This window comes from Colwellia sp. 6_MG-2023 (assembly GCF_030547765.1).
Taxonomy (GTDB): Bacteria; Pseudomonadota; Gammaproteobacteria; order Enterobacterales; family Alteromonadaceae; genus Colwellia.
Map to the genome: position 1 here is coordinate 1 of NZ_JAUOPP010000030.1, position 49319 is coordinate 49319.

General features: G+C 38.6%; 64 protein-coding genes. 16 read left to right on the forward strand and 48 right to left on the reverse strand.

The genetic code is table 11. From position 1 onward, the window contains the following. Positions 1-447: 447 nt before the first annotated feature. The 5 genes from Q4503_RS16360 (at position 448) to Q4503_RS16380 (ending at position 3873) form a co-directional block, all read left to right on the forward strand. Complete coding sequence (locus Q4503_RS16360) at positions 448-1608, forward strand: AAA family ATPase (protein WP_303602905.1); 1161 nt, start codon at positions 448-450, stop codon at positions 1606-1608. Further along, positions 1608-2594, forward strand: coding sequence for a ParB N-terminal domain-containing protein (locus tag Q4503_RS16365; RefSeq protein ID WP_303602906.1), 987 nt, complete (start codon positions 1608-1610; stop codon positions 2592-2594). Before Q4503_RS16360 ends, Q4503_RS16365 begins: the two co-directional genes overlap by 1 nt. 217 nt (positions 2595-2811) lie before the next feature. Next, positions 2812-3261 carry a hypothetical protein gene (locus tag Q4503_RS16370; RefSeq protein ID WP_303602907.1) on the forward strand — a complete coding sequence of 150 codons (450 nt, stop codon included), beginning with the start codon at positions 2812-2814 and terminating at the stop codon, positions 3259-3261. Beyond that, complete coding sequence (locus tag Q4503_RS16375) at positions 3254-3574, forward strand: hypothetical protein (RefSeq protein WP_303602908.1); 321 nt, start codon at positions 3254-3256, stop codon at positions 3572-3574. Before Q4503_RS16370 ends, Q4503_RS16375 begins: the two co-directional genes overlap by 8 nt. After that, entirely contained in the window at positions 3574-3873 is a 300-nt protein-coding gene (locus Q4503_RS16380) for a hypothetical protein (protein WP_303602909.1), read from the forward strand. Before Q4503_RS16375 ends, Q4503_RS16380 begins: the two co-directional genes overlap by 1 nt. A 39-nt stretch (positions 3874-3912) precedes the next feature. On the opposite strand, the gene Q4503_RS16385 is transcribed toward Q4503_RS16380, so the two are convergent. Beyond that, a complete protein-coding gene (locus tag Q4503_RS16385; RefSeq protein WP_303602910.1) occupies positions 3913-4080 on the reverse strand; it encodes a hypothetical protein in 168 nt (55 codons plus the stop codon). A 116-nt stretch (positions 4081-4196) separates the two neighbouring features. Here Q4503_RS16385 and Q4503_RS16390 point away from each other — a divergent pair, with 116 nt between their 5' ends. From Q4503_RS16390 to Q4503_RS16425, 8 genes are all read left to right on the forward strand, one after another. Next, positions 4197-4382, forward strand: coding sequence for a hypothetical protein (locus tag Q4503_RS16390; protein WP_303602911.1), 186 nt, complete (start codon positions 4197-4199; stop codon positions 4380-4382). Further along, positions 4382-5989 (forward strand): DNA cytosine methyltransferase, encoded by a 1608-nt coding sequence (locus Q4503_RS16395; protein ID WP_303602912.1) that lies wholly within the window; start codon positions 4382-4384, stop codon positions 5987-5989. The genes Q4503_RS16390 and Q4503_RS16395 overlap by 1 nt, the downstream gene beginning before the upstream one ends. Positions 5990-6044: 55 nt before the next feature. After that, positions 6045-6404: a hypothetical protein gene (locus Q4503_RS16400; RefSeq protein WP_303602913.1), complete on the forward strand. Its 360-nt coding sequence runs from the start codon at positions 6045-6047 to the stop codon at positions 6402-6404. 24 nt (positions 6405-6428) lie between these two features. After that, positions 6429-7019 (forward strand): oligoribonuclease, encoded by a 591-nt coding sequence (gene orn, locus Q4503_RS16405; protein WP_303602914.1) that lies wholly within the window; start codon positions 6429-6431, stop codon positions 7017-7019. A gap of 16 nt (positions 7020-7035) precedes the next feature. Next, on the forward strand, positions 7036-7161 hold the full coding sequence (locus tag Q4503_RS16410) for a hypothetical protein (protein WP_303602915.1): 126 nt from the start codon (positions 7036-7038) through the stop codon (positions 7159-7161). A gap of 287 nt (positions 7162-7448) precedes the next feature. Next, the gene (locus tag Q4503_RS16415) at positions 7449-7643 is read left to right on the forward strand and encodes a hypothetical protein (RefSeq protein WP_303602916.1); all 195 of its coding nucleotides are present in this window, start codon (positions 7449-7451) and stop codon (positions 7641-7643) included. An 81-nt stretch (positions 7644-7724) separates the two neighbouring features. Next, on the forward strand, positions 7725-8024 hold the full coding sequence (locus Q4503_RS16420; RefSeq protein WP_303602917.1) for a hypothetical protein: 300 nt from the start codon (positions 7725-7727) through the stop codon (positions 8022-8024). 124 nt (positions 8025-8148) lie between these two features. Then, positions 8149-8328, forward strand: coding sequence for a hypothetical protein (locus Q4503_RS16425; RefSeq protein WP_303602918.1), 180 nt, complete (start codon positions 8149-8151; stop codon positions 8326-8328). Between the two features lie 110 nt (positions 8329-8438). Here Q4503_RS16425 and Q4503_RS16430 read toward each other — a convergent pair whose 3' ends face one another. The 31 genes from Q4503_RS16430 to Q4503_RS16580 form a co-directional block, all read right to left on the reverse strand. Then, positions 8439-8771, reverse strand: coding sequence for a hypothetical protein (locus Q4503_RS16430; protein ID WP_303602919.1), 333 nt, complete (start codon positions 8769-8771; stop codon positions 8439-8441). Position 8772: 1 nt separating this feature from the next. Continuing rightward, positions 8773-9168, reverse strand: coding sequence for a hypothetical protein (locus Q4503_RS16435; RefSeq protein ID WP_303602920.1), 396 nt, complete (start codon positions 9166-9168; stop codon positions 8773-8775). Between the two features lie 13 nt (positions 9169-9181). Continuing rightward, the gene (locus Q4503_RS16440) at positions 9182-10621 is read right to left on the reverse strand and encodes a hypothetical protein (protein ID WP_303602921.1); all 1440 of its coding nucleotides are present in this window, start codon (positions 10619-10621) and stop codon (positions 9182-9184) included. After that, entirely contained in the window at positions 10621-11358 is a 738-nt protein-coding gene (locus Q4503_RS16445; protein ID WP_303602922.1) for a hypothetical protein, read from the reverse strand. Before Q4503_RS16445 ends, Q4503_RS16440 begins: the two co-directional genes overlap by 1 nt. Further along, a complete protein-coding gene (locus Q4503_RS16450) occupies positions 11355-11669 on the reverse strand; it encodes a hypothetical protein (RefSeq protein WP_303602923.1) in 315 nt (104 codons plus the stop codon). Before Q4503_RS16450 ends, Q4503_RS16445 begins: the two co-directional genes overlap by 4 nt. Then, a complete protein-coding gene (locus tag Q4503_RS16455; protein WP_303602924.1) occupies positions 11636-11974 on the reverse strand; it encodes a hypothetical protein in 339 nt (112 codons plus the stop codon). The genes Q4503_RS16450 and Q4503_RS16455 overlap by 34 nt, the downstream gene beginning before the upstream one ends. Then, positions 11974-12522 (reverse strand): hypothetical protein, encoded by a 549-nt coding sequence (locus Q4503_RS16460; protein ID WP_303602925.1) that lies wholly within the window; start codon positions 12520-12522, stop codon positions 11974-11976. Before Q4503_RS16460 ends, Q4503_RS16455 begins: the two co-directional genes overlap by 1 nt. 77 nt (positions 12523-12599) lie before the next feature. Next, positions 12600-12953 (reverse strand): prefoldin domain-containing protein, encoded by a 354-nt coding sequence (locus tag Q4503_RS16465; protein ID WP_303602926.1) that lies wholly within the window; start codon positions 12951-12953, stop codon positions 12600-12602. Then, the gene (locus Q4503_RS16470) at positions 12954-14294 is read right to left on the reverse strand and encodes a hypothetical protein (RefSeq protein WP_303602927.1); all 1341 of its coding nucleotides are present in this window, start codon (positions 14292-14294) and stop codon (positions 12954-12956) included. After that, the gene (locus Q4503_RS16475; RefSeq protein WP_303602928.1) at positions 14294-15109 is read right to left on the reverse strand and encodes a hypothetical protein; all 816 of its coding nucleotides are present in this window, start codon (positions 15107-15109) and stop codon (positions 14294-14296) included. Before Q4503_RS16475 ends, Q4503_RS16470 begins: the two co-directional genes overlap by 1 nt. After that, on the reverse strand, positions 15100-16470 hold the full coding sequence (locus Q4503_RS16480; RefSeq protein ID WP_303602929.1) for a hypothetical protein: 1371 nt from the start codon (positions 16468-16470) through the stop codon (positions 15100-15102). Before Q4503_RS16480 ends, Q4503_RS16475 begins: the two co-directional genes overlap by 10 nt. After that, positions 16467-21050 (reverse strand): hypothetical protein, encoded by a 4584-nt coding sequence (locus tag Q4503_RS16485; RefSeq protein WP_303602930.1) that lies wholly within the window; start codon positions 21048-21050, stop codon positions 16467-16469. The genes Q4503_RS16480 and Q4503_RS16485 overlap by 4 nt, the downstream gene beginning before the upstream one ends. Then, the gene (locus Q4503_RS16490; RefSeq protein ID WP_303602931.1) at positions 21040-21339 is read right to left on the reverse strand and encodes a DUF1799 domain-containing protein; all 300 of its coding nucleotides are present in this window, start codon (positions 21337-21339) and stop codon (positions 21040-21042) included. Before Q4503_RS16490 ends, Q4503_RS16485 begins: the two co-directional genes overlap by 11 nt. Positions 21340-21434: 95 nt before the next feature. Beyond that, a complete protein-coding gene (locus tag Q4503_RS16495; protein WP_303602932.1) occupies positions 21435-21983 on the reverse strand; it encodes a hypothetical protein in 549 nt (182 codons plus the stop codon). Between the two features lie 107 nt (positions 21984-22090). Further along, a complete protein-coding gene (locus Q4503_RS16500) occupies positions 22091-23017 on the reverse strand; it encodes a hypothetical protein (protein ID WP_303602933.1) in 927 nt (308 codons plus the stop codon). Between the two features lie 2 nt (positions 23018-23019). After that, positions 23020-23199: a hypothetical protein gene (locus Q4503_RS16505; protein ID WP_303602934.1), complete on the reverse strand. Its 180-nt coding sequence runs from the start codon at positions 23197-23199 to the stop codon at positions 23020-23022. A gap of 22 nt (positions 23200-23221) precedes the next feature. Next, positions 23222-23647 carry a hypothetical protein gene (locus Q4503_RS16510; RefSeq protein ID WP_303602935.1) on the reverse strand — a complete coding sequence of 142 codons (426 nt, stop codon included), beginning with the start codon at positions 23645-23647 and terminating at the stop codon, positions 23222-23224. A 2-nt stretch (positions 23648-23649) separates the two neighbouring features. After that, complete coding sequence (locus Q4503_RS16515) at positions 23650-23949, reverse strand: hypothetical protein (RefSeq protein ID WP_303602936.1); 300 nt, start codon at positions 23947-23949, stop codon at positions 23650-23652. Further along, positions 23942-24436 (reverse strand): hypothetical protein, encoded by a 495-nt coding sequence (locus Q4503_RS16520; RefSeq protein WP_303602937.1) that lies wholly within the window; start codon positions 24434-24436, stop codon positions 23942-23944. The genes Q4503_RS16515 and Q4503_RS16520 overlap by 8 nt, the downstream gene beginning before the upstream one ends. Positions 24437-24525: 89 nt before the next feature. Next, positions 24526-25566, reverse strand: a complete 1041-nt coding sequence (locus tag Q4503_RS16525; protein ID WP_303602938.1) for a major capsid protein — start codon at positions 25564-25566, stop codon at positions 24526-24528. A 39-nt stretch (positions 25567-25605) separates the two neighbouring features. Beyond that, positions 25606-25962 (reverse strand): head decoration protein, encoded by a 357-nt coding sequence (locus Q4503_RS16530; RefSeq protein WP_303602939.1) that lies wholly within the window; start codon positions 25960-25962, stop codon positions 25606-25608. A gap of 11 nt (positions 25963-25973) precedes the next feature. Continuing rightward, positions 25974-26993, reverse strand: a complete 1020-nt coding sequence (locus tag Q4503_RS16535) for a head maturation protease, ClpP-related (RefSeq protein ID WP_303602940.1) — start codon at positions 26991-26993, stop codon at positions 25974-25976. A gap of 18 nt (positions 26994-27011) precedes the next feature. Next, positions 27012-28511 carry a phage portal protein gene (locus Q4503_RS16540; RefSeq protein ID WP_303602941.1) on the reverse strand — a complete coding sequence of 500 codons (1500 nt, stop codon included), beginning with the start codon at positions 28509-28511 and terminating at the stop codon, positions 27012-27014. Continuing rightward, a complete protein-coding gene (locus tag Q4503_RS16545; RefSeq protein WP_303602942.1) occupies positions 28511-28726 on the reverse strand; it encodes a hypothetical protein in 216 nt (71 codons plus the stop codon). The genes Q4503_RS16540 and Q4503_RS16545 overlap by 1 nt, the downstream gene beginning before the upstream one ends. Beyond that, a complete protein-coding gene (locus Q4503_RS16550) occupies positions 28726-30651 on the reverse strand; it encodes a terminase gpA endonuclease subunit (protein ID WP_303602943.1) in 1926 nt (641 codons plus the stop codon). The genes Q4503_RS16545 and Q4503_RS16550 overlap by 1 nt, the downstream gene beginning before the upstream one ends. Further along, complete coding sequence (locus Q4503_RS16555; protein WP_303602944.1) at positions 30623-31168, reverse strand: hypothetical protein; 546 nt, start codon at positions 31166-31168, stop codon at positions 30623-30625. Before Q4503_RS16555 ends, Q4503_RS16550 begins: the two co-directional genes overlap by 29 nt. A 213-nt stretch (positions 31169-31381) precedes the next feature. Further along, the gene (locus Q4503_RS16560; RefSeq protein WP_303602945.1) at positions 31382-32089 is read right to left on the reverse strand and encodes a phage tail protein; all 708 of its coding nucleotides are present in this window, start codon (positions 32087-32089) and stop codon (positions 31382-31384) included. Positions 32090-32251: 162 nt separating this feature from the next. After that, positions 32252-32509, reverse strand: a complete 258-nt coding sequence (locus tag Q4503_RS16565) for an HP1 family phage holin (protein WP_303602946.1) — start codon at positions 32507-32509, stop codon at positions 32252-32254. Continuing rightward, the gene (locus tag Q4503_RS16570) at positions 32499-32663 is read right to left on the reverse strand and encodes a hypothetical protein (RefSeq protein ID WP_303602947.1); all 165 of its coding nucleotides are present in this window, start codon (positions 32661-32663) and stop codon (positions 32499-32501) included. Before Q4503_RS16570 ends, Q4503_RS16565 begins: the two co-directional genes overlap by 11 nt. Positions 32664-32673: 10 nt before the next feature. Next, positions 32674-33114, reverse strand: a complete 441-nt coding sequence (locus Q4503_RS16575) for a hypothetical protein (protein WP_303602948.1) — start codon at positions 33112-33114, stop codon at positions 32674-32676. Further along, a complete protein-coding gene (locus Q4503_RS16580) occupies positions 33095-33604 on the reverse strand; it encodes a lysozyme (RefSeq protein WP_303602949.1) in 510 nt (169 codons plus the stop codon). Before Q4503_RS16580 ends, Q4503_RS16575 begins: the two co-directional genes overlap by 20 nt. Positions 33605-33741: 137 nt before the next feature. On the opposite strand from Q4503_RS16580, the gene Q4503_RS16585 reads away from it, so the two are divergent. Then, entirely contained in the window at positions 33742-34038 is a 297-nt protein-coding gene (locus tag Q4503_RS16585; RefSeq protein WP_303602950.1) for a hypothetical protein, read from the forward strand. Here Q4503_RS16585 and Q4503_RS16590 read toward each other — a convergent pair. The 12 genes from Q4503_RS16590 to Q4503_RS16645 all read right to left on the reverse strand — a co-directional run bounded on the left by Q4503_RS16590 (position 34025) and on the right by Q4503_RS16645 (position 39608). After that, complete coding sequence (locus Q4503_RS16590) at positions 34025-34252, reverse strand: hypothetical protein (RefSeq protein ID WP_303602951.1); 228 nt, start codon at positions 34250-34252, stop codon at positions 34025-34027. The two genes, Q4503_RS16585 and Q4503_RS16590, sit on opposite strands and share 14 nt — an antisense overlap. 74 nt (positions 34253-34326) lie before the next feature. Further along, a complete protein-coding gene (locus tag Q4503_RS16595) occupies positions 34327-34536 on the reverse strand; it encodes a hypothetical protein (protein ID WP_303602952.1) in 210 nt (69 codons plus the stop codon). A gap of 107 nt (positions 34537-34643) precedes the next feature. After that, positions 34644-35156 (reverse strand): single-stranded DNA-binding protein, encoded by a 513-nt coding sequence (ssb, locus tag Q4503_RS16600; RefSeq protein WP_303602953.1) that lies wholly within the window; start codon positions 35154-35156, stop codon positions 34644-34646. A gap of 12 nt (positions 35157-35168) precedes the next feature. Continuing rightward, positions 35169-35417 carry a hypothetical protein gene (locus tag Q4503_RS16605; protein WP_303602954.1) on the reverse strand — a complete coding sequence of 83 codons (249 nt, stop codon included), beginning with the start codon at positions 35415-35417 and terminating at the stop codon, positions 35169-35171. After that, positions 35393-35554 (reverse strand): hypothetical protein, encoded by a 162-nt coding sequence (locus Q4503_RS16610; protein WP_303602955.1) that lies wholly within the window; start codon positions 35552-35554, stop codon positions 35393-35395. Before Q4503_RS16610 ends, Q4503_RS16605 begins: the two co-directional genes overlap by 25 nt. A gap of 76 nt (positions 35555-35630) precedes the next feature. After that, positions 35631-35969, reverse strand: a complete 339-nt coding sequence (locus Q4503_RS16615; protein ID WP_303602956.1) for a hypothetical protein — start codon at positions 35967-35969, stop codon at positions 35631-35633. 23 nt (positions 35970-35992) lie between these two features. After that, positions 35993-36169 carry a hypothetical protein gene (locus Q4503_RS16620; protein WP_303602957.1) on the reverse strand — a complete coding sequence of 59 codons (177 nt, stop codon included), beginning with the start codon at positions 36167-36169 and terminating at the stop codon, positions 35993-35995. Positions 36170-36219: 50 nt separating this feature from the next. Continuing rightward, complete coding sequence (locus tag Q4503_RS16625) at positions 36220-36576, reverse strand: DUF4406 domain-containing protein (protein WP_303602958.1); 357 nt, start codon at positions 36574-36576, stop codon at positions 36220-36222. 216 nt (positions 36577-36792) lie between these two features. Further along, positions 36793-37863: a recombination-associated protein RdgC gene (locus Q4503_RS16630; protein WP_303602959.1), complete on the reverse strand. Its 1071-nt coding sequence runs from the start codon at positions 37861-37863 to the stop codon at positions 36793-36795. Continuing rightward, positions 37853-38185 carry a hypothetical protein gene (locus Q4503_RS16635; RefSeq protein ID WP_303602960.1) on the reverse strand — a complete coding sequence of 111 codons (333 nt, stop codon included), beginning with the start codon at positions 38183-38185 and terminating at the stop codon, positions 37853-37855. Before Q4503_RS16635 ends, Q4503_RS16630 begins: the two co-directional genes overlap by 11 nt. Next, positions 38178-38735: a bacteriophage antitermination protein Q gene (locus Q4503_RS16640; protein ID WP_303602961.1), complete on the reverse strand. Its 558-nt coding sequence runs from the start codon at positions 38733-38735 to the stop codon at positions 38178-38180. The genes Q4503_RS16635 and Q4503_RS16640 overlap by 8 nt, the downstream gene beginning before the upstream one ends. A 9-nt stretch (positions 38736-38744) precedes the next feature. Beyond that, positions 38745-39608 carry a hypothetical protein gene (locus Q4503_RS16645; protein ID WP_303602962.1) on the reverse strand — a complete coding sequence of 288 codons (864 nt, stop codon included), beginning with the start codon at positions 39606-39608 and terminating at the stop codon, positions 38745-38747. A gap of 120 nt (positions 39609-39728) precedes the next feature. Between Q4503_RS16645 and Q4503_RS16650 the strand changes: the two genes are divergently transcribed. Both Q4503_RS16650 and Q4503_RS16655 read left to right on the forward strand, forming a co-directional pair. After that, positions 39729-40373: a S24 family peptidase gene (locus tag Q4503_RS16650; RefSeq protein WP_303602963.1), complete on the forward strand. Its 645-nt coding sequence runs from the start codon at positions 39729-39731 to the stop codon at positions 40371-40373. A 643-nt stretch (positions 40374-41016) separates the two neighbouring features. Next, positions 41017-44886 carry a plasmid replication protein, CyRepA1 family gene (locus Q4503_RS16655; RefSeq protein WP_303602964.1) on the forward strand — a complete coding sequence of 1290 codons (3870 nt, stop codon included), beginning with the start codon at positions 41017-41019 and terminating at the stop codon, positions 44884-44886. A 64-nt stretch (positions 44887-44950) separates the two neighbouring features. Here the strand turns inward: Q4503_RS16655 and Q4503_RS16660 are convergent, their stop codons facing one another. The 4 genes from Q4503_RS16660 to Q4503_RS16675 all read right to left on the reverse strand — a co-directional run bounded on the left by Q4503_RS16660 (position 44951) and on the right by Q4503_RS16675 (position 49152). Then, entirely contained in the window at positions 44951-45292 is a 342-nt protein-coding gene (locus Q4503_RS16660) for a DNA-binding transcriptional regulator (RefSeq protein ID WP_303602965.1), read from the reverse strand. 198 nt (positions 45293-45490) lie between these two features. Next, a complete protein-coding gene (locus Q4503_RS16665; protein WP_303602966.1) occupies positions 45491-46411 on the reverse strand; it encodes a BRO family protein in 921 nt (306 codons plus the stop codon). Between the two features lie 243 nt (positions 46412-46654). After that, positions 46655-47188, reverse strand: coding sequence for a hypothetical protein (locus tag Q4503_RS16670; RefSeq protein WP_303602967.1), 534 nt, complete (start codon positions 47186-47188; stop codon positions 46655-46657). Next, positions 47185-49152, reverse strand: coding sequence for a protelomerase family protein (locus Q4503_RS16675; protein ID WP_303602968.1), 1968 nt, complete (start codon positions 49150-49152; stop codon positions 47185-47187). The genes Q4503_RS16670 and Q4503_RS16675 overlap by 4 nt, the downstream gene beginning before the upstream one ends. Positions 49153-49319: the final 167 nt, after the last annotated feature.

Sequence of the window (49319 nt, forward strand, 5' to 3'; positions counted from 1 at the left end):
AATTACGACTATACGTATAGTCGTAATTGATATCGTACACGGTAACATGTTTCTATGTATGTTTCCATGTATGTAATTCAGTATATATGTTGTTGCCGTGTATTATATTATCCATCATACACGGCAACAGCTTTGTCGATGTATGAAGCGGATATATATTTTTATTGCATTGCCGTAAGAATTAATAACTTATGAAAGGTAATATGGTTTTCATGGGTGATGATGCATTCTCGTATGGTTCCTGTTATTTAGTTATGCATCTAAAGCCCTTTATATTAATAGCTAAGAGCGAATTAAAAGCGGAACTACCCTGTAACAAGATACAAATAACAAAATAAAAGCGCTAAAGGTTTGCATTTTACGGCTTATTTAATAAAAATATTGACAACCTACAATAAAAATATAAACTAGGTGTAAATAACGAAACCACCGTAAGGGAATTAACAAATGCGCTTAAAAGAGACGCTAATAAATGCACTTAATAACTCACAACACCTGGCTAAACTGGTTGAACAAAAACAGTTTGGAAGCTCTAATTATGAAGACAGAGTTATTAAGCGTCGTTGGGGGGTTGGTGATGCAGCCAAGCTAGTTGGTATATCTAAAACAGCAATAGACAAAGCTGAAACCAATGGCCGGTTACCACCACCAGAACTGGGCGAAAACGGTAGAAGAATTGGTTACTCTATTTATCAAATAAATGAAATGCGAGAGTTGTTCGACACTGCACCATATAGAAAAGAAGGTGATGATCCATTAGTTGTTTCAGTTTGCGGCCACAAAGGTGGCGGATGGAAAACATCTGTATCAGTTCACCTTGCACAATGGTTAGCGCTGCAAGGTTATAGGGTCTTATTAGTTGACCATGACCCACAAGGAACAACAAGCTTATATCACGGGTATACACCAATGCGTGTTGCTGATGAAAACACATTGCTACCCTTTTACTTGGGTGACGAGGTAGATTTATCTTACTCTATTGTTAACACGTACTGGCCGGGGCTAGACCTAATACCTTCAAACCCATCTGTCGATAGAATAAAACTAGAACTTCCTAAATTAGCTGAAAGCGGAAAGCTTGATATTCCACATCACTTAATACTGCAAGCAGGGCTTGAAACCGTAAAAGATAATTACGACTTTGTTATTGTTGACGGAACACCAGACCTTTCAGATATCACTATTAACATGGTTTTTGCGGCTGATTTAATACTATGTCCAACCCCTGCAATTTATGCCGATTACATTAGCACTAGTCAGTTTTTCAGCATGATGTTAGCAATGATAGAAGACATAGATGACAATGGTTTTGAGCCTGAATTAAAAGTGCTAATTACTCATTTTGACAACGGAACTCACAGACAAGCCGGAATGATGGACAACTATATAAGGCAAACTTGGCCCGGCATGGTTTACAAGCACAACATAAGAAAAACTGAGGAAGTACCCAAAGCACAATTAAAAATGCGTACCGTTTTTGAACAAGCATCAGCTGAACGAAGTAATCATGGGGCCTATAAAAATGCCCTAGCGATATTCGAACCTGCATTCACAGAGATTTTAAACAGCCTAATATTAACAAGATGGCCAAGCAAAGGGGAATTGTAATGTCAAAATTAAAAGGATTGAATTTAAGCCCTGATGATTTAGCTAAAGAATTACTGAAAAACAAACCTGCAGAAAGTCAAAGGCCTGTCGCAAGTATGCCAGCCGTTAACCGAGTAAAAGTAAATCGTGGTGACTATGGCAACACCAATAAGAAAATGCTAATGGGTAAAATGGTTACCTTTACCTACAAAGTAATTGAAGTTGGAAAAGTAGAACAACAAACTTCTGTTTTTAATCTTAACGAACGTGATCAGGATTTACTTAACGCACATGGTGTTGCTGATATTCTTGCCACCATTAAAAAGAATAAAATTAATGATTTTGAAGTTTACGCTAGACCAATAAAAAACGGCAGCGCTTTTGAATTAGCTGACGGTTCAAGAAGACGCCGAGCGTGTATTTTAGGTAATGCAGCTTTGGCAATGTGGGTAGCTGACTTAACTGATGAACAAATGGAGCATCTTTCAGAATCAGGAAATATGCACAAGCAAGCATCTGTTTACGAGCGTGGTGTAGTAATGGAGCGTTGGATTGAAGAAGGTAGATACACAAGCTCTGCTGACATTTCACGTGAACGAAATATTGCACGAAGAACGGTTGACCGATGCAGAAATGCCGCAAAATTACCAAAATGGCTAATAGAAGCCTACAGAACACCAAATGATATGAGCGTTGAATCTGCAGGCAAGCTTCATGACTTAGTAACAAAAACAAAAATTGATATGGATCTATTAAAGCGCAGAGCCGAAAGTTGTAAGCTTTTTTGGGATAGTAACAAATACTCGGGGGCAGAAATTACTAAACAACTAACCGCGCCAGTTATAGACCCAAACACAAAACCACAAAAGAAAAAAACAGCTTGGGTGATTAAAGGAAAAGTAAAAAGAACATCAAACGGCAAAGGCCACTGTTACGAGCTGCCAGAATTAAGTGAAGAAGATCAAGGTAAAATAGATGCTTTTCTAAAAGAATTAATTGAAAAGTGAAATTAATAGGCTGCGTCAACAGCCTATCAACCGCTTTAGCGTCAACTAAAGCAACATAACTAAAACTGTGAGGTAAAAACTATGTCTAGAGATCAATTTAACATATTAAAAGCAATGCCACTAACAAAATTAATTTTGTTACCTTTATTCATGCGTGAAGACTTGTCAGCACGCTACCTATTTTTGAAACAATTTAACTAATAAAAAGGAATTTAACATGAAACCTATTGACCACTTTGATTTACAAGAAATGGCTAGCTTAGTTTGCGGTATGACAGAAGCCGAGAGCGATGCAGTTATTAATGATGATGAAGATTTTGACACACCATTATTAAATAAACTAAATGTTGATTTTGAACAGTTCTCAGCAGTTGCGGAAGCAATATTAAATAATAATTCACTAAAAATTGGATTTTCACCAATGACAAGTAAAGTCTATTTGGGACTGCAAAGAGAAAATGTGTGGGTTGGCCACAAAGCAGATATTACCTCAGACTTTATTCAAGTAATGGAGCATAAGTTTCCTATAAATACAGCACAAAACATTTCTGTTGGTGGTGTAAATAAGTTTAGATTTTTATCGCTTGATATGGACAAAAAAATTACTGTAAATGGTAAGGACCCATTTGCTAAACCTGAATTAATTAAGAGTGATAATAATGATTAGTTTCAATGATTTTGATTTGGCCAGTGTGGATCAAGAAATAAGAAAACAACGTGATGGTATTATTAAAGGCTGGCAATCAGCAATCGATAAAACGTTAGATGATGAACTTAAATCATTTTTTGACCATAGGTTTGGCCAAAATTGTTGGACAAGTTCTTTTGTTAAAAATCGAGGTGAGGTTTTGTATTACCGTGCTTGCGATAAAACAGAGTTTGTTTTTGACGAAAAAATCGTTTTCTCATTACTGATTAAAACCGATACCGCTAATCCGTGTATCGAAGTTATACGCTACTATAAAGAGGAATCTGAATAATGTTGATATGTTGGTGTTGCAAGAAAAACTTTACTTTAAAAGACAGAAGAAAAAATGATGGCCACTGCCCTCACTGCCAAATTGAACTCGATCTAGAAACCTACCTTGAAAGGTTTATTGAAAGAGTTGAATTAGTAAAAGATGCAGAGGCTTATTTAGATAGCTTTATTACAGATATAGAGCAATCAATGCATAACTGCCCTGAATGTGACGATACAGAAGAATTAGACAAAATAGTTGAATTAGATGAAGCAAAAGTTTCACTGACAAAACTAAGAGAATACACCAAAAACTTTTAACCACATAGCTCACCAAAACCGACTCAAGTAGTCGGTTTTTTATTGCGAACCCACCTCTTTATCTAATACTTTTTTAATCCAAGCCGACAAAGCAAAGCCGTTATCTTTAGCGGCTTTTTTGTATGCTTCTTTACGTTCTTTAGTAACACGAATTGGCGGTATAACGTCACTCGCTAACTCGTCTTTGTTTTTTTTTGGTCTGACCATGATTAACTTGCTTTTATTGATGTATTTATATTATTGCATATACAAAAACTAATTGACAAGAACTTTATTTAACGGTAAGTTATTGTATATACATTAACACCGATAGGTTAGTAATTATGAGTACACACGAAATAGAGCTAAGCAGAAATGCGGTACTTGCTACAAGAAAATTGTTTAATCACTTAACTACTGATGATTTAGAGGCAGCTGGTTTTGATGATGCTGACATTGAATCATTTGGCGAGCTGTTCCTTGAAATAAAGGAGCAGTGCGAAGAAATTGAAATGGGGATGCACGACTAATGCTTTTACCAGGTGAACTAGTAGTTGATAACTTTGCAGGTGGTGGCGGTGCCAGTACAGGAATGGAATTAGGTTTAAATCGTCATGTTGATATAGCAATAAATCATGATAAAGATGCTATTGATATGCATAAACTTAACCACCCCGAAACTAAACATTATTGTGAATCAGTTTGGGACGTTGACCCAATAGAGGCATGTAATAACAAGCCAGTTGGATTAGCTTGGTTTTCTCCTGACTGCAAACACTTCTCAAAAGCTAAGGGTTCAAAGCCCGTTGATAAAAACATTCGTGGCCTTGCTTGGGTTGCTGTTCGTTGGGCTGCACTTGTGCCTGTTAGAATGATAATGCTTGAAAATGTAGAAGAGTTTTTAACTTGGGGCCCTGTTATTACCGATGAAAACGGAAACGCTAAGCCATGCAAAGAGCGAAAAGGTGAAACGTTCAAAGCGTTTGTTGCGGCTTTATCGACTGGCTTATCGCTTGACCATCCAGCAATAGAAGATGTCAAAGCTGCTTTGGGTGATAATTTTGATTTATCAAGAATTGAAAAAGGCTTGGGTTATAACGTTGAATGGAAGGTATTAAAGGCCTGTGACTACGGAACACCTACTATTAGAAAGCGTTTGTTTTTAGTGGCAAGAAATGACGGTAAAGCAATCGTATGGCCAAAGCCGACACATGGAGAAGGACTTAAGCCATTCAAAACAGCAGCCGACATTATTGATTGGACTGTACCCGTTCGGTCTATATTCAATCGTAAAAAGCCACTAGCTGAAAAAACTATGGCAAGAATTGCCAAAGGTTTACAAAAATTCGTAATTGACTCGAGTAATCCTTTTATTGTACCAGGTAAATGCGCCACGCCATTTATTACTGAGTTTGCTAATAGCTCAAAGCAAAGGAATATGTCAGTCAACGAACCACTAAGAACAATTTGCGCACAAGTAAAAGGTGGCCATTTTGCTTTAGTCGCTCCAATTATTGATCGTCAATTTGGTAAATCTGAATGTAATTCAGTAGAAAAGCCACTTGGAACAATAACAGCCGGAGGCATGGGTAAATCTGCATTAGTTTCGGCACATATAGCAAAGCATTACACTGGTGTTGATGGTTCAGATATTAAAGAACCATTACATACAATTACCGCTAAAGATCATAACGCTTTAGTCACTAGTCACATGGTTAAAATGCGTGGTGACAACATAGGCCATGGAACCGACGAACCAGTTCATACTATTTCAGCCGGTGGTTTTCATATCGGTGAAGTAAGAGCCTTTTTAGTTGAATATTACGGCACTGGTACTGCACACCAATTAGATAAACCTTTACACACAGTTACCACTAAAGATCGCTTTGGGCTTATCACTATTAAAGGTGAAGAATATCAAATTATTGATATTGGTATGCGAATGCTTGAACCGCATGAATTGTTCGCGGCTTCTGGCTTTCCAAGTGATTATTTAATTAGTCATGATAGCAACGGCAAAAAGTTATCAAAAGCAAAACAAGTGGCTCGATGCGGCAATGCGGTTTGCCCTCCAATACCAAAAGCGTTAGTAATAGCGAATCTAGGTAACGAACAACAAGGTCGCATAGCGGCTTAATTAAAACCAACTATCCGGAATTTCCGGACAGTTCAATTATTACGGAAAAATCATCATGGATAAAGAGCAACTAAAACTAAACCTAGAACAGCGGAAATGGGCGTACTATTCGTTAAGAAATGACCTTCATGTAATCAAAGATAAATTACATAACATTAAAAATAACAGAGGGCACAGCCCTGCTTTCAAAGTGCTTTCATCGGCACTAGATGTATTTCAAGAGCAAGTTGATCGTGATTATTATAGATACGAAAAACGTATTGGAAGCAGAATTAATAATGATATTGCAATGGAATTGCAGCAAGCTTTAAACCGTGAACGTAAGTTACGCGAACAACTAGAAAGCAAGGTAAAAGAAGCTTCTGAATCCAGTGGTCTTTTTATTAAATATGTTAGAGAAAAACTAAAATTTTAACTTAGCAATTATTACGGAAAAATTATGCAATATTTTTTACATGGTGACTTAGAAACAGGTGGCTTAAATGGCCGAATTGAAAACGGCAAGCTTGGAATGGAGTATTACCCTATATTTGAGTTGGCCTTTATTGTTACAGACCTTAACTTAGAACAAGTGGGTGAGCCGTTGAGATTAGTTATTCATCACAACGATGATGATATAAATAAGTCTCATGAATGGGCTATAAAAACGCATACAGAGAGTGGTTTGCTTAATGAAGTGAGGCTTTCTACGTTAACGCTAGAACAAGCAGAGCAGCGCATTATTGAACACTTGAAAGCTCTTGGTATTGAGTCATACGATAGTAAAGAAAAAACAGGCGCTGCTTTCTCCGGTAATTCTATTATGTTTGATCGCTCATACCTCATGTGCCAAATGCCCAAGCTACATGAATATTTGCACTATCGTCAGTTAGATATTTCAGCATTAGCTTTAGCTGCTAGAGCATTTAACCCCGAGCTTGAAAAAGAGATAACTAGCAAAAAACAATACAAGCATGAAGCGTTAGCTGATATTAGAGAGTCAATTGCAGAGCTCAAAATGTATCGTTCAGCATTGTTTAAAATTACTTAATAATATAGGGTGAATTATGAACTATAGGTTTGGACAGGTGGTTAAAGCGTGGTTAGGTCAAGCAGATGAACCCCAAGGGTTAGCCGATGGAGAGCAACGACAATCGAGCCTAGAGCCGATTGTTATATGGCGAACTAATTAATAACTGGAGAGATTATGCTCATTTTAAATATAATATCCGCGACTTTGTTATTAGTAATGTCGGGTCATTTTTTAACAGTGTTTACACAGAAAAAACAGCCAGAAAATGTATTTAAGGCGATTCTTTGCATAATGAGCGCATTGTTTTTTATGGTATCTAATATAGGAATTGCTAATTCCTGCTAACCTAGCACTAAACGGTTGCCTGCTCTAACAATGAGTTGGCGACCAACTGTTATGCAATCCGATTTGAGTGGGTTGTTATAAGGCTTATTAAGGGGTGAAATAATGCAATACAATTTTACAGAAGTATCTATAAAGGGCGTTAAAAAGTGGAAAGAAGATGGGAAAAATAAACAGAAAACCAAGAAGTTTTTCCAAACTCTTAATCCTTATAATAGAAACTCAGATGGGGATATAAAAACAAGAGCAGAAATACTCAAAGAGATAACAAAAGAGCGTGACGAATGGTTAGCCTTATAACCTTTTGCGAACAGCGGCAAGCTCGCCTTGTCCGTTGGTTTGCGTTGTTATGTTACCGTTACTGAAATTAAGGAAAGTAAAATGAAGATTAATGTAAGAGTTGCAAATAAAGTTATACAGAAAACCAATGGCTACACTTTTGAATCTGGAGATTACGAAATTCAGCCGTTTAAAATAACACGAAGTAGGGTTGGTAGCGTTGGCGCAGCCAGAAATAGATATTACTACGTAGCTCATTTTATTGGATTTGGCGATATGTTAGATGTGCATAAAAATTCAATAGTCGGCGTGGAAGAATACGCACACTTAAATAGAAAATCAAACCCGAAATTTAACCCTAATAAATTAACTTGGGATGGTAATACTGCGTACTTGGTTTAGTAACATAACCTTTGCGTTAAGCGGTTTATAACAGGGTTCTTGGCGTAGCCAACTGTTATAAATCCGACTTGCACGGCGTTGTTAGCAGTGAATTATTAAATACTAAAATCAATGGAGAGAAAGAATGTTTAAAAAAGAAGATATAGAGTTAGTCGAAAAATTAACTAACGAGGCAAATAAAAAGCTTGAAGAAGTTGGTAACATCTATAAAGAGCTAAATAATCTTGGTGTAAATCCTGATTATACAACGAGAGGTGATTTTACAGGAAGGTACTATCTTAATTGTACTTTAAAGATAGGGTAGCAATTCCTGCTAACACGTTGCACACGGGCAAAATGCCTTCTTTCTACAAGTACGAAGCAAATTAAATCAATAGTTTAAGTGTATTCTGTGTAGAAAGAAGGAAATCTCATTTAAGACCAGTTGGCAATATGAATATAACCACTTGCGGCTGTTGCGCTTCTGTCGTCTTTGTAAACAACAAGCTCTGCAAAGCTGCGTCGGGTTAGTAAATTGATGTTGTCAGTGCTTGGGGTAATAGTGAAAATGTCACCCACCCATGTTATTTCACCGTTATCAGACGAAATAACAACGTCACCGGCCACAAGTTCAATTTTGTCTATTTTACTTGGGTCTAAATTGCCATCTTCATTTTTTACAACGCTAATATTGCCCGGGTCGCTAATGTTCACTCGTAATATTTCTGAGTTCTGCTGCCCTTTGTAAAACGAAAATTTGAATTGCATATTAAGCTACCGCTGCTAATTCGCGCATGAAAGTAACGATTGCCGGAATTGTTACGGTGTCACCATCTTCATTGGTAATAACGCGGTCGGTTGCGTCGTTACAAATAATGACTTCTTCGTTTACATCGTCTAACACTAAAACAACTAAGTCATTGTTAGCAGCAGCTGTTGATGATGGATCAATTGATTTACCATTCACTGTGATTTTTAAATCGTCGTTATCTTCTGTTAACGCAACGTCACCACTTGTCATTGCTGCACTTGCGATAACTTTAGCGCTCGCTTGTGCATAAGTGTCGGCTTTTACTACGTCAATTGCTAAGGCTAAAAGTTTGCCGTTGTCTTTTAAGTGTTGTGCGCCATTTTTCTTGAAGTTAAAGCTTGAGAAGTTCGCCATTTTTAGTGCCTCGTTATAAGTGTTCTATTGTGTAAGTTGGGGTTAACATTTCTATTTCGTGCGTGGGGGTTAGTATTTCTATCGTTATTTGGTCGATATCAATACTGAGTTGTTGCGAGATATTCTGTTCAATTATTGTGATTAATTCAGCGTGCGTGAGCTGCTCGCAAATAACTGCGTCAAGCGTTATGTCAACGTTGATATGCTGTGTTGATGTTTGAGTTAACTGTTGCGTTATTATTGCGTTAATAATGCTGTCAGCGTTTATGTCAGCCAGTGTTGATTCGCTTAATTGCTCGGTGTGAACAACTGATACAAAAATGCCGCTTGATTCGTCAACACTAACTGTTATCGACTGTGATAATTGTTCTGCAGTAATTGCGTTAGTTTCATTAATTGCTGATACGTTAGCGTTAACTGCTTGGGCTAATTGCTCGCAAGTAACCGCTTTAATGCTTGCGACTTCCTCGAGCGTTATTGTTTGCGATTGTGATTTTTGCTCAGTAACAATTACGTCAACGCTTTGGGTTCCGTCACCTGACACATTCACGTTAAGTGATTGTGTTAATTGCTGTGCTTGTACTGCGTAAACGAGTTGTGTTGATTCGTTACTAACCGTTGAACTTTCATTTAGTTGCTCGCAAATAACGGACGATACGTTGTTAATAGTGGCAAGGGCCTGTAACGTACTTTCTGTTTTTTGCTCGCTAACAATTGCGTTTAATTGCGCTGTTTCGTTAATGCTTACTAGCTGAGATTGTATGATTGACTCTGAAATAATAGCGTTAGCAAAGCCAATGCCCATGACTGAAACTGTTTCAGATTGGGTTAGTTGCTGCGTTGTTGCTATGGTGATTGATTGTTCTGTGCCTGAATCATCTAAGTCAACCCATACGCTGCCGTCGGTTGGAAACCCTACACCTGTTGCATTATTACCTGCAACAGTGTCTATCATCACAGGCTGACTACCTGTGTTGCTGTGGTCTGATAATGTGGGGCTTAAATCTAACTCAGGCGTACCATTAATATCTACTTTTAAGTATTCTAACCGACCTTGCTGAGTTGCCGCTCCGAAATTAGCACCAACAATTCTTGAGTTTGTTACTGTATCTGTGTTTAAGTCAAAACCACCAGTCTGTAGCGCTCCATCTATGTACAAGTCAAGCCTACCTAGAGTTCTTCTGAACTCTATTTCTTGCATTATAGTTACATCTAAACCTATCGCCCACTCTCGATTACTGCTATCACCGTTAAACCTAACAACTCCTGTGTTAGCTAGGAATATAATTCTAGGCTGTGTTGATGCATATGTACTCCCACCAATCCACCTAGTATGTGCAGCGTTAGAAAGAGATGAGACCTTGATTCTTATAGAAAAATCATCAGCACTCCCGATGCTAAAGCCATCATGGGTGAGGTAGTCACTACCACTAAACTGTAAAGCGACAGTCATTAGATTAACTCAACTGTAAAATCTACATCGGCAAAGGGTATTCTTACTTCATAATCTCCTGATTTTTTACCTGTCATTTCAATTATGTAGCTGCCTGTTTCTTGTACATAAACATTCTTCATCCCGTTAGACGGAACAAACCCTGCTCGCACTTTCCATAATGTAGCTGCTACACGCTCAGGCAAGTCTTCATTAAGAATTACCGCAATATATTTACCAGAAATATACGTTATCGGTTTGCTTGTATAAGTACCTTTTGCCATGTTTAACTGAGCTTGGGTACAGTCCGAAAAAGGGTTAATAATCTTATTGCATTGAGCTTTGCACTCAGTTAATAACGCATCTATTAGCGCCGAATAATCAGGCATTGTTACATCGCGCATATGCTCAGTTCGTGCGATTATCTTGTCACCTGTGGTAGTGCCGTCACCAATGATAAAGTTAAAATCACCACCGTCACTTGAGCCATCGTTTAGCGTGTTAACAATGAGCAAGCATGCTTCTTTAGCTGCATGGTTCGTAAAGTTTCCAGTACCTACGCCTTCTTCATCCAGAATTTCAGTATCGTGCTTACCTTTGGATATTTCATCAACTATCAAATACAAATTAAGCTCAGACAAAATAAGCCCCATTGTTTTGCTTGATAGCATTCTTGTAGATATTTCTGTGTAGTCGTGAACGTCTTGAAGTTCTGCGGTTGGATTTTGCTGAATATATTGCGCTAATGTTATGCTCATACTGTTTTTGTAACCTCTTTCTGTTTGCCGCGTTTAAATCTGTCGAACGTTACTTTTTTAAAGCCTAAATTTTCAGTGATAAATATTTTAAAGCTTTGAAAATCTCGCTTGGTGAATGTGTCGTCGCTTTTGTTGATCAACAATTCGACTATTGGAACATCAGCAGTAATTGTGATTACTGCTGATGCTGAGAACGCGCTACCAAAGCTTGCTGTTTTACGTGCGAAATATTGCTGTCCGTTTAATTTTCTTTCAAACGTCCAGCACCCAACTTGCATTACTGCGTTGCTATGCCCTGCTCTATTTCCCATTGATACATCCTTTTGCAATGTTCGGGCTTATCGCCAAAAAGTTCCGCTAGCCAGTCGATAACCTTGGCTGAGTAGTAAAAGCGTTTGTGCTTTGTTATGTATTGCCCTGTAAAGCCGCTTATTGTTCGCATGTTGGTGTTGTGAGCAATCGTACAAACGAGCACGTCGAGTAAGTACCAAATGCGAAATGGCATGTTGTTATTTTTAATAAACGGCAAGAGCGGTGCTGCGATTGCGCCAAAAAAAAGGCCTATGATTAAATAGGCCAATAGTGTTCGCATTGCTTTTAACAGTGTAATAAACATTATGGCGCCTCTTCTGTTGTTTCAGCTATTGTTTCGGGGGTTGTAGTGCTGTTGTCGTTACCACCGTTATTTGAGTCGTTAACGCTGTTGTTGTCGGTGTTGGTGGTGCTAGTGGGGTTATTTTGATTATGTTGCGACTGGTCTACATTGCCGTTGGCTTTTATGCCGTTAACCGTTTCGGCGCTTTGTTGGTTGGCTTGATTCGCTTCACTGTTAAACGAGCCGTCGTTGTAAGTATTGCCGCCTGAGCTTTTAATACCTTCAACGGCAACAACACCAAGGGCAGCATAAGGTACGGCAGTCATTGCAACATTAGCGGTGGTTTTTACGAGTGTATTCGCAAAATCCCAGCCGTTAGTTTCTTTTGCTAATGTTATGTTTCGCCTTGGGTCTGTATATTCACAGCCGCTTGTGCAAATGATTGTCGGTTTTGCCATTGCTGCGGCGTAAATTTCAAGCTCTTTATTTTTTAGCGCAACTTCTTCAGGTGATAATGAACACGCACTTAAAAGCACCATCGAAATGATGGCAAATAGTAGTTTTTTCATAGTATTTCTCTTTTTTGTGGGTAGGAACTAGTAAGATTTTTTACGTTTTGGTAATTTATATTATGGTTTGTTCGGCATTAATTGTTTTTATTTATATCCCAAACATCGCCGAAAAATTCGGTTGCTAAATAATGCGCTTCTACAATTTCAGCTTTTGTACATTCAACCATAACACCCGTGCCAACGTCAGCGGTTGACCACATAACAATATGGTCATCAGGTTTACTTAAGTGTTTAATTACTGCGTTACATAAGCGAATCATACTGTTTTCGTCAGCATCGAACCTTTTGCCTGTGCTTGTTGTTACCACGTTTCTAGCGATTAGCTCAGCGCGTGTTTTAACGAATTTTTCTAGCTTTTCTTGTTCCTGCTGTGCTTCAAGTTTCGCGTTGATAATGGCGAGTTCTTCGTGGGTTGGTGTGTAAGTCATTTAAAGCAACCCTCTGTCTGATTCAGATAATTCCGCTTTAAAAATACGAAAATTTTTGATATATCCACACCAAGTTACTAAAGAGCCAGGGCTGTAACTACCAAAGCTAATAGGCTGATTTAGTAAGTTTGTCGCTGTAAATGTATGTTCATTTGCAACTGATACTCCAACCTCATCATTTAAATACTTTGTAACGAAGTCTTTAGTGATGGTATATACAATTTTTGCCGCCACACCGTTTTCTAAATTACTGTGATGATGGTTTACGACCTCACCATCTTCAGCATAGCTAAGTCTCAAAGTGCTTCCTTCGCCATTATTAAACAATCGAATAAAATCATTTCCATTTAAGTATGAAGCAAATATATATCCCGTCCCTATAATCCCTATTTGCTCAATTTCTAATGCTATTGTGCAATTTTGACCCGCGATATTCCCCAAACTTTGAATGTAAGGATTGTCTTGAATTCGCTCTACAGCATCATTAGCGGTAAATATATAACTTGTTGCAAACGGTAGCTTTTCAATTTGCGATCCGAAGTAATCTAGATAGCTAACGCCATCGCCTGTATACGTTGTATTTCCGTTGCCGTATTCATTTGAAAAAAACAACCACAAGCCAACAGTGTTTGAACTTGGTACTTTAGTGACTTCTATCGTAATATCTAATCGACATATACCTGACTTATATCTCGTTATTTTAGTGTCTATTATCGTTTGATTGGGCGTGTAAATATCACCAACGCTATCATCAGACAGCATAAATTCTACAATATTGCTGCCGTCGAATTCGACAAGAATTGCAATATTATCTCTATCACCATAAGTTTGAACGTAAGTCGAAGTTGTAAACACATCTCCTAAAGCAAAATCAGTTGTATTTGCTGTAGTGTCACGTAGTCTCCGCTGTCCTGTATCTGTCGTTTCTGTCAATCGCTGTACGTTTTCTTCCGCCCATTTTACAGAGTTAAACGTTTCTTTTGTAAATCCTAGTGCCGTATTATTCGAACCGTCGCTAGGGTGAAGCCAATTTTTACTTGTGGGCTCGATTAAAGCACCCTTGCTATTTCTTCGTAACTCATTTGCTGCTGCAATACGTAAAACACCGTAATCATCAAAAAAAGTGGCTTCATCAGCCCTGTCTACAATTAAACTTCCTGTCGCCTTTTTTACATCTTGATTTTCAGTAAACAAATGAAGCGATGGCTCATATACTGTTGTTGGTCCAATATTGTCTTTTATCGCACCAATTGATGAATTTAATTCGTCAAGCAATGCGTTGTATTTCGCTACATAGTCGGCATCGCCTGGTGCTATTTTGTGAGCTGAAAAGTCAGTCATTAAACTATCTCTTTATATTTGTCTGTGTGTTTGTTTGCGTTTGCGCGGTGTCTTGTTCTTGAAATGTCAGTATTACGTTTACAAATAGCGGTGTTTTTTAAGCGTTCTAGCCCTGTTGCCGAAGGTTGTAAACACAAGAGTAAATCACCCTGTTTTGTTGTTTTTATTTTTTCGTATTCGTAGCGATCATTTTCAAAGTTTTCTAAGTCGTTCAAGTCGAATGTGAACGCGCGGTAACAACTGCTTGCTGTGTTTTCGTCACCTTCGTCTATCCATTCCCACTTACTACCCCATTCATAATTCCATTTTGGTTCAAATACGTAACCAAGCATTAAGCGGCCAATATCTATTTCGGTATTGTTGGGTGCTGAAATGTCAATTTGTATTGATTGATACGTAACCTGGCTAAACGAGTAAAAGTAATGTTGTGGGAAAATATCCCCAAGTTGCCATTCTGCGTTTACGGGGTCAACACCTGGTACCCATTCGCCAAACGGTTTTATTGTGCCAGCAGATAATGCTGTGCTGTCGTGAGTAACGCTGCCTGTTTGATTAAACCCGTCGTATAAACGAATACGTATAGTTGAGCCGTCTATTAAGTTGTGATATCCCAACGCTAACCCCGACACTACATCGAGCTTATTTGCGTTAAGCTTTATTGTTGCGGTTGTGCCTAATACGCGCATGAAACGATCACGTCGGCTATTGAGTAAGCCGCTTTCAGGTAGCGTTGCAACGGGCGCTGGTGTTACGGTTAATGACGCATCGTTAACGGCCATTGGAAATAAAATATTGAGTTTGTCACTTAACGCCATACGATTAATTCACTTTTGTTTGATTTGTAAGATTGCGTAAAACCAACGACTAATGCGTTTAGCCCTTCGTTGCCGTTATTCCAACGGTCTTTTGGGCTGTAAATATTTACTATGGCGCCAATGTGTATTTCAGGCGATATTCGGTCTATTGATACTGAATAGGTTCTGCGCGTTACACTAAGTAAGTCAGCAAGGCGTCGAGCTTCGATTATTGCTACGCTGTTTTCTGCATAACTAGTCATGCTAAGAATGCGATATGGAAAATCTAAATCAACAGGGTTGTATTGATAAAACGTACTACCACCAGACAAATGATCTGAAGGGCTATTGCTAACTACCAAAGTACTCACAGGATCTTCTTTGGTAATTGCTTGTATTATAGGGTTATCGTTTGGGGTTATCCAACTCGTAACTGTGTTAATGCTGATTTCGTCAGGTATTTCTTTGCGATAAAATTCTATTTCGTCCTGGTCATTAATCCACAACAACGCGCCCAATGTTTCTAGCGTTAAATTTAGAAATTCAGGGAACGTCATACTTTGGTTTGCGTAAAACGTAATGTCCGGGTCGAAGGGGTAAGCTGCTAAATTTTCAGCGTTGAAAGCTTGACCATATTCATTACAAATAGTAGTAAACATGGATTTAAGCTTTTTTTCTGTGGCTGTGCAGATAAAGGTTATATTAAAATCTGAATTTGGAAAGTCAGGTATATAAAAAGCACTGTTTCCATCACCCATGTCTACCCACACTGGTGGTTCATAAATACCTACACCCATTTCATAGCCATTGTGAAAAATTCTAACACTTGCGCGATCGACTTGGTTATCTTTTGCTATTCTATAAAGCCTTTCACCTGCCGAACTTCCGTTAAGACCAACAAAAATAGGTGTTCCTGTTGCTGGATCACCCGCTATAAACAAGTTGTTTACGTTGTAAATATTCGTTTCAATAACGGCTGTTGCTAACGTTGATTTGAATTCAAACGTAGTAGCTGATATTAATTCAACGCTTTCTACAATTCCTTTGTATTGCCGTTTAAAATCAGCTTTAGGCCATGACTTATCACCAATGAATACTTCAATTTCATAACCTTTAAATAGGTAATCTAACCAGTGATCAAGTGAGCCGTCGTTATAAACGCGAACAGCGCCTAAGCTGTCAGCGTCTAGCGTTCGTTCAACTAATACCGTTTCTTTTAAGCAAACGTCGTAACTTACATGCGACGGTGTTTCCCCTGCGCCCGTTGCATAAAAGTGGTCTGACAAATAAACAGTGCCACTTTTATGTTTAATTTCTACGAGTAAAACAGGGTGTTTTGTTGATGATTGAGCCCACTCATTAAATTGTTGGTCTGTTATCATAAACTCACTGCCACTTGTCTTAAGTTACCGCGTACTATTTCAGCTGTTTGCGTTTCAGCCGTGGATATTTGGCTTTCACGTTGTGCTGCTGCATCGTCTGCGTTGTCGTTAGCGTCAGCTCTTAATGCAGCCACTTCTTCACGTAATAGCTTTAATTCAGCAAGCATTTCGGTATTGCTTGCTGTTGATGCTTGGCTTTCACTTGTTGTTATTGTTGCTGCCTGGTTAACGGCGATTGGCGTATTAATTTCAGGAAAAGCGATCACATTGTTGCTTGAGTCAATAACGTTACTTGCGTTTGTTATTGCTTCGCTATTTAGTGTTCCGTTTTTTGTTACGTCAATAAGCTCGGTTAAGTTAACGCTTAACAGTTCACCTAGCTCTGACAAATCAATACTAAAGCTTTCAATTAGCGCGTCGATGCTATCGCCACTTAGCGCTGAAAGCTCAGTTAATTGCGAGGCAAGTAAATCAGCCAAGGCTTGGTTTTCTGCTTGCTGTGCTGCAGCTTCTTGTGCTGCTAGTTGCTCGCGTAAGCTGATTAACTCGGCTGACTCTTCAATAACTTGTTCTTCGGGTGCTTCAAAGTCTGCATAAACACTTTGTAAATCAGTTAATGTTTTGTTTACATCAGCAAACATTGATTTATACATGTTAGACGATGTGCCAAAAAGCTCTTTACCAATTTCTAAGTATTGGCTTGCGTCACTTGTTGCGTCGGCAACTGCTGAGTAATCACCGTTTGCGGCTTGATTAGTTGAAGATGCAAAGTTATCACGGGCAAGTCTGAATTGGTCTTGCTCTGATAATGTTGAGTTTTCACTAAACGCTAGTCCGTTGATGTATTCGTCTAAGGTTTTTTCAGCGTCTAAAGCACTTTCGTAACGCGACATTTCAGTTTCGTAAAGCTTTTCTGCTGCGTCTTGCTGGTCTTGCCAACGGCTTTCTTCTGCGTCGATTAACGTTTGAATGTCGTTAGTTGGACCAAGTAAATCGTCGAGTAACGTTGAAATATCAGTTTTTAGTGATGAAATAGCTTCACTTTGTGCTGCTTTTAAATCTTCTAATGTTTCATAGTATTCTGCTGTTTGACCTGACAATAACAATAATTGAGCGTAAAGCTTTTGTTCTTCTTTGTTAAGCGGATCTAAACCTTGCACTAGCTTTTTAAAGCCGTCGGCCGTTGCTGGTAGCTCTTGATCTAACGCTGCAAACTGTGCAAGCAGTTGCTTTTGGTTATATTCAAATTGCTCTGATTCACTGTAGAAACCGTTGAAAAAGTCACTTGCTGCGCTTTGTAGGTTTTCAATTCCCCCTGCAAAGTCAATTATCGCTTGAGTTGCTTCAATGGTTTGGTTTGCGTCAATACTGTTTAGTGTATTGCCAGTTATTTCAAGCACTGAGTTAAATACGGCTTGCTCTTGCGCTAAACGAATTAATGTTTCGTATAGCCCTTCACCTACTTTTTGAAACTCTTGTAAGTTTGGTACCAGGTAAGTGGCCATTAAGTCAGACTGACTAGAAAATATAGCTTCTAGCTCTGCTTGAATTTCGTCACCCGATAAATCTTTGAAACTGATGTTGGGTAAATCAATAACAAAGTTGTCTAAATTATTGGCTAAATCAACACCTAAAACGTCAACTGCTGAATTAATTGAACTGCCAATGTTGCCAAAAACAAGCGCCATTTCGTACTTCAGCTGCTGGTCAATTTCTTCATATTCGGTGTTGTACGTGGTTTTAGATGATAAGCCCCAACCCTTTTCTTTGCGTGTTTTAATATCGAAGTATTGCTGTGCGTCAACTACACCGCTGTCGATTATTTCACCCATGGTCTGTGAAACAATGCTGATACCTGAATCAATTAACGTTTTTTTAGTTGATGAAAACCCGCCAATAATTTTACCTAAAACACCGGTTGGGTCTAGGTTTGTTAAAGTGCCGCCAAGTAATAAGCTTTCAATTTTTGACGTTGTGCTTTTCTCACCTAGTTCACCGCCATAGCTGCTTGCGTCAAACTTGCCAAAACTGCTAACAAAGCTACTCGCTAGGTAAGTAATGTTGTTATTTAAGTCGTTAAGACTTGTGTTCATTTCGCGTAATTCAGCGTATTGATCAAGCTGTAATTCTTCTTGACGTTCTAAGCTGTTGTTAATTGACGCTGATTTATCGTCACTACCTAACACAGTGCCTGTGCCTTGGGTTTCTTGACGCACTTCTGCTGATACAGGTGCTGTGCCTGAGCTACCAAAAGAACCACCAATTAAACTTGCAATGATGCCAATCATGGCGGCACCAGCGACAAAATTAACAGGGAACGGAGCTGCAAAAGCACTTGTGATAGCGGTTAAGCCATTAGCGCTTTGTTTTGTTGTTTCGTTAGCAACGTGTACGCCTGTTTCAGCTGTACCCATCACCATTTTTTCAACGGACATAGCAAGCGATGCTACCGCCATTGCTTGTTCTATTGCATGAAACGCTTTAGCTGCTGCTGTTTTTTCACTAAACATGTCGGCAGCTGCACCGGCAATAGATGAATAACTACTTAATTCTGCTTGAGTGCTTGCATAAGTTAAACTTATTTCTTCGGCTTTAAGTTTTTGAAGATCAGCACCGACTTTGGCTTGTTGCTCTTGATTAAATTTAAGCGCGGTAGCATATTTTTCTTGGCTTGCGAATAGTTTATCCATTTGCTGACCAATAGTGCCAAACGTGTCAACAATAACGTTACCAGCACTTGCCCATGCGCCTGAAAAATCGTCTACTTGTTTTATTAGCTCGTCGTATTCTTTGCTAAGCTCACTTGGTCCTTCGGGCGCTGTTTTGCCTTTCGAGGCTTTGTATTGCTCTGCACTTAGCGCTTTTACAGCTGCAATTTCTTGCTCTGTTGCGTCAGCAGATAATTTACTTAAATTAGTGTTAAGTATTTTTTGTTCTTCTGTTAAACCAAGCATCGACAATTGTTGGCCTAGCGATACAATTAATTGTTGGTTAGCGGTAAGCTCTTTTGCTACTGTATTTACATTGTTAGTTTTTGCTTCGGTATCTTTAATAATCGCGTCAGTGCTAGCGGTTTGTGCGTATTCGTGATTTATTAAACTAACAATAATGCGGTCTACGGTTTCTATGTCAGATTTACGTTGATTCTCAAGGTTTGCTAACTCTTCCGTCGCTTGTTTTGCAATATCACTGGTACCCGACAAGCTTTCGGCAAAATCTTGATATCCGGCGGCCATTTCATCAGCGCCAATTTTTGCTAATCCGTCACCGATCAAGCCATAAAGTGACCCTAATTGATTTTGTAACCAAGTTGTTAGTTCGCCCCATATTTGTTTAGCTTTGGGTGCAATTGCTGAAAAAGAATAAGATAAATTGACTAGACCTGTTTCCATTGCGCCAACGAATGCAAGACCAGCAACACGAACTTCAACAAACTGTTCTCTTAAATAGCTGCCAATTTCCCAGCCCGCGTATGCTGAAAACATGCCTAATGCGGCTGTTTTTAACACACCAAAAGCGGTAACTGCTGACCAAGTTGCAGCGGTTGATGCTGCAAGTGATGACGTAAACAATGAAACAGGACCAACACCTGTTGAATAAGCTAATGATGTAGCTAGTATGTTTACAGATAGCACCTTGCTAGCGGCTGCGGATGCAGTCATTAAATAAGGCATTGCTTGCAATCCAAGATATAAACCACCACCAACACCAGCAACTTTAGACAGCGTGGAAAGCAGGTTGACGGCCTGTGGTAACACATTGCTCCAGCCGCCCATGCTTTTTATTGCATCAACAACTAAATCATTCATTCCTTCAAATGCCGGTGCTAAAGCAATAGTTAGTTCGTTGCCAAACCCTGACGCAATGTCTGCCGTTCTCTGAAATTCTCGACCTGCCGCTGCAACCGATTCAGCGTCAATATCGCTAATTGATGTACCCAGCAATCGCGCTTCATTTTGTGCTTCTTTTAACCCTGCTGCATTGTTTTCAAGTAGTGGCAATAAGCGACTTGCATCATTAGCAAGCGCTTCTAAAAAGTATATTTTTTCACTATGCGATCCTACATTCTCAAGCGCCTCTCCAACTTTCAATAATTGTTGATCAGCTGATAAGCCAACAAATTCATTAATGTCTAAATTTAGCTTTTCAAAAACATCTTTTGCTTCACCACCGCCATTTGCGGCAAAGTCACCCACCTTGTCTTGAATATCTTTGAAAATATCGCCCATTTTATCGCCTTGGACGTTAAATTTTTCACCCGCCGTTGTCCATTCAGATAATGTTTGTGTGCTTAAATTTAAGGTGTCAGCCATTACTTTCATTTCAGTAATAGCTTGAGTGCGCATAACCACACCCATTGTGCCTAACGCGGCAGTTGCTATACCGACAACACTTGTGACTTTTCCAAGGCTGCTTATCATTGAGCTTGTTTTGCTGGATAAGTCACTTGTGGTTTTGCCCGTTTTTTTTTGCTGGGTGCTTAAGTCTTTTAATCCATCTCTGGTGAGTTGGGTTGCTTTAACCCCGTTCTTAGCATCGCCAGTAATTAATAAGCCGACTTGATAGTTTTTATTTGCCATCTTTTTTATTTAATTCCTGCAATGCACCGTCTTCAACTAGTTGAATGTCATCTAATAATTGTGAACGGTCTTCTAAGGGGGTTTGTTCAATATTGAAAAGTGATTCTTTGGCCATAATGGGTATGCCAAAATAACCACCCATGCCGCCAATAATGAATTGACGTCGTAGCTTTAAAAATAAATTCCAAGTGGGTACATGTTCGAACCAAATGTGAAAATTTGTAGTAGTTTCTTTCTTTGTTTCAGCTCTGGCTCGGGACCTTTCAATAAATGCTTGATCTAATCCCATGGCACTTGCTTCTTGTTCTATTTTTTTCTGTCTAGCGCTACGGCTATGTTTTGGGGCTGAGCTTTGTTGCTTGCCCCACCACTTACCTAGCGCTATTAGTTTTTTGCACGTTTTTCCTCAAACGCACCAGTTGACGCATAAAGACCTTCACGCAATGCAGTGAAATAACCTTCGTTATTTAACATTTCTTCTACGAGTTCATCGCTATGCTGAACTGTTTCGGCTTTGGCGTTTTTCAGGTTTTTAATTTCATGCAAGCCTGCGCGAATTTCTGCACAAATGCTTTCGCTGATGTTGTCTAATTTGTCGTTTATACTTTCGCGCTGCTTTGCTTTTTCTTCATCGTCTAAGTAATTAGGATCAATGTCGTCACCCAATGTTTTTAAATAGCGAGCGTCTGCTAATGTGATTTTTCCATCGTCTGACAAGCAAGCATTGTCTTGGTCTAAAATAACGAGCTCTTTAGATAGCGCGCGAAGCGTTAGCATTGCGTCGTTAATTCGTTGCTTTAATGATTTATTTTCTTTGCGAGATAATCGCGTAAAAATGGCGTTAAACGGCACTTCAATTTTTTTCTTTCCTTCTAAAAATTTGGCTGTGCAAAGAACGTCTACTTTTGGGGTATTACCGATTAATTGGCTCATGATTTTCCTAATGTGGTTAATGTTGTTAAATTAAATAAATAAAAAAGCCCTAGCAATATTGCTAGGGCCTGTGTTCTAACGTTGAACTAAGGGAGATAACAAATAAATTACGATAGTGTGATTACTAATGGCTCTTGAAATGCCATTTCGAATTGATAAGCAGCATCACCGTCAATAAAGCTTTCGGTTGGTTTAGATAACTGCACACCTAACGACTTAAAGTTGATGGTGTTGTATTGGGTTGTGCCGTGCTCTACTTCAAACGGAACATGAACAACGCCGTTATGCGATTCCACTACTTCAAACCAATCTTTATCACCAATGTCAGCAGCAAGAATAGTGACTGAGCCTGTGGCAAACAACGGGCTATGACGTGCTTCTTTTTGCCCTGGTACGTTTACCATGTTTACACCAGAGCCTGCTTTAATGCTTAGGTTGTGTAATACAAGGTCTTCACCGTCAAGCTGAGCTAACACAGTGTTTTCACAGTTTACAGGGATAGGGTCGGCATAATTATCATAAACAAGTGAACCGGGAAACGGCGCTTCTACAGGGCGAACATAGCCGCCCATAAAGCTAAGTGACATACTTATAAAAGCGTCAAACGAAAAATCGACATTACCGCGAGCGTCAGGTATTACGTTGTATTTTTTATTACCAACATGACGGCCTAAGGTTAATATTGGGCTGTCGACGGTATTATCTAACGTAAATATTTCTTTTTCGTCGCCTGGTGTGGCGTCTTCGGTTCTAACAAAACCACACGCTTCTAGTATTGGACCAAAAACCACGGCGTTAGCATCACTACCACAACCGGCCATGTCAATTTTTGTGCTTAAGCTTTGGTGAGGTTTGGTGTTTATTTCTTCACCGGGTGTTGCTACAACACCGTCAGGGTTACGAGTAACAAAAACACCATCGTATTCACCCACAGTAACACCGTCGACCGTTTCAACAACATTGGCGCCGGTAAGGGTTTCAGGTACGTTTTTTTCCGTTTGAGTGGCAAAGAGTAGTATAAAGTCGTTCTTCATGATTATTCCTTGTTAGCTTTTTCGACGGGTTTAGTAGTTTTTTTTACTACTTTTTCAGTTGGCTTTGTCAAAGAAGCGACACCTTTGCTAGGCTGTTTCTTTTGAGCGACTTCTGAAGGCAATGGCGTAGATATACGCGACCACGCCCCGTTTTTCTCGCGAGTTATGACTTTTTTGGGCATGGAATGCTCCTGTTTAGTGGGGTTACAAAATTTTCTTTTTAAACGTGCGTGCGGCTTCAAAACCCATCACCCACGATTCATGTTTTTTATTTGCGTCTTGATGTTGTCCAGACACAAATGACATAGGTCGGTACTGCTCTGATAGTGAAAAACCAATCAGTGCTTCAATTAACTTTTCTTTGGCTTGTGTTATTGGTGGTTCATCAAGCGTGTTAAAGTCACCGGCTTCGGCAATAATGCAAAACGAATACGTTGAGTTTATTGACTGACGAGGCCTGTTGTCTGAGCTGATTTGTGCGCCACCATCTTTTACAGGCAGTAAATAACAAATGGGTAGTGATATTGCGCTTTTACTTAGATCGTCGATTGACGGAATGTCTTTACTTGCCCTAACTTCACAAAAAAACTTTTGCTTTTTTAGTTGTTGTACGATGGGTTTTATTAGCATGGTTATTCACCAAAAAGTATTGCTGCAGGCTCTTTTATTTGCATGTCAGCAATGGAATAAATTCGACCATCAAGTTCTATTTCGGCTTGTCGTTGACCATCAGGTATGTCAGCAGAACGGCATAAAAACTGGTGTTCGTAGTCGCGCATTTCAAAGTTGCCCATACTTAATAAGTTGGGGTCTTTCCCGTAAATAACGCGTAAGGGGAATGAGGCGCCAATGTCTGGATGAAATATTGCATCTTTGCCAAATACAGGCATGGCTAACATGTCATCCAGTGCTTTAGCGAAAGGGTCAGTCATTGACGTATTCACAAGTTCGGTCAATTTTTACTAAATAATTAGCAACCTCAGGTGTGACAAATGATGTATCACCTTCTTTGGCGTTTATTTTTAAACGTTCATTGCTAAACGCTATTTTTGCTCTAACTTTTACATCAGTGGTTTCTTCTTCTGATTCGCTAGATTCATCAGTGGTTTCTTCTTCTGATTCGCTAGATTCGTCAGTGGTTTCTTCTTCCGATTCGCTAGATTCGTCAGTGGTTTCTTCTTCCGATTCGCTAGATTCGTCAGTGGTTTCTTCTTCCGATTCGCTAGATTCGTCAGTGGTTTCTTCTTCCGATTCACTAGATTCATCAGTGGCTTTTTCACCTGATTCAGTAGATTCTTTGTCACTTAGAATTTTGTCTAATTCTTTTTTTAAGCGTGATTTATTCCATGACGTTGGCGCTGTAAAATCATTTTTTAAGAGTTCGTCTCTTAAATCTTTTTCTGACATTTCGTTAGCCATAATATTCTCAATGTGATTAATAGTTAGGATCAAAAAAGGCACCTGCTTTAGGTGCCTTTTTGGCTTGCTTTATTTACTAAACTGTTAGGTTACGAGGTAGTAAATGTTGCTTGTCGAACCATTTCAGGTCGAGTATTTAGCATAAGCATGTAGCTTGCTACGTGAATATCTACCCATGAAGGATCTTCATCTTCTTCCCATTTTAACCATGAATAATGTGGCTTACCCATTTGTCCAAGGTGTGAGAACTTCTCGCCGGGGGCTTGTACTTCTTTAAATACAGTATTGCCAATGCCGCCCGGAATAAAAATAACTTCATTTTCACCTACGTCAACGGTACTGCCATCGTCTGTGCCGCGATATTCAACCCACTCAACACCTGCAAAACTTGTTGGAGCAGTTCTGTGATCGTTTAATAACTCACTAGCTTTTACTTGCGCTAAATGCGCTTCGCGGAATTCTGAATTTTCATGCAGCTTGTCGTAAGCACCCGTACCACAAAGTGCAATAACTTTACTGTATCGAGCACCTTTAGCGTTATTTTCCATATAACGAACCACGCTATTCGCTACTGCAGTACGAAACTTACCACCTGTTAATGTGGTCATATTCATCGTTAAAACTGATGGTGCTGTCACCCCCATTTCTGCAAAGTAATCGTATATAACGGTAGAGCCATCCGTGTCGTACAATTTGCCACGAATTGCACCTAAGCGCATAAATTCTTTAGTTAAGTCGATATCACCCATTAGGCCGTTACCGTCTTGGTTTTGGCGTAAAGCAATTTCGGTACCTAATTCTTTAGGCTGATCTTCTGTGCCAAATTCACGTAAAAACGCTAAGTCGTCTGCAGTAACGCGATCTTTAACTGCAACACGGCCTGTTTGAAAGCTTTTTAATTGCGCTCTACGACGTTTATCGCGAGATTCAATTGGCTCACCGCGGCTTGTGGTTGCTACCATTTTCACGGCACCTGCACGAACATCAATCACTAAGCTTTTAGAACGAATTGGCGCAGGAGAGAATATTCCCATAGCACCGAGCTGGTTGGGTACAAACTCAACTTTATTGATGGCATCTGTCATAGATACCAATGAAAACGCGTCGTTTTCAACAATGTTTAATAACATAACTATTTCCTGTTTTTTGCTAATTTAATATCGAAGTGCTTAAAGCTGCACTTTGATGTGTAAGGCTGCTAACTGGGCGATAGCTGCTGTTTTTTCTGGGCCAGTAATGTCGCTAGGCCATGTGAGGTTTTCATCACGAACTTTAGCTAACGCGTTGTGAATAATAGCGGGCTGTTCTGCTGATGATGCATCAGTATTACCGCGTAAAATACCTGCGGCTTCTTCTGTGCCATTGGTTGCATCTTGGTTAAATACAGCAAACTTTCCTGACGCTGTAATTTTTCCAAGCACGGTACCGTCAACCAAGTTGCCTGACGCTAGTATTACTTTTTCGCGACTTAGGTCGCAGCTTTCTTCATGAACGAGATACTCGCCCGGGTTTTTGCCTTCGATCATGGCAAGTTCTCCTATTTAGTTTTAATACCAGCTTGTTTATGTGCAGCCGACCAAATGTCGGTGCTTTCACTGGTAGCGGTTGGGGTTACTGTTGAATGCTGCGGTTGAGGGGTTTCTTCTTGAGCAGCTTTAATTTCGGTTAACAGGTCTTGCACTATGTCTAGGGCGTAACCTTTGTCTATGTAATTTTCAGCTAAATGAGGTTTACCAGCGGCACGACAAGCGGCCATTATTGATTTACTACGAGCACGTTCTACAGCAACAGGGTCAACAGGTGTTTCCGGATCTACTGGTGGGGTGGTTTCTTCCGTGGTTTCTTCTTCTGACTCGCTAGTTTCATCGGTGGATTCTTCTTCTGAATCGCTAGTTTCATCCGTGGATTCTTCTTCTGATTCTTCGTGAAGAGCGATAAATTGCGCCATCGCTTCAGGCATGTTTTCAAGCTTAGATTCAATACTTTTGTTAAAGCAAGCGTTCGCTTCAACTGGCTTTATTGTGCTATTAGCAAAACCTTTGGCAACTGCTTCTTCTGCATAAATCCAAGTTTCTTCTTTTAGCATTAAAGCAAGCTCTTCTTTATCAATGCCCGTTTTAGCGTGGTAAGCATTAATTAAGCTTGTTTCCATTCCATCTAATACCGACGCTTCTTTGCGAAGTTCATCCGCATTACCAGCAGCATAAGACCAAGGCGAGTGGATCATAAACCCACCAATTTCACTGATAACAATTTCATCAGCAGCCATGGCAATAACTGATGCCATACTCATGGCATAACCGTCAATTTGCGCAGTAACTTTACCTTTGTGTAGTGCTAGCATGGTGTGGATTGCAGTACCTGCAACAACCGAACCACCGTAACTGTTTATTCTCACGGTAACATCAGCACCTTCAAGCGCTTGCATTTGGTCGAAAAAGCTTCGGCTATTTACATCGTCCCAATAGCTATCACCAATAATTCCGTAAATAAGAATTTCATTGGCACCATCTTCATGCATGTTAAATTTAATTAGTGGTTCTATATTTTTAGGCATTTTAATTTTCCTGTTAACTTATTCGGAGGCTGATAGCACTTGCATGCCGCCTTGGTCGGTACCGGCTTTATTTACTTTGCCCGGGTTGGTATCAAGCACGAGTTCTTCAGCAGTTTTAACACCCTGCTCTATTATTAATTGCTTGGTGATATCTTCACTATCAAGACCACGTTCAGCGTTTTTATTAGCGCGACTATCAAAGCCTGCACGTACTTCTAAAATGTCGGCCATTACGTCTTTAAGTGGGTCAACCCAATCCCAACGTGGTGTTTGCCACTTTGGTAAATATTGGTGTGGGTTTGTTTCATATTCGGGTAAAGCAACCAAGCGATGCATCCAAACAGCTTCTAGAAACCATTTAGCAACGGGGTGGCAAAACTTGAAAATCATTAAGTGATATTGCAAGCGCTCCATGCGTCGACGAAATTCAACTAAGCCTGCACGAATACTTGAGTAATTAACGTCGGTTAAGTCACCGGTTAACATTTCATAAGTAAGGCCGATGGCTTTAGCAACTGAGCGAAGTTCGGTTTTAATCCATTCAACGTAGTTAGGGCCAATGCCGTCGGGTGATGAAAAGCTAATATCTTCGTCGTCATCAAGGTAATTAACTGACGCTGGTTTGATTTTCTTGATGGCTTCACCGTTAACTATTTCATCGTAGTCAATATCGCCATTGTTATTGCCCGTTTCACCGTCTACTACAGGATCCCATTCTTGTTGCCGTTTTTTAATAATCCATGCGAATAGTTGAGCCGTTTTTTGTTTGACGAGTGTTGCGTCTTGCATTTCGTCTATTTCATATATGCGCAATAAAATAGTAGATAAATGCGGAATGCCGCGATCTTGTTTTGGTCGTAATACTTGAAAATAATGAATAATGTCACTTGCTGGTATAGGGTAAGTTTCATTAACACTTAAGCCGCTTGGTAAGTCGCTTGGGTGGTGCTTGTAAACATGGTAATGAGTACGTTGACCGATTGTATTTTTTTGAATACCTAAGCGAATGCCTTTTGCTATGTCAGTTAGATTTACGGGCAAATGGTCACTTTCAAATATTTCTATTTGAAGTGGAACGCTTAAACCGTCACTAGGTCTGCGCCATCTTCTGCGAACCAGTGCTTCACCGTCGCTAAACTCAACTCTTGCAACCAATGCTTCCATGCCCGGAAAATTTACATTGCCGTCTGCATCACATTCGGTTTGCCAGATATCCCATAAACGTTGTAATTCAGGGTCTTCCCATTTTGCAATAATGCCGTTACCAATGAGGTTGTCGACATAAGCATTAGCGGCTGTTACGCCTAATGGGTGATTAGTTATGGCATGACGAGAACGGCTGCGTAATTTAGTTAGACTTTGCTCGGCATCGCTATTTGGCCCTGAAGAACGTAAACCTTTGTTATTCATACGAGGGCCAGTGCTCGCACCTTCGTAATAGGCTTTTAAACGTTGGTTTTGTTCAATGCCACCGCCACTTGGTATCTTTTTGATACGAGGTTTATTTGTGTTTTTCACTAAACACCTCGGTCGTAATGTAAAGAGACCTGTCTAATACGTTTAGGTCTTAGTGCTTTGGTTATTTGATTTTCAAGCTTGACCATATCTGCCATGGTGCAATCTGCATATTCGATCACTTGCCCCATGATAGTTACTCGCTTAACTCTTTTGCCGTTAGTTAAGTCTAACTTTGCTTGGCGAACAGCAATTAAATCAGTTGTGGTATATGACATTAGACTCCGCCGTATGAACCGGCCTTTTTATGTTTCTTGGTTTTTTTAGACTTTGGCATTGATGTGCCAAGTTGTTTGGCTGAAAGCACTTCTAAATTAATTCGCTTACGTTGTTTACTTGCTTTTAAAGCAGCAAGAGCATAGTTAGCACAATCGGTTCCTTCGTTAGATACGTGTTTAGGGCATTCCCAAAAAGAGGTTCTAACGCCGTTTTTAAATTTCATGACCTTTGTTTCTGCGACAAATTCTTTAACAGCTTTTTCGTCACAAATTTCATCGTCAGCAGGTAAATGAATATAGCCTGGTGTTGGTTCACCTGGTTTATTACGCTGAATACGATAGCGACCGTAAATTGTGTCTTTGGCTGCTTCAGTGCCTACTTCAAAGAAATAGGTTTTGTGTTTTTTGTTTACGCGCTTTGGCATGTCAGCAATAGGTTTACCGCCACTTGGTGCGCCACGAATTGGAAGGAATTTTTTAATCCCACCTTTGCGGCAAGCTGCGTGAACTTGGCTTGTAAAGCCACCACCCGAATCCCAACACAGTGTTGATATTGGCATTTCAAAACCAAGTGCATGTTGATAGCTTTGGTTAAGTAATTCTATGGCTTCATCCCATGGTTCATTGGTGGCAAGGTTGCCATAAACTACCCAGCTATCAATAAGCCAAGATTCTTCATTGGCTCCCCATGCGTATACGTAACCTTCTAATCGATTGTTTGCGCTACCTTCATGACCTTGAGTGTCGACCCCTGCTGTAATGTAAACAGCTTCTCTTGGTACGCGACCAACCCATACTTCACGGCGATTGAATAGCACTTCCCAATCAATTTTATTGGTATTTAATTCAATCCAAAACTCGCCCAATATTGTATTGGTGAATACTTTAAGCTTTAACGGATCGCCTTTTATGTCTAGCCATTCTCGAACAAGACCAGACCAACCGTCTGTAAGGTTTAAGCTGTAGAGTGCGTTACATTTGATACCAACCTTTTTAGGTGTTTTCATTTTTTTTCCATCACTACCATAAAAATCAATGCCGTCTTCTGTCCATATTCCTGTTTTTTCACATACCCAGCGCCCTTGCAGTTGCATTGGCTTTAGTTGGTTGTAAGAGATATGTTCACGGCAATTCGGGTTTTCACATTCATAACGAGCACTTTCTGCACGTTCTTCAAGCGAGCCTTCATCGTCAAAATAAATACCAAAGTCGCAGTCTTTACCACCCCACTTTAATGTTTGTTCTGTGTCGCAATGCGGACAAGGCAAGTGCATTTCTAGCACTATGTCCATTTCGTCCATCATGACTTGAAGATCGTCTTCACCGTCAATAGTTGGTGATGAGCCGTTTACAAAAGTAGGGAATGCTGCTCCCTCTAATCGACGCTTAACTACATGGCGAACTGAACCTTCACCATCGACATCTCTAGCAATACGACTAGATTCATCGAGAATAACAACTTGCTTGGTTAGCCCCATAAAGTTGTTCGATGTAGCTGCACCTAAGTAATCCCAGTGAGCAACACCAATATGTTTGTAAGTATCTTTATTTTTACCGCTACCCTTTTTTTTCCATTCTGGAAATATTTCTTGGATAACTGGCATTACAGGAAGTAGAGGATCTATTTCCGTTTTAACAAATCTTTTTACGTAAGGGTCGGTTGGCCCATAGTAAACGCCACTACGCTTTTTATGCGCAGCGAAGTACATGTTCATTCCTGCGACTATTTTTGAGTAACCCCAACGCGCTGGCTTTTGTACGCAAACTTCGCGAACGGCATCGTTACCGATGATATTGGCAAGTACAATTTGTGATGGTTGGGTTTTCCATCGTCCCGGCTTTTGACTAGAACCCTGTGGTAAATAAAAATGTTTATCTAGCCACTTTTGTCCTGTGCTAGGTTTCTCCATTCTCAATGGATTCAAGCCAATGGCTATCGCCCTCAAGATCGCTTTCTCTGAAGTCTGAGATATCGGGTCGTATGTCTGCAATTTCATTCGCCCTTTCTGCAACAAATTCGTCTATTTTTTCCTTGGCTTCAGGTGGCATATCTGGCCACACTTGTTTTAGTTGTGCTGAAAAAGATTCATTTTGAATAGACATGCTTTGCGCAACACGAAGTAAAGTTTCTGTGATGACGGCTAAAGGCTGATATTTGTTTTCTAAAACACTGAGTTGATAATTTTCTTTTCGTAGTTTTGTCTCTAACGTTTTACGTTTTATTTTTGCGTCTCTAACTTCGTCCGGTTCCGGTTTGTTTTGACCGACAACCTGCCCTGTTTTAACACCTCGTAAATAAACAATATAAGACTCACGACACTTATCTAAGTCATAACCTCCACGACCACCTGACGATGGTAGAACCCCTTGTTTTAATAGCTCTCTAACCCATTTATCACTTAAAAATAAATGCTCAGCTATTTCAACTTGTGTTGCCATCACTCATCAACCATCAATTATTTTGAGATTCAGAATTTACAAAAAACAACCGGAACCGGAACCGGAAATAAAAAAATTTTTTCAAACGCGTAAAACGTCGAGCTTCGAATTACCCTCCAGCGTTGAACTTGCCAGAGAGGACCCAAAAAAATGAAAACAGAATTAAAATGCACCGAAATAGAGCAAGAAAGGCTATTTTCATGAATAATCGATAACTTATCTAATGCTTGTCGCGATTGCCCGGTCCATCGCTTTCTCAAAGTTAATTGGAAATTGTTTGTTAATGATCCTTTCCGCAACTTCATAAAACGGTAATCGTTTTTTGTATGAAGGTGCTTCGTCGGTAATCATCAAGAACGGCTCCATGTCATTTCTACCAAGCTTCTTCCAAATGACATTATTCCAAGCACTACTAACCCCGTTATCATCATCAAGCATGAAGTATTTTATTCTTCCTTTTTTGCTTGTAGGGTTTTCAAGATCTGAAATAACTTTTTTCAAAGTAGCTTTAGATATATTTCCGTATTGGTTTCGTTTAGCGTTGGGTGCAGCTACTAAGTATTGTCCGCTTTTCAAAATTCCTTTGCTGCGCATTACTCGAGTAAAACCTTTCGGCTTACGTTTACCGCCCCATATTTCAGCTGACAAGGTTTCAGCAATATTGCCACCGCTACCGGTGCTTCCATCATTAACCCAAACAGCCGCAATTGGATTGTTTTTCTTTGCAGCTTTGACTCGAACACTATTGATTACATAAGGTGATGGGTTATCGAATACACTCGCAATCACCTTCTTCTCTGCTGCTTGTACGTCTTGAGCTGTCCACGTTGCTGTTAGTGCTAAAGCAAATGGTAACTGCTCTCGTTCTAACGCATCGAGGCTTTTAATTGCATCATCAATACCGTTAACTTTAAATTCATGCATAATGTCACCACATTTGTCTGAGGTTTGAAAAGTAGGGACCTACTAAGGGGAGAGGTTCTACAGTTGATTGAAGTCAGGTATCAAACCTCAGACAGATAGGGTGACTGCTCAACGAATTGAGCAGTCGATGATGTGAGCTTTCACTCACTCCACATTAAGTTGTTACTGTTCTGGGTGCGTCGGCAGCATGCATTCTCGCTCAGTTATCGAAGCCATTCTAGCTTTATGAAACTCTGCATCTTCTTTGCGTTTTTCTATATCTATTTTCATTTTGTTTCGTTGGGTTCTTCTAGTTACCCAGTAAGTTAACGCCGCAAAAACAATACCCAAAACCAATGCAGCATCATTCAATGATAAGAATCCACCGGCGGCAGTAGCTATGCTTGCTACATAGCTAGAAATAGTTTGTTTATCCATCATTATCGATGATCCATTGTTGAATTTTTTTAATGTCGGTATTACAAATATCTACCGACTTTTCAAGATATCTCGAATAATCTAGTAGGCTTGTATTATCACCAACATTGGTTGGGGTAATAGAACACTCTTTAATTAAATGCTCTGGTGGTATCACATAAACGTATTTAGTCTGTACTACGGTTCTGGTTACAACCTGAGGCTCTAGCATACTTGAGCAAGCTGACAGCAGAAACAGGAACACAATCATTAGCCCATGCTTTAGTTGCTTCATTAGACGACTGCCTCAATTGTTTTATTTGTTGTTGTGATTCGATGTGCTGAGAGTTTAATAGCTGAATATCTTTGCTATATTGCTCATTGATTTTGGCAAGTGACGCACGTTCCTTTAATAACTTGGCGTTGCTTTCTTCTGACAAATTAACGCTTTGAATTAAATACTCTGCCTGAATAGCGGCGTTTTCTATCTCTAAACCTTGCTTTTCTATCGTTGAATTAGCTGACTTTAACTGGCTATGGTTGATGAAGTTTATGTAACTAATGAAAACTGAATATGCCAGAATACCAATAGCAATCAAACGCTCAATGTTAGAAAGAGTGCTGAACATTACTATTACCTGCTATACCAGATACATTAGCCAAGCACATTTCACGCTCTTTTTCTCGTCGCTCAACAAGCCCCTGAAGCTTGCGCCCTTTAGCATAAACCCAACGAGACAATTCATTACAAGCTTCTACTCGCATGTTTTTATTTAAATAACGTAATAACGTACTGTTTTTAAAGTTACCTGCACCTACATTGTAATGAAAAGATAAATAAGCACTGTGCTCACCTGGTGAAAGTTCAACAGTAATAACGCTCATCATTTGTTTGTCATGTTCATTAATGTCTTGCGACAACAACGCCACACACTCATCTTCAGTATATTCTTTACCAACAACCGCTGTTTCTGTGTGCCCATAACAAGTAGTTTGAACACCAACAGGATCTAAATACCCTGTGAACTCTTCACCTTCATGCTGTGCGATATTGAAGCCGACAACCGCAAGCACGGTGGATAGGCCTGCCGCAATTAGTTTATTAAAGCTCAGTTTCATAATTTATTCTTACGCAAAAAAAAGCCCTAACAATATTGCTAGGGCAAAGGTTGGGAGTGGTTAACTTTAACTAAGTGGAAATAAATTAATACAATGTTAATATTGGCGTGAAACACAATTAATCAAAAGGAATTACAATGCTAAAAAAACTAACGGGCGCTATATTTGCGCTATTATCTTTATTTGCTAATGCTGAATATGTATCGCCACTTGTATACAAAGATGTTTCTTGTGCTGACTTAATTGAAGAGTTTACCGGTCATCAATCAAATTATTCTACAAACAGATACCATGCATCTTTAGCTGAAGTTGATGTTAAACCAAGGTCTTCACTGCCTGTTTATCTAAGCTCAATGGAAAGCAGCGCTGGACACATGAAAGCGATAAAAAAGGCAGCAGCCAAAATACAATGTGATTTACCTAAAGACGAATAACGTTGTCTTTATATTCATGACATAAAAAAACACGCTCATAACGTGGCGTGTTTTTATTGTTGGCTAATGCATAACGTCTAATACTAAGTGTGTAGTTGCTAGATATAATTTTCACATCTTGGTAAATGATAGCATCAAAACTTACCAAATAAAGCACCAAAAATGAAAAGCTTCTGACATTCGTTTCATCTTTTTTATTAGGAAACCGTGCCAACCTATAAACGCAGCCAGAATGAATATAACACATCACTAACGAGGACGAGAAGAAATTCGCCTCGTAGTTTTCTGTTATGAGGATTTAACCCTCCACAATCTGCGCTTATAAAGCTCTACTTTATTTAATTTTTTTAACTTTTGTAGGTTTTGGCTTACATCTTTTGGCTGAATATCAAGCCAATCAAGATCTTTAATTTCTCTTAATTTCATATGTATATAGCCAGACGTACAGTGATCAATACTCTCTAACTGCGATAAAACATGTCTCTCAATATTCTGCATAATAAATCCTCATAACAACGGTTTTCAGGTCGGACTAGCAACAGTTGGCTAGTCGTTCAGTTTAAATTCGGCGGCGGTTGCTAGCCGCCTTAATGCGAGGTTAATAATTAATTAGTTACCGTGTAGCCTTGAGTTTGTGCATCAGCCCTTTCAGCGTTTATTTCTGCTAGGTTTTTAGTTACGCCATTTGGATGCTTTGGTTCTATCGTGTGCATTTTTACTGGTTGTTGATGAAACCCACCATTTTGAGCTGGTGCATGGCTGTTATTGCTTGGTTTACTGTCTAGCATTTGCATTACACCATTAAAACCTTGCAACACAATTTCCGTGGTGTATTGGTCTTGCCCTTGTGGGTTGGTCCATTTTCGTGTTTGCAACGAACCTTCAAGGTAAACTTTTGACCCTTTTTTTAAGTATTCACCCGCAATTTCAGCTAACTTGCCAAACAAAACAACACGGTGCCATTCTGTTTTTTCTTTTTGTTCGCCAGTTTGTTTGTCTTTCCATGTGTCTGATGTTGCTACGGATATATTTGCTACAGCACCGCCGTTCGGCAGAAACCGAACCTCTGGGTCTTTACCTAAGTGACCCAAAATAATTACTTTATTAACACCTGCCATGTTGTTTTCCTTTTATTTTTCGCTTGTTACTGAATAAAGATAACCAAACTGACTAGCCATTTCTTCATAGCAGAACGTCATTACAGTTTGGTTGAGCATTTCTGATTGAAAGTCATCTAAAAAAACATCCATTGCTGCGCTATGGTTAACTGCTTTTATTTTTAGTGGCTTGTTTCGTTGACTTAAAAACATTTGAGTATCACAAAACAACAAACTAAAGGTTTTTAACTCTTCAATTAAAGTCGGCTTTTTAGATGCCATTCTGATTTTTCCTCTTTTATTTTTGTTAACTTTTCAATTGCACGGCAAATGTAGGTTGTTGACATAAAAATAATAAAGCCTAAGGCAAATATCCCATTTTCAGTAACTAATAATGAAATTGCGCTAGCTATACTCATAACCAGTGCCATGTGCGAATTTTTCACGGTTAAATCTCCAGACCTTCGTTTGTTATTCATAATTGTCACGCTATTTCTATAACGACAATGAGAACGAGCGTTCTAAATCACGCATCTCTTTAATTGTTTCAATTTGTCGGCGCATTCTTCCTATTTGTTTTTTATCAGCGCTCACAGCTCGGTGATCACTTGGTCTATTGCTAATGACAAACTGAACCTTTTTAGAAGGGTTTGCTTTTTTATGGTTACAACCGCAGCTTAGTGTGTGGCCTGATGTAAAATTGTCTTGTCTCACTTCACTTTCTTTTCCGCACTCACAGGCGCAATGCCAATATGTTTGTCCATTCTTTCCTGTTCGTTTTGAAACGGCCATAACCGTTAAAAGTCCTGATTTTTTTCCTACTAAATTTGTCATACCGCCCCCTAGAGCATTTAAAATTAATTTAAGCTAATAGTTTGTAACTTGTTGTATTCTTTAACTGACGTTTCATATTCTCTTTCGCCTTCTTTGCCTAAATCTCTACAGGCATCAGCATAAGCGAGGTATTTCATTTCTAATTCCTTTCGCATTTGCACTAATTCTTTTTTCTTTGCTTGTAATAGTGGTGTGAACATACGTAATCCTTATTTAGTTCATTTGTTAATGTTTAAACTTACGGTGGTTATTAGTTATCCACATTTTCAGTGGATAACTCTTCAATAGGCTGTAAAGCCAACAATGCTACTGAGTCATAAGCAGACTGATATACAACGTTAAAATTACAACTTTTGGCATACGCTAGCTCCGCTTTTGCACCCGGGCTATTTTTATGGCCAATTAACATATAAATAGTGTTACACACCGACAACATGGCAAAATCTATTGTCATGTATTGCTGATAAGTTAAACCGGCCGGATTAACTGCAGGGTTTAAAACAATATGGCCTAATTCTTCAAGCTTTCTTTGTGCTTCATTAAAAGCGTCGACATTATGATTTTCTATGCCGCTCATAGGCCCTGATATGTAAATTATTTTTTTCATGCTACCCCTTGTTTTCTTCGATTATTTGAAATTTAAAAAGATCCCATTTACACATACAGGCAAGCGTTGTTATCGCGGCTATTAATGAATAAATAAATATATTTTGAAGGATTTTTAAATCAAAGTAATACACCATAAATGAATACAATATCTCTACAGTAAGGATTATTAATTCAGTTAATATTATGTACTTCCAATTCCATATTGTTTTTACTTTCATGCTACAGCCTCTTGATCTTCCCCACTGTTATTTTTCTCTAAAAAAGCTGGCTCTATTGCAACGCCAAATTTTTGCATCTCATCACTGAACTCTTCTTCTAACGATTTAATGTCTGGGTAACTAATGGTTGAAGCATCAAAAGCGTCACGTTCTGTCTGGTCTGTTATGTTAAGACTGTCAAACACGTTAAATAATCGCCCCATTTCTTTGGCAAAAAGAACAAAATCAGCATCTACTCTTGCTAGGTGGTCATCACTATCAATGTCGTCGTTTTGCTCTTTTAATACATCAGAAGGTTTAACGCCTTTTAAGAACCCTTTGGCGTGAATAGTGAAGAAGAATGCATCATCAAATTCAACGCTTAGGTAATTAACGTCTCGGTCTTCTTCGGTAACAAATGACCGAATGCAAGGTGCTTGAATGTCTACTTCATTGGTGAATTTTGCTTGTGCGGGAGCGTCCATGCTTTCTGAAAATTGAACATTTCCGCCAAGTTTAAAGTTAGATTCAACATCTCTTTGTCCATCAATCCAATGGTTCAGGCATTGCTGTAATGGCTCACTTGTGAAGTAATCAGTAACAGGTAGTGTGCCAATGCTTTTTCTCAATAAAGCCAATACATCTTCAGCTGCACTTCTGGTGCCTGTATTAATGATTAATAATTGATTTTTGTTATCTGTATATATTTCAGTGTATTTTTGCGTTGGAAAAGCAGCAGGCAAACAGTCAAAAACTAGTGTTTCTTTAAATTTCTCTTTCTCTTTTTTAGTTGCTTTTCTGCAGAGTTCGAGTTCAATTGCCTTTACTTTTTTATCTACTTCGCGTCGAACATAATCCGCAGGTAATATTTTTGTTTCTTTGCAATAACGAATTAATTGAAAGTTATTATTGTCAACGCTATGCACTAAATTTTCAGTGCCTGGTAAAGCGCTAACCCACCCTGTTGTTTCAATTTCAGTGGCGCCACATTGTCTAAACTTGTTAGCGCTTAGTAATAATTCTAAGTTTATCTGTGAAAAGAAATTAGCACGGGTTAACTTAAATATTTGCATGTTTTTAAACCACATAACTTGGCACCTCTACTGTTATTCTTGGCAATATTGGTAGCCTAAATAATGATGGAATTAGTGATGCCCGTTTCTTTTTTGCCGGTGATACTCTTTTTTCATTAATAATACTTTCGGCTAATTGGTGTGCATGGCCGTCAGTACAATCAAAAACCATGTAAATATCACGGCCAATTTTGGCAAACAAAAGTCCTTCAAACGTATGCATGTGAAAATCAGTTATTCCCTCAAATTGAACAGCTTCACACAGTGCTTTTACGTTGCCGCTGGCATTGATCATGTCTAGGTGTTCGCCGTTTTGTAAAACAATAAAATTACGCATGCTTTCGTCTCTGGTTATCAATACAATTAATCACTTTGTTTAAAGCGACATGTTCTATTTCAGCTATTACACTGTTCATCACAAGCATTCGTGGTTTCCAATCGCGAGAATACTTGCTTTCACTTACCCCAATAGCTGACATTATTTGTTGGTTGTTAATAGGTGCTTGTTGAGCAATACTTAACTTGTAATTAATCAAGGCAAACTCTAATAAGCGTTGAGCTTTTGGAAAGCTTGAAGAGTTTAAGCGGTGAAACGCGAGGTATTTTTGATAAAACGCAAACCAAATTGGTACCATCATATTCACCACGTCTTTCTCTTCTACCGGCAAACCCACTACAAATTTCACTAACGTTTTCTCATGGTCATCAAGTTTGTTTACCGCTTTAACAAAAGGAGTTTGTGAGAAAACCCACGGGGCCACTAAACATCTTGAGCCAAAGCCACTACTTACTGTGTTATTTCCATCAAGAGCACTACTTTTCGCGTCAGCATTAAAGGCCCACTCGATTCGCTCGCGTAAATAAATAAACAATCGCTCTTGTGACATGCCCTAGCCTCATCTATTTAACGGGCTATTCGCCCATATTTGCTCTAATTTGCTTGTTATGCCTGTACTGTTATAAATAACGGTTTGCTCTCGTAAACAGGCAGCAACTAGCTCCATTAACTTGTCTTGTAACAATTGAACTTCTTTAACATCGTCACGGTCATCATAAACACCATCTTGCGCAGGTTTAGACTTACCAATAACGTCTGCAAACTGATGGCTAATAACATCAATTTTTGCTAATTCATTTTTAGTATCTATTTTTTGGGTTTTTGGCAGGGCAATTAACATGTAGCCAGAATTCGCCATCATTTCATTGAGGGCCAACTGTTTAATGTTCTCAGGCAGACAAGAAAGCCAGTAATACTTCCACGAAAGCGGCATTGGATGCTCGCCGTTTAATATTCTTGATATTCTTTTAAAAGCAGTGTTTTCCCAGGTTGTGTATTCATTTGACGTAACGGGCTGCTCTTTAACAAAGCTGTCAGCTGCTAGTTTTTCATAAAGCTCTACAGCAAAAGTAGACAAGGTGGCAGAAGTGTTTTCTATCCATTGTTTAGTAATGTTTACTAATACCTTTTCTTCATCAAATACCATGTCAGCCTTCTGACAAGGACTTTTCTCAGAAATGGGACTATAATTAACGCTGAAGTCAGAATAATGCTCTGGTTGAATTATGTGCTCGGTTTTTAAACCTTGGTTCTTAAATATTTCAACTAGAGCAATAAGCAAACCTTTGCTTACATTATTAATAGGTTTAGTCTCAAGACGCGACAGCGTAGTCTTTGAGCCGCCATGAACCCCTGTTAGTAGTTTCTCTAACGCTGGTAAAGATAAATTACGCGCATCTCTGCATTTTTGAAGAGGTCTCATTTGGCTTGTTCGTTTTAATCATATTTGCGTACACTATACTATAAACTTTTATGCTTATCAAATATGAGAAGCTAAATTTTTTTTATGTCAAAATGTACTTTTTAAAAGAATTGTAAGCTTATGAATAAAACACTTGGGCAATGCCTAGAATTTTACAGAACTGAACTCGGTTGGGATCAAACTCAAGCATCGGGTGAAACAGGTTTTGTGGTTTCTCAGCAGCAGATTGGTAAGGTAGAACGGGACGCTATTAAAAACCCCGGCATTTTTACTGTTTTGCCGCTATTAAAGGCTTATAACGTAGACCCCAATAAATTAACTGAGGACATGGGGCAGGGTGTTAAATTTGCAGTCAAAGAGCCTACATTGCTATATAAGAGCAAAGCTACAATACCGTTGATCAATATTAAAGATGTAAAGTCTTTTCTGGACGGTGAAGATGTTACTGTTATTGAGGCGTTGCCTTATGGCGAGAACCCAAGTAAAAAAATATATGCGATTAAATTATCAAATGAGTTAATGAGAACCAACGTCGGTGTTAGTTACCCAGAAGATAGTATTGTTATTTTTGATGCGACTAAAAAATATAAAGACCATAAAGATATGGTGGTTGAAATAGACGGAGATGTTCTATTTCGTCGAGTATTTAAAGATGGCTCTACTTACTTTGTAAAAACAATTAACCCTGAACTTCCAAATTCGATCAGCAGCAAAGAAATTGCATTGCTAGGTCGCGCGATTGAATGTAGAACCATCTTGAAATGATCGTTGAACAAATAACCGGATCAATGTACTCTTCTAAATAACTTTTATTATTACTTCAAGCTTATTTGCTTATTCATGCAAAATCAGGCTAAAATAATATAGATTGTATTACTATTTAATAAACAGATTTGTTTATAGCTACTTATTGAACACCAAATTTTAGACAAAAAAATACCGTTCATGAAAACGGTATCTTAATTTTTCTTTAATGTGGCGAAGTTTATCAATGAGTGACAGCTCTAAAACTAACGCAAGTTGTTGTAAACAAAGGTTTTTTTACAAAAGTTACCATACGTTTGTAGCGCTTTTCCTTTACGGGATAGCTAAGTTTTTTTATTTACCTATCAATAATAAAAAACTTTTCTATAAAAAGCAACACTACCCACCTTTTGTAAAAAAACATTTTTAAAACTAAAAAAATAAACCGAGTTTTGATTATGATTTTTTTCAACGTAAATATTAAAAAAATAACTTTTATAAAAAATGTTTTTAATAAAACAAAAATAAAAACAAAAACAAAAATAAACAACTTTTTAAAGGGGGGTGCGCACCCTGCGCACCCCTCTAATTTTTCGAAAATTAAACAAGGGTGCGCACCCTGCGCACCCCTCTGGTTTTTAGCTAAATCATTAGGAGGTTCATTATGAAAAAGATGAGCTTGCAACAATTCTATAAAGACAAATTTAATTCTGACCCGCGCTTATTAATGGCTCACTCTGAAGCATTTAACCAGCTATCTCTTGAGGCTGATAATGCTTATATTATTTGGTCAGAAATTTGTAACGACATAGACCCGAGCAGAATGGGCGGCAATAACAGTGACAAGTTCACCGGTAGAGTCTCCGTATCTAATACTAAATATAAGGGTCGTGCGGCTGTATACAGTAACTTGCGAACCTCTGACGATAATACTTTTGAATATCCGACTGTTAACTTTGTTCTAAAGGGTAGTAATGTTGGTGGCTGGTCTGGCTTATCTCTTTTGGTTAAGTTATATAAAGAGCATAAAGGCACTATTACTGATGACGAACGACTAAAATGGCAAAGAGAAAGTGATGCTAAAAAGAAAGCATTAATTGCTAAACAAAGCGAAGCGAAACAAAAAGAAATACAACAAGAAGAAGAAAAAAGCCTTTTAAATCAAAGGTATAATGAACTTTTTCAATGTTCACCCCATGACGATGGTAGCCATCCTTACCTAGCTTCAAAAAACGTTGGTGATATTGTTCAACACATTGATGTTCGTCTTTGCCTTGAGTTCGATGACAAGTATAGCCAAAAACGAAGAGGCCAAGAATTCCTAGCTATTCGATTTGTTGATATAAATGGTGAGTATGTTGGTCTTCAGCGTATTTATAGTGATGGCACAAAACTTAACACACCAGGCTTTAATTTTAGCAATGGTGCGCATTGTATTATTGGTGATATTAACGCGGCAAATAAAGATTTTATTTATGCCGGTGAGGGCTTTGCCACTTGTGCAAGCGCTATGCTAGCAATGCACAATCATAAAATAGCTAATACACGAAAGAAAAGTGCTGTTATCGTCGGTATAAACTCAAATAATTTAAAAAAGTGTTTATCGCTCTTTAAAGAGAAAAACGACGAATTAAAAATTAATCACTTGGCTGATAACGACCAATGGAAAAATCAACAAGGGAAAGGCAACGCAGGTTTATTAATATCTTGTTTTGCTGTTGATGTACTTGGTTATAAATCAGTAGTGCCATTGTTTGAAGATTACACTTTTAATAACCTTGAATTAGATGACCGACCAACCGATTTTAATGACTTACATTGTTTAGCCGGTTTAAATGAAGTTCGTCGACAATTAAAAGCCCAGCGAAATAAGTTTAAATCATCAGGGAAAAATCCTTTTGACAAAACTTGTCGTGAACTTCGTTATATTGCCGTTGGCCATAAAAACAAAAAATTATTTGAATTAGTTAATAGAGCAATTCAACAAGGTGTACAGTTATACCCCATTCACTATGGTGTTGCTGATATTCTTGGGTGCATAGATCACAACATAAAACACCTTTACCATTTGTTTGATAAAGTATCTTATTTTAACGAACTACAGGGTCGATTGAACTGGATTATTGGCAAGCGTGTTAATAATGCCCAAGCGTTTCGCTCTTTCAGTAAAGACGCGATAAGCAAGCCGCATATTAACTATAAAAAGTTTAATGAAACCAGAATAACACCCGAAATTTTTTCTTATATTAAAAACCTATCTGGCGCAGTTGTTGTTAGGGCCCCGATGGGCTCTGGTAAAACTCAGCACTTACTTAGCCCTTTAATGGCTAATACAGATAAAGCTGCATATTTTGCACACCGTGTTTCATTAATTGCATCAAGTGTAGGTAATCTTAATAAGCATAGAACTCAACCCAACATAAATAGCTTAAAACCTGTTGAACTTAGTCACGTTGAGCATATTTTTAGTAAATCTTTTTCACCAGCTTCACTAACCAGACCATTATCTAATGATTACTTAGTGCAAAATTATCAAGATTTCAAAGGTAATGGCATGGGTGTGTTTGCACGTTCTGTCGAGCAAATGGCTTTGTGTATTAACTCAATAACTAATCCATCTTTTGCCCCGTTGTTGCAAGAGCTAGATTTTTCAGCGTTTGATGAGGCTGCTCAAACATTACGACATGTTGCGGACGGCAGCGCTTGCGACAAACCAGAAATGGTTTACAGCGCCATGATCAACACGATAAAAAACACTTCTAATCAAGTGATTTTATGTGACGCTGACGCTAACGATGAAGTCATTGAAATGTGTGAGCAAGCAAGACCGGGTGAAATAATTCATGTAGTAGAATTAGATACTGACTTTAGTGATATTAAAATTAAATATACTGACAATGGTGATCAAGTTTTTAACCAGGTATTTACCTCAGTTGAAAACAATGAAAAAGTGTTGGTCGCTAACGATTCGGCTACCAACGGAAAGTCAATGTATGAAAGATTAAAAGAACTATTCCCATCCAAGCGCTTTTTGTTTATCTATCAAGATTCAAAAGGTAACGCTGATGTTGACTTCTTCAACCAAAATCCTGACGTTGCTGTTAACCAGCAGCAGTATGATGCAGTAATCTACTCGCCTTGTATTAGTAGTGGTGTTTCGCTTGAATCGGGTTATTTCACTAAGCACTTTGCTATTTTATGCGGCACAGTTGCGCCCAGCGATGCTATTCAAATGATACGCCGAGACCGTTGTGCTAAAGAATTTATTATCGGTTTTAACAAACAAAATACGCAATACCCGGAAACAAAAGAAGAAATTATAATCGGCATGATCAAAGCTGATGATATCAACCTAAATCTTGACCTGTCTGATGGCATGATGCGCCTTGGCCGACTATATACTAAATTCGATGACATGCGAATAAACGTAATAGCAAAACAAAATAAAGCACGTAACGACTTTGCAAACAATATGCTACTAATACTGCAGGGTGATAAGTATCAATTGGAAAGATTAGCTACTAATGAAATAGATAAAGAAGTCGGTAGTGCTCAGCGAAAACTTGGCAGAGAAATAGCTAAAGCTATAGACTTAGAGCTGCAACTTACTCAAGAGACCCCTGAAAAAGATATCGCCGAGCGATTACGTACAGAAGACTTGCTTAGCGTAGAAGAACGGGCGCAACTTAAACGCTACGATATTGAAACACAATTATGCTCAAGCGTAACAACTGAAACTATTGAATTTAATAATGACCGAGGAATAACCAAAGTTAAAAACTTTGAATTGCTTCAAGGGACTATTGAACAAGCAAACAAATTCGACATATCTGAAATTGCTACCAACGTTTCATTTAGTGCACGAGAACGTAAAACAGCAAAAATGACACTACAGCATAAAGTTTTTGATATGCTCGGCATAAACAAAACAACAGGTGAAGGCACTTTCACGGGCGATAAAATGCGTCAGGTTCGTGATACGTTGTTAGAAAGCACTGAATCTATCATGTTATATAACACAACAAAGATAGGCGCTTATATTCATCCTCAGGCACGTAAAAAGAAGTGTGCCACTACCTTTATTAAAAATATCTTAGCTAAATGTGGGCTTGAACTATCGTCACAACTTGTGGGCAATGAAAGAAAACGAGTCACTTTTATAAATCCAGAAAGTTGGCAAGTCATGCAGAGCTATTATCAGGCGCGACAGCTTCAAGAGGTCTCATCATTAGAGCCATTGCAATATGATACTGATATGGTGGATATTAAGCGATCAGGTTTATCGATAGATATAAGTGTTATTGATAAACCCGATCACCAAACATTGAACTACGCGAAAATGAGCTCAAACGCACTGGCTATAACGGTTAGACGAGCTATTGACGGGTTGGGTATCGAGTTTGAATCGGCTATAAGTTTGCTGGATGATGAAACAATCACTGATATTGTTAACAATGACATGGAAATTGACATGTTAAGCTCATACTTTTCTTCTAAATTAAAATATGAGCAACAATTACAGGCTGTTTGTTAGATAAAAACCGCTAAACAAAGAAATAAAAGCAAGGCAATTTAGCGATTGTAGTATTTTTGCGCCCTTATTTTATGTTTTTGATCACTGTTAAAATTTCATCTTCAATACATTGGTGAATTGTTACGTCTGGACCTATTGCAGTTTCAGCTAATTTTTCGTTTAAATGCTTAACTTTACCCAGTGAACCTAATAGTGCGTTACTATCTTTTTTGTTAATCAGCAAATGGCCCTGATAAATCAACACCAAAAGACCTTTGGTAATTTGTTTATAGTCAGCTAAACCTTCTCCCAACTCCCAGTTGTTCCACTCTTGTTCACTAACGCTAAAAAGCTGCGCAATTTCTTGTTGTGATATATCTAAGTTTTCTCGTAACCACCCTAAATTTTTTTTTGATGATGAAACCATAAGCCACTCCTTGTTTTACTTTTTTAATAAAGGCACAAACCACTGTATTTTTAAACAGTAAATAAATCTAACACAAAGTATAATTTTTTCGAGTATAAAAAGGGCTATACAAGTAAAATTAACAAAAAAAAGCAAAAAAAAAGTAAAATGCTGATGATAAAATCAGTCATTTTACTTTTAAATAAGAGAGTTTTTGTATTAATGCATAAGGAATTGGTTAATTAACTCATGAATATGTAAAGCATCCCCAGTTTCTCGCTCTAACAGTAAGTTATTTAATGCACGGGCTTTTATTATATTGTCAGAGGGCAGTAACTTGTTTGAATTATTGCTAACAGCACTTTCTTCAAGTTCCCTTAGCCAAAGCGCTGCGGCTATTCTATGGTCATCATACCCAGACCAAAATGCAATTTCTTTGCATGTTTCTAGGTCAAAAACACGCTCGCCTGATGTTCTGCCAACCTTAGACCAGGTAGCTAATCTACAGCCATCCTCAGGCAAATCATCTTTTAGTCGAAGCCATAAATTATAAATAGCTTTACCTGGTGATGGTGATTGAGGCTTTAGTATTAATCCTAAATTGTGGCAATTCAACCAAAGTTTCCCACCGTCAAAAGTAAAAGGCACCATTTGTCCGTTAAATTCTAGTGGAACTATCACGGGTTCGTGGCCGCTTATTGTATGCTGTTGGTAATCTTCATAAACGGGTGTGCCATGATCACTGTTAAATTCTTCTTCTGCAATATCATTAGTACCGTTCGCATGAAAGCGAAAATCTCGCAGTACTTTTTTAACCCAGCGTCTAAAAGCAATTGCGCGTGGCCCTTTGGCTAGCATGGCAATAACATTGCAGCCGTCTTGAGAGAATATTCTCGTCGGAATCGACCTGTAGCCCCCTAAATTACCGTTGGTCATCACAGTGATGACCGTGCTATCAGTGTCATCAAACTCAATTTCATTGCGGTTATATATGGTTGTTATTGATTTTGGGCTGCTATAACCAAGTGCCTTCGCTAATTCAGCTGAGGTAAACCAAGGTTCGTTATTATGCTCAATAACGGCAATAGGGGTATTATTAAAACATAGGTGTTCTATGTGGGTGGTTTGTGTGGTTGGCATAAATGCCTCCTTATAGTTTTTTCGGTTATCAAACACCAATGAGGTGTCAGGAGGTTCGAAACGGCCTATAAGATACCGCGAGCTAATTTCCCTAAAGGGTATTGTATTCACTCACTCCCGACATAATTCGGTGGGTGTTGTGCCGTAAAAATCAGGCACAAAAAAACCGCGTGTCTGTCGGGTGCGGATATCCGCTTATAGAGAGGTTTCGAAGCCTCACAAACAGAATACCGCACCTACGGGTTAATTTAAAGTTTTTTGTTTTGCAAGAAACGCCATAAAGTTAGCATCTTTAGGCATACAGTTTAAAATTGCCTTTCTAAAGAGAGGTGCTTTATTGGCTCTAGAAACCCCACCAATAAAACAACAACCCTCAAATGAAAACACCCTTGTTTTGACCTTTAAGTTGTTATTTTTGTCACTGGGTAATTCAATCACTATGCTCATATCGTCAGTAAACTCATCTTTATAGCGACTATAAAGACGTGTTACACCTTTACTGTCTGAATAACCTAACTCCTTCGCTAAATCACTACTGGTAACCCAATCTTCATCTTCATGAACTAAACAAGGTAGTAGCCAAAAATCAATCTTTATATATTTTTGAGAAAACATAAATTCTTTAATTGATATGTAGAAGTATTCAGCATAATCATTATCTAATTGGTACTTCGTGGTCAGTAAGTTCATGCAAGCAGGAAAACCATCCGATTTTTGAATTACATCTAAATCGTCACCAGAAATAACAACACCTTCAAACTCAAAATCTTGGCTCATAATTTGTTCACCTTTATTTTATTGTAAAACCCTTTAAACCCATCTAAACCAGCACCATTTACTGCAAATTTTTCAGCTTCATCGGCATTAGCAGCATAAACAATCTCTTGAAAATGTGGCCCTTCTTTATATGGAATAGTCACCTCAAATTCAAATAAGTCACCGGTAAATAAGTCGTAGCCCGTTTTCATCGCTGTCATTTTATCGCCAGCTCGTAAGTTAAAAGTTGCTGTTCTCTCGCCCAAGCCAATAGTTACAGTCCAATTATCATCACCTAAGTCGTTTATTTTTATGCGCGGCTTTTCTGGTTTAGTTTTTGCGCTAACTTTACCAACAGTATTAATTTTTTTATCGTTATCAACGCCAGCCGTGGTTTCAACCTCTATATCAACCAGTTCTTCATCACTTTGGTTTGTTATAGGTTCACCAGGTAAAGCTAAATCACCAATGGCCATCAAATAGTTCTTAATGGTGCCACGGTATTTTTTAGTTTTAGTCGATAGCATAGTTTGCGTTAGCACTATGGCCTGATCGTCTAACACCATATCTTTTACGGTATTATGCAATTCAACAGCAGCATCAAGCCTAGCTAAAGGTGGCATATCTTCATCAAGTTCACACAGTTTTTCCCAACGTTCATTTACAGCGTCGGTGTTAGGTTCGTAATCAGCATTAAAGTTTGTAAGTTGGTATGGCATGTAATGAGATTGAGAATTAACATCAGAATGGCCAAACAGCTCAGCAAAGAAAATATTTTCATCTTTATTAGCCCATCGGCGATCAGTTAAATACCAACGTTGGTAACATATGCGCCCATAAATACCACGGGTATCTTTAAACACCCGCCTTGGGTCAATGAAAAAGCTTTTAGCAAACTCACTTAAATGTGGTGATATTTTCCCAGACAACCGGCTGTTTTCGTCACGATAATCATTTTCCTTTGCTTCTCCACTAACAAGTTTTTTAACCGTAGACGAAGAACGCAGTACAGAAAAGGCAGCTGCAACTACTCTACTGTCAACCAAAGAGTAAATTAAACGCTCAATATCATCATCACCGTCACGTTTCTTTGCTTGACCAGTAAACAACAAAGTGTTTTTTGTTTTAGCGGTAAAACCACCAGTTAACAACACTTCAACTGGTCTTCTACCGGTAGCTGCACATAAAGCAAAAACCAAAGGCGCTATATTTTTAACGTCACCACCAAACGAAACAGGTTCTCTTTGTAAAATCTCTAACACTTGATTCATGTATCGAGGATAATCAACATAAACCTTAGTGTTTTTCTTGATAGACAATTTGTTTTTTGATTTTTTCGCCATTAAATCTTTGTCTGACTTGTCCATAGCCAAGTTAACAATTAATTCATGGTCAACTTTAAGCGATGATAGATCATCATAAAGTGGTGAGGCTTCACGCAATGTTTTTACCAGTATTTTTTTTGCTTGCTGAACGTCACGACCGCTTAATGCCAGTATTTCACTTTCGTATACAGGGTATTTATTCGCTAATTTTTTAATGCTATTTTTAATTGATGATTTACTAAAGTCTAATTCATCAACACAAGCTAATACTTCCTTTGAATCAAGCAAAGAATCAAGTAATTCTTTCTTTGCTTTACGTGTTTCATCGGGCGATAAATTAACTATAGCGTTAAGTACGCGAGAGTGACCAGGGTACTTCTTAACCATACGCTCAACCTCAACTTCAAACCTATGATGAATGCCTGTGAATTCTTTTACGGCAGTCCTAGCCCTTGTTAAATAACGTCTTGCTGTTGATGGTGCTATTTTATCAGCCTCTCTTTTTCTACTGTCACCATAAATTTGATTAATAAATTTTGTAGCTAATCGCTTAAATGATTGAGTTTTAGTTTTCTGAGGAATCTCAGAGTTATCTATTTCTTTGGCTTCATTAACAAGCGATGTTATCAATTCACCAATTTTTAATTTATGTGCTGGCATGGCTAAAGTACCTCATTATTTTAGTTAATACATCATACAGGGAAACACAAACATCATACACCCCTAACAAGTACGAGTCAACAACTTTTTACCATACACGGAACATAGTATAATTAACTATGTTACCATGTACGTTATTAATTACGACTATACGTATAGTCGTAATT

Coding starts and splice junctions, on each gene's coding strand:
- Q4503_RS16475 (WP_303602928.1), bottom strand. CDS start 15,109: ATGGCGTTAAGTGACAAACTCAATATTTTATTTCCAATGGCCGTTAAC.
- Q4503_RS16365 (WP_303602906.1), top strand. CDS start 1,608: ATGTCAAAATTAAAAGGATTGAATTTAAGCCCTGATGATTTAGCTAAA.
- Q4503_RS16470 (WP_303602927.1), bottom strand. CDS start 14,294: ATGACTGACTTTTCAGCTCACAAAATAGCACCAGGCGATGCCGACTAT.
- Q4503_RS16410 (WP_303602915.1), top strand. CDS start 7,036: ATGAACTATAGGTTTGGACAGGTGGTTAAAGCGTGGTTAGGTCAAGCA.
- Q4503_RS16495 (WP_303602932.1), bottom strand. CDS start 21,983: ATGAGCCAATTAATCGGTAATACCCCAAAAGTAGACGTTCTTTGCACA.
- Q4503_RS16625 (WP_303602958.1), bottom strand. CDS start 36,576: ATGAAAAAAATAATTTACATATCAGGGCCTATGAGCGGCATAGAAAAT.
- Q4503_RS16395 (WP_303602912.1), top strand. CDS start 4,382: ATGCTTTTACCAGGTGAACTAGTAGTTGATAACTTTGCAGGTGGTGGC.
- Q4503_RS16360 (WP_303602905.1), top strand. CDS start 448: ATGCGCTTAAAAGAGACGCTAATAAATGCACTTAATAACTCACAACAC.
- Q4503_RS16375 (WP_303602908.1), top strand. CDS start 3,254: ATGATTAGTTTCAATGATTTTGATTTGGCCAGTGTGGATCAAGAAATA.
- Q4503_RS16430 (WP_303602919.1), bottom strand. CDS start 8,771: ATGCAATTCAAATTTTCGTTTTACAAAGGGCAGCAGAACTCAGAAATA.
- Q4503_RS16535 (WP_303602940.1), bottom strand. CDS start 26,993: ATGCCTAAAAATATAGAACCACTAATTAAATTTAACATGCATGAAGAT.
- Q4503_RS16460 (WP_303602925.1), bottom strand. CDS start 12,522: ATGAAAAAACTACTATTTGCCATCATTTCGATGGTGCTTTTAAGTGCG.
- Q4503_RS16415 (WP_303602916.1), top strand. CDS start 7,449: ATGCAATACAATTTTACAGAAGTATCTATAAAGGGCGTTAAAAAGTGG.
- Q4503_RS16525 (WP_303602938.1), bottom strand. CDS start 25,566: ATGTTATTAAACATTGTTGAAAACGACGCGTTTTCATTGGTATCTATG.
- Q4503_RS16580 (WP_303602949.1), bottom strand. CDS start 33,604: ATGAAACTGAGCTTTAATAAACTAATTGCGGCAGGCCTATCCACCGTG.
- Q4503_RS16635 (WP_303602960.1), bottom strand. CDS start 38,185: ATGCGTAATTTTATTGTTTTACAAAACGGCGAACACCTAGACATGATC.
- Q4503_RS16485 (WP_303602930.1), bottom strand. CDS start 21,050: ATGGCAAATAAAAACTATCAAGTCGGCTTATTAATTACTGGCGATGCT.
- Q4503_RS16425 (WP_303602918.1), top strand. CDS start 8,149: ATGTTTAAAAAAGAAGATATAGAGTTAGTCGAAAAATTAACTAACGAG.
- Q4503_RS16400 (WP_303602913.1), top strand. CDS start 6,045: ATGGATAAAGAGCAACTAAAACTAAACCTAGAACAGCGGAAATGGGCG.
- Q4503_RS16665 (WP_303602966.1), bottom strand. CDS start 46,411: ATGCCAACCACACAAACCACCCACATAGAACACCTATGTTTTAATAAT.
- Q4503_RS16380 (WP_303602909.1), top strand. CDS start 3,574: ATGTTGATATGTTGGTGTTGCAAGAAAAACTTTACTTTAAAAGACAGA.
- Q4503_RS16445 (WP_303602922.1), bottom strand. CDS start 11,358: ATGAGCATAACATTAGCGCAATATATTCAGCAAAATCCAACCGCAGAA.
- Q4503_RS16615 (WP_303602956.1), bottom strand. CDS start 35,969: ATGACAAATTTAGTAGGAAAAAAATCAGGACTTTTAACGGTTATGGCC.
- Q4503_RS16640 (WP_303602961.1), bottom strand. CDS start 38,735: ATGTCACAAGAGCGATTGTTTATTTATTTACGCGAGCGAATCGAGTGG.
- Q4503_RS16500 (WP_303602933.1), bottom strand. CDS start 23,017: ATGAAGAACGACTTTATACTACTCTTTGCCACTCAAACGGAAAAAAAC.
- Q4503_RS16565 (WP_303602946.1), bottom strand. CDS start 32,509: ATGATGGATAAACAAACTATTTCTAGCTATGTAGCAAGCATAGCTACT.
- Q4503_RS16490 (WP_303602931.1), bottom strand. CDS start 21,339: ATGGGATTAGATCAAGCATTTATTGAAAGGTCCCGAGCCAGAGCTGAA.
- Q4503_RS16545 (WP_303602942.1), bottom strand. CDS start 28,726: ATGTCATATACCACAACTGATTTAATTGCTGTTCGCCAAGCAAAGTTA.
- Q4503_RS16620 (WP_303602957.1), bottom strand. CDS start 36,169: ATGTTCACACCACTATTACAAGCAAAGAAAAAAGAATTAGTGCAAATG.
- Q4503_RS16660 (WP_303602965.1), bottom strand. CDS start 45,292: ATGGTTTCATCATCAAAAAAAAATTTAGGGTGGTTACGAGAAAACTTA.
- Q4503_RS16560 (WP_303602945.1), bottom strand. CDS start 32,089: ATGCATGAATTTAAAGTTAACGGTATTGATGATGCAATTAAAAGCCTC.
- Q4503_RS16605 (WP_303602954.1), bottom strand. CDS start 35,417: ATGGCATCTAAAAAGCCGACTTTAATTGAAGAGTTAAAAACCTTTAGT.
- Q4503_RS16480 (WP_303602929.1), bottom strand. CDS start 16,470: ATGATAACAGACCAACAATTTAATGAGTGGGCTCAATCATCAACAAAA.
- orn (WP_303602914.1), top strand. CDS start 6,429: ATGCAATATTTTTTACATGGTGACTTAGAAACAGGTGGCTTAAATGGC.
- Q4503_RS16575 (WP_303602948.1), bottom strand. CDS start 33,114: ATGTTCAGCACTCTTTCTAACATTGAGCGTTTGATTGCTATTGGTATT.
- Q4503_RS16595 (WP_303602952.1), bottom strand. CDS start 34,536: ATGCAGAATATTGAGAGACATGTTTTATCGCAGTTAGAGAGTATTGAT.
- Q4503_RS16670 (WP_303602967.1), bottom strand. CDS start 47,188: ATGAGCCAAGATTTTGAGTTTGAAGGTGTTGTTATTTCTGGTGACGAT.
- Q4503_RS16505 (WP_303602934.1), bottom strand. CDS start 23,199: ATGCCCAAAAAAGTCATAACTCGCGAGAAAAACGGGGCGTGGTCGCGT.
- Q4503_RS16585 (WP_303602950.1), top strand. CDS start 33,742: ATGCTAAAAAAACTAACGGGCGCTATATTTGCGCTATTATCTTTATTT.
- Q4503_RS16510 (WP_303602935.1), bottom strand. CDS start 23,647: ATGCTAATAAAACCCATCGTACAACAACTAAAAAAGCAAAAGTTTTTT.
- Q4503_RS16655 (WP_303602964.1), top strand. CDS start 41,017: ATGAAAAAGATGAGCTTGCAACAATTCTATAAAGACAAATTTAATTCT.
- Q4503_RS16390 (WP_303602911.1), top strand. CDS start 4,197: ATGAGTACACACGAAATAGAGCTAAGCAGAAATGCGGTACTTGCTACA.
- Q4503_RS16465 (WP_303602926.1), bottom strand. CDS start 12,953: ATGACTTACACACCAACCCACGAAGAACTCGCCATTATCAACGCGAAA.
- Q4503_RS16645 (WP_303602962.1), bottom strand. CDS start 39,608: ATGAGACCTCTTCAAAAATGCAGAGATGCGCGTAATTTATCTTTACCA.
- Q4503_RS16435 (WP_303602920.1), bottom strand. CDS start 9,168: ATGGCGAACTTCTCAAGCTTTAACTTCAAGAAAAATGGCGCACAACAC.
- Q4503_RS16385 (WP_303602910.1), bottom strand. CDS start 4,080: ATGGTCAGACCAAAAAAAAACAAAGACGAGTTAGCGAGTGACGTTATA.
- Q4503_RS16520 (WP_303602937.1), bottom strand. CDS start 24,436: ATGGCTAACGAAATGTCAGAAAAAGATTTAAGAGACGAACTCTTAAAA.
- Q4503_RS16440 (WP_303602921.1), bottom strand. CDS start 10,621: ATGACTGTCGCTTTACAGTTTAGTGGTAGTGACTACCTCACCCATGAT.
- Q4503_RS16515 (WP_303602936.1), bottom strand. CDS start 23,949: ATGACTGACCCTTTCGCTAAAGCACTGGATGACATGTTAGCCATGCCT.
- Q4503_RS16630 (WP_303602959.1), bottom strand. CDS start 37,863: ATGTGGTTTAAAAACATGCAAATATTTAAGTTAACCCGTGCTAATTTC.
- Q4503_RS16610 (WP_303602955.1), bottom strand. CDS start 35,554: ATGAGTATAGCTAGCGCAATTTCATTATTAGTTACTGAAAATGGGATA.
- Q4503_RS16675 (WP_303602968.1), bottom strand. CDS start 49,152: ATGCCAGCACATAAATTAAAAATTGGTGAATTGATAACATCGCTTGTT.
- Q4503_RS16455 (WP_303602924.1), bottom strand. CDS start 11,974: ATGTTTATTACACTGTTAAAAGCAATGCGAACACTATTGGCCTATTTA.
- Q4503_RS16420 (WP_303602917.1), top strand. CDS start 7,725: ATGAAGATTAATGTAAGAGTTGCAAATAAAGTTATACAGAAAACCAAT.
- Q4503_RS16650 (WP_303602963.1), top strand. CDS start 39,729: ATGAATAAAACACTTGGGCAATGCCTAGAATTTTACAGAACTGAACTC.
- Q4503_RS16370 (WP_303602907.1), top strand. CDS start 2,812: ATGAAACCTATTGACCACTTTGATTTACAAGAAATGGCTAGCTTAGTT.
- Q4503_RS16450 (WP_303602923.1), bottom strand. CDS start 11,669: ATGGGAAATAGAGCAGGGCATAGCAACGCAGTAATGCAAGTTGGGTGC.
- Q4503_RS16530 (WP_303602939.1), bottom strand. CDS start 25,962: ATGATCGAAGGCAAAAACCCGGGCGAGTATCTCGTTCATGAAGAAAGC.
- ssb (WP_303602953.1), bottom strand. CDS start 35,156: ATGGCAGGTGTTAATAAAGTAATTATTTTGGGTCACTTAGGTAAAGAC.